This window comes from Rhodobacter calidifons (assembly GCF_011174775.1).
Classification (GTDB): domain Bacteria; phylum Pseudomonadota; class Alphaproteobacteria; order Rhodobacterales; family Rhodobacteraceae; genus Tabrizicola; species Tabrizicola calidifons.
In genome coordinates, this window is the sequence record NZ_JAANHS010000004.1 from 1 (window position 1) to 53,829 (window position 53,829).

The 53,829-nt window shown below is 68.2% G+C and carries 59 protein-coding genes and 1 tRNA gene (1 of these 60 only partly in view); 36 read left to right on the forward strand and 24 right to left on the reverse strand.

The window, feature by feature from the left end; genetic code table 11:
* Nucleotides 1–383 precede the first annotated feature (383 nt).
* Both msrQ and msrP read right to left on the reverse strand, forming a co-directional pair.
* Entirely contained in the window at nt 384–992 is a 609-nt protein-coding gene (msrQ, locus tag G8O29_RS06600) for a protein-methionine-sulfoxide reductase heme-binding subunit MsrQ (RefSeq protein ID WP_207623707.1), read from the reverse strand.
* Nucleotides 992–1,894, reverse strand: coding sequence for a protein-methionine-sulfoxide reductase catalytic subunit MsrP (msrP, locus tag G8O29_RS06605; RefSeq protein ID WP_166402460.1), 903 nt, complete (start codon nt 1,892–1,894; stop codon nt 992–994). The genes msrQ and msrP overlap by 1 nt, the downstream gene beginning before the upstream one ends.
* Before the next feature lie 311 nt (nt 1,895–2,205).
* On the opposite strand from msrP, the gene G8O29_RS06610 reads away from it, so the two are divergent.
* The gene (locus G8O29_RS06610) at nt 2,206–2,682 is read left to right on the forward strand and encodes a fasciclin domain-containing protein (protein WP_166402461.1); all 477 of its coding nucleotides are present in this window, start codon (nt 2,206–2,208) and stop codon (nt 2,680–2,682) included.
* Between the two features lie 74 nt (nt 2,683–2,756).
* Complete coding sequence (locus G8O29_RS06615) at nt 2,757–3,248, forward strand: fasciclin domain-containing protein (RefSeq protein WP_166402462.1); 492 nt, start codon at nt 2,757–2,759, stop codon at nt 3,246–3,248.
* Between the two features lie 128 nt (nt 3,249–3,376).
* Here G8O29_RS06615 and clpB read toward each other — a convergent pair whose 3' ends face one another.
* Nucleotides 3,377–5,992 (reverse strand): ATP-dependent chaperone ClpB, encoded by a 2,616-nt coding sequence (gene clpB, locus G8O29_RS06620; protein WP_166402463.1) that lies wholly within the window; start codon nt 5,990–5,992, stop codon nt 3,377–3,379.
* Nucleotides 5,993–6,289: 297 nt separating this feature from the next.
* Between clpB and G8O29_RS06625 the strand changes: the two genes are divergently transcribed.
* Nucleotides 6,290–6,730 (forward strand): hypothetical protein, encoded by a 441-nt coding sequence (locus G8O29_RS06625; protein ID WP_166402464.1) that lies wholly within the window; start codon nt 6,290–6,292, stop codon nt 6,728–6,730.
* On the opposite strand, the gene G8O29_RS06630 is transcribed toward G8O29_RS06625, so the two are convergent.
* From G8O29_RS06630 to G8O29_RS06645, 4 genes are all read right to left on the reverse strand, one after another.
* A complete protein-coding gene (locus tag G8O29_RS06630; protein ID WP_166402465.1) occupies nt 6,727–7,551 on the reverse strand; it encodes a TolB family protein in 825 nt (274 codons plus the stop codon). The two genes, G8O29_RS06625 and G8O29_RS06630, sit on opposite strands and share 4 nt — an antisense overlap.
* Before the next feature lie 105 nt (nt 7,552–7,656).
* A complete protein-coding gene (locus G8O29_RS06635) occupies nt 7,657–8,430 on the reverse strand; it encodes a hypothetical protein (RefSeq protein ID WP_166402466.1) in 774 nt (257 codons plus the stop codon).
* 9 nt (nt 8,431–8,439) lie between these two features.
* A complete protein-coding gene (locus tag G8O29_RS06640) occupies nt 8,440–9,156 on the reverse strand; it encodes a copper homeostasis protein CutC (protein ID WP_166402467.1) in 717 nt (238 codons plus the stop codon).
* A complete protein-coding gene (locus G8O29_RS06645) occupies nt 9,147–10,019 on the reverse strand; it encodes an ROK family protein (RefSeq protein ID WP_166402709.1) in 873 nt (290 codons plus the stop codon). Before G8O29_RS06645 ends, G8O29_RS06640 begins: the two co-directional genes overlap by 10 nt.
* An 88-nt stretch (nt 10,020–10,107) precedes the next feature.
* Between G8O29_RS06645 and pyrF the strand changes: the two genes are divergently transcribed.
* The 7 genes from pyrF (at nt 10,108) to G8O29_RS06680 (ending at nt 16,770) form a co-directional block, all read left to right on the forward strand.
* Nucleotides 10,108–10,800 (forward strand): orotidine-5'-phosphate decarboxylase, encoded by a 693-nt coding sequence (gene pyrF, locus G8O29_RS06650; RefSeq protein WP_166402468.1) that lies wholly within the window; start codon nt 10,108–10,110, stop codon nt 10,798–10,800.
* Nucleotides 10,801–10,968: 168 nt separating this feature from the next.
* Entirely contained in the window at nt 10,969–12,219 is a 1,251-nt protein-coding gene (locus tag G8O29_RS06655; protein ID WP_166402469.1) for an imelysin family protein, read from the forward strand.
* Complete coding sequence (locus G8O29_RS06660) at nt 12,216–12,464, forward strand: (2Fe-2S)-binding protein (protein WP_166402470.1); 249 nt, start codon at nt 12,216–12,218, stop codon at nt 12,462–12,464. Before G8O29_RS06655 ends, G8O29_RS06660 begins: the two co-directional genes overlap by 4 nt.
* A 149-nt stretch (nt 12,465–12,613) precedes the next feature.
* Nucleotides 12,614–13,099 carry a bacterioferritin gene (gene bfr, locus G8O29_RS06665; RefSeq protein WP_166402471.1) on the forward strand — a complete coding sequence of 162 codons (486 nt, stop codon included), beginning with the start codon at nt 12,614–12,616 and terminating at the stop codon, nt 13,097–13,099.
* Between the two features lie 91 nt (nt 13,100–13,190).
* Nucleotides 13,191–14,696: a di-heme oxidoreductase family protein gene (locus G8O29_RS06670; RefSeq protein ID WP_166402472.1), complete on the forward strand. Its 1,506-nt coding sequence runs from the start codon at nt 13,191–13,193 to the stop codon at nt 14,694–14,696.
* Nucleotides 14,696–15,724, forward strand: coding sequence for an imelysin family protein (locus tag G8O29_RS06675; RefSeq protein WP_242678951.1), 1,029 nt, complete (start codon nt 14,696–14,698; stop codon nt 15,722–15,724). The genes G8O29_RS06670 and G8O29_RS06675 overlap by 1 nt, the downstream gene beginning before the upstream one ends.
* Nucleotides 15,721–16,770 (forward strand): DUF1513 domain-containing protein, encoded by a 1,050-nt coding sequence (locus tag G8O29_RS06680; RefSeq protein ID WP_166402711.1) that lies wholly within the window; start codon nt 15,721–15,723, stop codon nt 16,768–16,770. The genes G8O29_RS06675 and G8O29_RS06680 overlap by 4 nt, the downstream gene beginning before the upstream one ends.
* Before the next feature lie 240 nt (nt 16,771–17,010).
* On the opposite strand, the gene mtaB is transcribed toward G8O29_RS06680, so the two are convergent.
* Both mtaB and dapF read right to left on the reverse strand, forming a co-directional pair.
* Nucleotides 17,011–18,282: a tRNA (N(6)-L-threonylcarbamoyladenosine(37)-C(2))-methylthiotransferase MtaB gene (gene mtaB, locus G8O29_RS06685; protein WP_166402473.1), complete on the reverse strand. Its 1,272-nt coding sequence runs from the start codon at nt 18,280–18,282 to the stop codon at nt 17,011–17,013.
* On the reverse strand, nt 18,279–19,118 hold the full coding sequence (gene dapF, locus G8O29_RS06690; RefSeq protein WP_166402474.1) for a diaminopimelate epimerase: 840 nt from the start codon (nt 19,116–19,118) through the stop codon (nt 18,279–18,281). Before dapF ends, mtaB begins: the two co-directional genes overlap by 4 nt.
* 94 nt (nt 19,119–19,212) lie before the next feature.
* Here dapF and G8O29_RS06695 point away from each other — a divergent pair.
* Together G8O29_RS06695 and G8O29_RS06700 are read left to right on the forward strand one after the other, a co-directional pair.
* Nucleotides 19,213–19,288: transfer RNA gene (locus G8O29_RS06695), tRNA-Lys, on the forward strand.
* 143 nt (nt 19,289–19,431) lie between these two features.
* Nucleotides 19,432–19,788, forward strand: a complete 357-nt coding sequence (locus G8O29_RS06700) for a peptidoglycan-binding domain-containing protein (RefSeq protein WP_166402475.1) — start codon at nt 19,432–19,434, stop codon at nt 19,786–19,788.
* Between the two features lie 49 nt (nt 19,789–19,837).
* On the opposite strand, the gene G8O29_RS06705 is transcribed toward G8O29_RS06700, so the two are convergent.
* Nucleotides 19,838–20,542, reverse strand: a complete 705-nt coding sequence (locus tag G8O29_RS06705; protein WP_166402476.1) for a winged helix-turn-helix domain-containing protein — start codon at nt 20,540–20,542, stop codon at nt 19,838–19,840.
* Complete coding sequence (locus G8O29_RS06710) at nt 20,514–20,804, reverse strand: hypothetical protein (protein WP_166402477.1); 291 nt, start codon at nt 20,802–20,804, stop codon at nt 20,514–20,516. The genes G8O29_RS06705 and G8O29_RS06710 overlap by 29 nt, the downstream gene beginning before the upstream one ends.
* A 248-nt stretch (nt 20,805–21,052) precedes the next feature.
* Between G8O29_RS06710 and G8O29_RS06715 the strand changes: the two genes are divergently transcribed.
* From G8O29_RS06715 to G8O29_RS06735, 5 genes are all read left to right on the forward strand, one after another.
* The gene (locus tag G8O29_RS06715) at nt 21,053–21,523 is read left to right on the forward strand and encodes a hypothetical protein (protein WP_166402478.1); all 471 of its coding nucleotides are present in this window, start codon (nt 21,053–21,055) and stop codon (nt 21,521–21,523) included.
* Between the two features lie 126 nt (nt 21,524–21,649).
* Nucleotides 21,650–22,282, forward strand: coding sequence for a ribonuclease HII (gene rnhB / locus G8O29_RS06720; RefSeq protein ID WP_166402479.1), 633 nt, complete (start codon nt 21,650–21,652; stop codon nt 22,280–22,282).
* Between the two features lie 89 nt (nt 22,283–22,371).
* Entirely contained in the window at nt 22,372–23,493 is a 1,122-nt protein-coding gene (locus tag G8O29_RS06725; RefSeq protein WP_166402480.1) for a site-specific DNA-methyltransferase, read from the forward strand.
* A gap of 152 nt (nt 23,494–23,645) precedes the next feature.
* Complete coding sequence (locus G8O29_RS06730) at nt 23,646–24,296, forward strand: DUF2062 domain-containing protein (protein ID WP_166402481.1); 651 nt, start codon at nt 23,646–23,648, stop codon at nt 24,294–24,296.
* A complete protein-coding gene (locus tag G8O29_RS06735; RefSeq protein ID WP_166402482.1) occupies nt 24,293–25,837 on the forward strand; it encodes an acetolactate synthase large subunit in 1,545 nt (514 codons plus the stop codon). Before G8O29_RS06730 ends, G8O29_RS06735 begins: the two co-directional genes overlap by 4 nt.
* Before the next feature lie 44 nt (nt 25,838–25,881).
* Here the strand turns inward: G8O29_RS06735 and G8O29_RS06740 are convergent, their stop codons facing one another.
* Nucleotides 25,882–26,997, reverse strand: a complete 1,116-nt coding sequence (locus tag G8O29_RS06740; protein ID WP_166402483.1) for an alkane 1-monooxygenase — start codon at nt 26,995–26,997, stop codon at nt 25,882–25,884.
* A gap of 87 nt (nt 26,998–27,084) precedes the next feature.
* Complete coding sequence (gene mutY, locus G8O29_RS06745) at nt 27,085–28,131, reverse strand: A/G-specific adenine glycosylase (protein WP_166402484.1); 1,047 nt, start codon at nt 28,129–28,131, stop codon at nt 27,085–27,087.
* A gap of 152 nt (nt 28,132–28,283) precedes the next feature.
* On the opposite strand from mutY, the gene G8O29_RS06750 reads away from it, so the two are divergent.
* The 5 genes from G8O29_RS06750 to rlmH all read left to right on the forward strand — a co-directional run bounded on the left by G8O29_RS06750 (nt 28,284) and on the right by rlmH (nt 31,719).
* Entirely contained in the window at nt 28,284–28,808 is a 525-nt protein-coding gene (locus tag G8O29_RS06750) for a DUF721 domain-containing protein (RefSeq protein ID WP_242678952.1), read from the forward strand.
* 51 nt (nt 28,809–28,859) lie between these two features.
* Complete coding sequence (locus G8O29_RS06755) at nt 28,860–29,465, forward strand: DsbA family protein (protein WP_437440801.1); 606 nt, start codon at nt 28,860–28,862, stop codon at nt 29,463–29,465.
* Nucleotides 29,465–30,601, forward strand: a complete 1,137-nt coding sequence (locus G8O29_RS06760) for a CaiB/BaiF CoA transferase family protein (RefSeq protein WP_166402486.1) — start codon at nt 29,465–29,467, stop codon at nt 30,599–30,601. The genes G8O29_RS06755 and G8O29_RS06760 overlap by 1 nt, the downstream gene beginning before the upstream one ends.
* A gap of 201 nt (nt 30,602–30,802) precedes the next feature.
* Nucleotides 30,803–31,249, forward strand: a complete 447-nt coding sequence (gene rsfS / locus G8O29_RS06765) for a ribosome silencing factor (RefSeq protein WP_367890135.1) — start codon at nt 30,803–30,805, stop codon at nt 31,247–31,249.
* Nucleotides 31,249–31,719, forward strand: a complete 471-nt coding sequence (gene rlmH, locus G8O29_RS06770) for a 23S rRNA (pseudouridine(1915)-N(3))-methyltransferase RlmH (RefSeq protein ID WP_166402488.1) — start codon at nt 31,249–31,251, stop codon at nt 31,717–31,719. The genes rsfS and rlmH overlap by 1 nt, the downstream gene beginning before the upstream one ends.
* A gap of 79 nt (nt 31,720–31,798) precedes the next feature.
* Here rlmH and G8O29_RS06775 read toward each other — a convergent pair whose 3' ends face one another.
* On the reverse strand, nt 31,799–33,130 hold the full coding sequence (locus tag G8O29_RS06775) for an amidase (protein WP_166402489.1): 1,332 nt from the start codon (nt 33,128–33,130) through the stop codon (nt 31,799–31,801).
* A 78-nt stretch (nt 33,131–33,208) separates the two neighbouring features.
* Here G8O29_RS06775 and G8O29_RS06780 point away from each other — a divergent pair, with 78 nt between their 5' ends.
* Nucleotides 33,209–34,438, forward strand: a complete 1,230-nt coding sequence (locus G8O29_RS06780; RefSeq protein ID WP_166402490.1) for a UbiH/UbiF/VisC/COQ6 family ubiquinone biosynthesis hydroxylase — start codon at nt 33,209–33,211, stop codon at nt 34,436–34,438.
* On the opposite strand, the gene G8O29_RS06785 is transcribed toward G8O29_RS06780, so the two are convergent.
* Nucleotides 34,374–35,753 (reverse strand): cation:proton antiporter domain-containing protein, encoded by a 1,380-nt coding sequence (locus tag G8O29_RS06785; RefSeq protein WP_166402491.1) that lies wholly within the window; start codon nt 35,751–35,753, stop codon nt 34,374–34,376. The genes G8O29_RS06780 and G8O29_RS06785 overlap by 65 nt on opposite strands.
* Before the next feature lie 179 nt (nt 35,754–35,932).
* On the opposite strand from G8O29_RS06785, the gene G8O29_RS06790 reads away from it, so the two are divergent.
* Both G8O29_RS06790 and G8O29_RS06795 read left to right on the forward strand, forming a co-directional pair.
* Nucleotides 35,933–37,144, forward strand: a complete 1,212-nt coding sequence (locus G8O29_RS06790; protein ID WP_166402492.1) for a winged helix-turn-helix domain-containing protein — start codon at nt 35,933–35,935, stop codon at nt 37,142–37,144.
* A 108-nt stretch (nt 37,145–37,252) separates the two neighbouring features.
* Nucleotides 37,253–37,522, forward strand: a complete 270-nt coding sequence (locus tag G8O29_RS06795; RefSeq protein WP_166402493.1) for a hypothetical protein — start codon at nt 37,253–37,255, stop codon at nt 37,520–37,522.
* 6 nt (nt 37,523–37,528) lie between these two features.
* Here the strand turns inward: G8O29_RS06795 and G8O29_RS06800 are convergent, their stop codons facing one another.
* Nucleotides 37,529–38,347: an LOG family protein gene (locus tag G8O29_RS06800; RefSeq protein ID WP_166402494.1), complete on the reverse strand. Its 819-nt coding sequence runs from the start codon at nt 38,345–38,347 to the stop codon at nt 37,529–37,531.
* 79 nt (nt 38,348–38,426) lie between these two features.
* Between G8O29_RS06800 and dapD the strand changes: the two genes are divergently transcribed.
* The 6 genes from dapD to G8O29_RS06830 all read left to right on the forward strand — a co-directional run bounded on the left by dapD (nt 38,427) and on the right by G8O29_RS06830 (nt 44,893).
* A complete protein-coding gene (gene dapD / locus G8O29_RS06805) occupies nt 38,427–39,251 on the forward strand; it encodes a 2,3,4,5-tetrahydropyridine-2,6-dicarboxylate N-succinyltransferase (RefSeq protein WP_166402495.1) in 825 nt (274 codons plus the stop codon).
* Between the two features lie 2 nt (nt 39,252–39,253).
* Entirely contained in the window at nt 39,254–39,589 is a 336-nt protein-coding gene (locus tag G8O29_RS06810; protein ID WP_166402496.1) for a DUF8846 family protein, read from the forward strand.
* Between the two features lie 79 nt (nt 39,590–39,668).
* The gene (dapE, locus tag G8O29_RS06815; protein ID WP_166402497.1) at nt 39,669–40,820 is read left to right on the forward strand and encodes a succinyl-diaminopimelate desuccinylase; all 1,152 of its coding nucleotides are present in this window, start codon (nt 39,669–39,671) and stop codon (nt 40,818–40,820) included.
* Nucleotides 40,821–40,834: 14 nt separating this feature from the next.
* Complete coding sequence (locus G8O29_RS06820) at nt 40,835–41,251, forward strand: GNAT family N-acetyltransferase (protein WP_166402713.1); 417 nt, start codon at nt 40,835–40,837, stop codon at nt 41,249–41,251.
* A gap of 151 nt (nt 41,252–41,402) precedes the next feature.
* Entirely contained in the window at nt 41,403–43,634 is a 2,232-nt protein-coding gene (gene rnr, locus G8O29_RS06825; protein WP_166402498.1) for a ribonuclease R, read from the forward strand.
* Entirely contained in the window at nt 43,631–44,893 is a 1,263-nt protein-coding gene (locus G8O29_RS06830) for a lytic murein transglycosylase (protein ID WP_166402499.1), read from the forward strand. Before rnr ends, G8O29_RS06830 begins: the two co-directional genes overlap by 4 nt.
* 136 nt (nt 44,894–45,029) lie before the next feature.
* Here G8O29_RS06830 and G8O29_RS06835 read toward each other — a convergent pair whose 3' ends face one another.
* The gene (locus G8O29_RS06835) at nt 45,030–46,262 is read right to left on the reverse strand and encodes an RsmB/NOP family class I SAM-dependent RNA methyltransferase (RefSeq protein ID WP_166402500.1); all 1,233 of its coding nucleotides are present in this window, start codon (nt 46,260–46,262) and stop codon (nt 45,030–45,032) included.
* 70 nt (nt 46,263–46,332) lie between these two features.
* Between G8O29_RS06835 and G8O29_RS06840 the strand changes: the two genes are divergently transcribed.
* Nucleotides 46,333–46,503, forward strand: coding sequence for a DUF1674 domain-containing protein (locus G8O29_RS06840; RefSeq protein ID WP_242678954.1), 171 nt, complete (start codon nt 46,333–46,335; stop codon nt 46,501–46,503).
* A 410-nt stretch (nt 46,504–46,913) separates the two neighbouring features.
* Here the strand turns inward: G8O29_RS06840 and G8O29_RS06845 are convergent, their stop codons facing one another.
* From G8O29_RS06845 to dapB, 3 genes are all read right to left on the reverse strand, one after another.
* Entirely contained in the window at nt 46,914–47,321 is a 408-nt protein-coding gene (locus G8O29_RS06845; protein ID WP_166402502.1) for a (R)-mandelonitrile lyase, read from the reverse strand.
* Nucleotides 47,322–47,476: 155 nt separating this feature from the next.
* A complete protein-coding gene (locus tag G8O29_RS06850) occupies nt 47,477–47,839 on the reverse strand; it encodes a dihydrodipicolinate reductase (protein WP_166402503.1) in 363 nt (120 codons plus the stop codon).
* Between the two features lie 62 nt (nt 47,840–47,901).
* A complete protein-coding gene (dapB, locus tag G8O29_RS06855; protein WP_166402504.1) occupies nt 47,902–48,708 on the reverse strand; it encodes a 4-hydroxy-tetrahydrodipicolinate reductase in 807 nt (268 codons plus the stop codon).
* Between the two features lie 96 nt (nt 48,709–48,804).
* On the opposite strand from dapB, the gene rbfA reads away from it, so the two are divergent.
* The 3 genes from rbfA to truB are packed head-to-tail and all read left to right on the forward strand — an operon-like array spanning nt 48,805 to nt 50,858.
* On the forward strand, nt 48,805–49,233 hold the full coding sequence (gene rbfA / locus G8O29_RS06860) for a 30S ribosome-binding factor RbfA (protein ID WP_166402505.1): 429 nt from the start codon (nt 48,805–48,807) through the stop codon (nt 49,231–49,233).
* Nucleotides 49,230–49,952, forward strand: a complete 723-nt coding sequence (locus tag G8O29_RS06865; protein ID WP_166402506.1) for a phosphodiester glycosidase family protein — start codon at nt 49,230–49,232, stop codon at nt 49,950–49,952. Before rbfA ends, G8O29_RS06865 begins: the two co-directional genes overlap by 4 nt.
* A 3-nt stretch (nt 49,953–49,955) precedes the next feature.
* On the forward strand, nt 49,956–50,858 hold the full coding sequence (truB, locus tag G8O29_RS06870) for a tRNA pseudouridine(55) synthase TruB (protein ID WP_166402507.1): 903 nt from the start codon (nt 49,956–49,958) through the stop codon (nt 50,856–50,858).
* 299 nt (nt 50,859–51,157) lie between these two features.
* Here truB and rplT read toward each other — a convergent pair whose 3' ends face one another.
* From rplT to pyk, 4 genes are all read right to left on the reverse strand, one after another.
* On the reverse strand, nt 51,158–51,520 hold the full coding sequence (gene rplT, locus G8O29_RS06875) for a 50S ribosomal protein L20 (protein WP_166402508.1): 363 nt from the start codon (nt 51,518–51,520) through the stop codon (nt 51,158–51,160).
* A gap of 12 nt (nt 51,521–51,532) precedes the next feature.
* Entirely contained in the window at nt 51,533–51,733 is a 201-nt protein-coding gene (rpmI, locus tag G8O29_RS06880) for a 50S ribosomal protein L35 (RefSeq protein WP_135449392.1), read from the reverse strand.
* A gap of 107 nt (nt 51,734–51,840) precedes the next feature.
* Nucleotides 51,841–52,065 carry a hypothetical protein gene (locus G8O29_RS06885; RefSeq protein WP_166402509.1) on the reverse strand — a complete coding sequence of 75 codons (225 nt, stop codon included), beginning with the start codon at nt 52,063–52,065 and terminating at the stop codon, nt 51,841–51,843.
* Nucleotides 52,066–52,103: 38 nt separating this feature from the next.
* Nucleotides 52,104–53,549: a pyruvate kinase gene (gene pyk, locus G8O29_RS06890; protein WP_166402510.1), complete on the reverse strand. Its 1,446-nt coding sequence runs from the start codon at nt 53,547–53,549 to the stop codon at nt 52,104–52,106.
* A gap of 166 nt (nt 53,550–53,715) precedes the next feature.
* Here pyk and G8O29_RS06895 point away from each other — a divergent pair, with 166 nt between their 5' ends.
* Nucleotides 53,716–53,829, forward strand: the 5' portion of a protein-coding gene (locus G8O29_RS06895) for an N-formylglutamate amidohydrolase (protein WP_166402511.1). 621 nt of this gene lie beyond the right edge of the window; only the first 114 of its 735 coding nucleotides appear in the window; it begins with the start codon at nt 53,716–53,718; the stop codon falls past the right edge of the window.

Genomic DNA, 53,829 nt, shown 5'->3' on the forward strand with positions numbered 1-53,829 from the left:
GCCGATATGCTGCGATTAGACGCCGATGCGCGTCAGACCGCCCGCATATCCCTTCATTCATCACCTTTTCAAAGAGCCACCCTCAGACAAAAAACATGCGATCCGCCAACTTCTTGGCGTATCCCCTCGCGCCTTGCCTTCAGATTTTCCGAACCGTCGCTTCCGTTCCCGTCCGCTTTCGTTCGTCACCGTCGCCGTTCCGCTTCGGTGAGGGGGTATTTACGTATCAGCCGCACCGCCCGCAAGAGCAAAAAACACCTTTCCGCCAAAATTTTCGCATCTGACCGAAAACACCGCAAAATCTGGTGGTTGGCGCAATCCAGGCTACTACGGCCGCCGCTCTGCGGCAACTTTCTTGCGGCCGCAGCAGCGCCAGGCTGCGGTCAGACCCCCGCCGGACGCGCCCTGCCCGCCTTCGGCACCAGCCGCACCGCCAGCAGACCCAGCGCCAGAGCGACATAGACCAGCGTCTCGACCGTCCAGACCTTCACCAGCAACGAAAGGTGCAGCACTCCGGCCAGAATCGCCACATAGGCCAGCCGGTGCAGCCGGTTCCACGCAACCGCCCCCATCCGCCGGATTGCCCCGTTCCAGGACGTCGCGGCCAGGGGCAGCATCACCACGAACCCCACCATCCCGGCGATGATGTAAGGCCGCTTCGTCAGATCCGTCGCCATCTCGCCAAAGCGCAGTCCCATGTCCAGCCAGACCCAGGCGGTCAGGTGCAGCGCGACATAGAGAAAGGCCAGAAGCCCCAGCGCCCGGCGAAAGCGGACAAGGTTCAGCCCCAGCCGCCGCAAGGGCGTGACCGCCAGCGACGCCAGCAGGAACTGGAGCCCCCGCTCGCCCAGCGCATGTTCAATGGCCTTGACGGGGTCGGGACCAAGCCCGCCTGCAACCGCCCCCCAGATCAGATAGCCCAGCGGCACGAGACCCAGCAGATAGACCACCCAGGTCGGCACCTTGCGGGCCAGCCGGTTCACCCCGTCCATCAGTAGTTCGCCTTCAGGTCCATGCCCGAATAAAGGCCTGCCACCTCGGCCTCATAGCCGTTGAACATCAGCGTATCCTGCCGCCCGCCGAACAGGCCCGACCCGATCACCCGTTCCGAGGCCTGGCTCCAGCGGGGATGGCTCACCTTCGGGTTCACGTTGGAATAGAAGCCGTATTCGGAAGGTTGCAGCATGTTCCAGGTGGTCCGGGGCATCTTGTCGACCAGGCTGATCCGCACGATCGACTTGATCGACTTGAACCCGTATTTCCACGGCACCACCAAGCGGATCGGCGCGCCGTTCTGTTTGGGCATCTCTTCGCCGTAAAGCCCGGTTGCCAGGATGGTCAGCGGATGCATCGCCTCGTCCAGGCGCAGCCCCTCGCGGTAAGGCCAGTCGATGAACGGGCTTTTCTGGCCCGGCATCTCCTCGGGCCGGACCAGGGTTTCAAACGCCACGAACTTCGCGGACGGCTGCACGCCCACCCGGTTCAGAAGGCCTGCCAGCTCAAAGCCGATCCAGGGAACCACCATCGCCCAGGCCTCGACGCAGCGAAAGCGGTAGATGCGTTCCTCCAACGGCTGTCCCTTGATGACATCGGCAAGGTCATAGGTGCCGGGCTTGTCCACCAGCCCGTCGATCACCACCGACCAGGGATCGACCGTCAGCCCGCCCGCATATTTCGCCGGATCGCCCTTGCCGGTTCCGAACTCGTAGAAGTTGTTGTAGCTGGTGATGTCCTCCAGCGCCGTCGGCTTGGCATCCGTCGAATAGCGGCTGGGCGCCGCCTCGATCCGGGCCAGGGCCGGGCTCGCCGCAAGGGCCGCCGCCCCGGCGATCAGTTGGCGGCGATTCAGCCAGGCAGGCTGCGGAGTGACATCGGACCAGGTCAGGCGGCGCATGCGGGGCTCCATCCGTTATTTTTGCCGAAGATGCGGTTCTGGCCGTGAAAGGCAAAACAAACCGCCTCACGACTGCTTCAGAGCGTTGAAACACGCGCAGCAGAAAGCGCAACGATCCTGCCACATACCTCACGATCGTTGAACAATGCTCACGCGAGTTTGACTGGAAACCATGAAAGGCCGGGGCTTAGTCCACGCGCTGTTCTAATCAAGTCAGGGTCACGCGCTTTTGGGTCTGATCCATTGTCGCAGCCCGGGCCTATCATTCTCGCCAACGACGGCATGACCGATCATAACGGGAGTGACACCACATGATCCGCAGAACCTTTCTTGCCCTGACCGCCGCCACCGCCTTTGCGATGCCTGCCTTCGCCGAAGACAAGGACATCGTCGACACCGCTGTCGCGGCGGGGTCGTTCAACACGCTGGCCGCCGCGCTGACCGCCGCGGGCCTCGTCGAGACGCTGAAGGGCGAAGGCCCGTTCACCGTCTTCGCGCCGACCGACGCGGCCTTTGCGGCCCTGCCCGCGGGCACCGTGGAAGACCTGCTGAAGCCGGAAAACAAGGACAAGCTGGTTTCGATCCTCACCTACCACGTCGTTCCGGGCAAGGTCATGTCCACCGACCTGACCGAGGGCATGACGGCCGCCACCGTGAACGGCGCAGAGGTGACGATCACTCTGGACGGCGGGCCGAAGGTCAACGGCGCCGTGATCTCGATGCCGGACGTGGCCGCCTCGAACGGCGTGATCCACGTCATCGACAGCGTCATCCTGCCGCCGATGTAAGGCAGGTCCGGGGGGTGCCAGCGGCGCCCCCCGTTCCGTTCCGGACCAGCTATCCATCCAACAGGGGACACCACATGAACCGCCGCACCATTCTCCGCCTTGCCGGAGCCGTTTCCGTCGCTGCCCTGCTTTCCGCCTGCGTCGCCACGCCGAAGGAACCCGATATCGTCGACATCGCCTCGTCGAACGCGGACTTCTCGACCCTCGTCGCCGCTGTCAGCGCTGCGGGCCTTGTCGATACGCTGAAGGGCGATGGCCCCTTCACCGTCTTCGCGCCGACCAACGCGGCCTTTGCCGCCCTGCCGAAGGGCACGGTGGAGAACCTGCTGAAGCCGGAAAACAAGGACCAGCTGATCAAGGTCCTGACCTACCATGTCGTGCCGGGGGCCGTGACCTCGGACCAGCTGGCGGGCAAGCGGCTGAGCGTTGCCACAGTCCAGGGCCAGTCGGTCCACGTTGACGGCCGCAAGGGAGTGAAGGTCAACCAGTCGCGGGTGACCACGGCGGACATCATGGCCTCGAACGGGGTGATCCACGTCATCGACAAGGTCCTGCTGCCGAAGTGAGCCCGCGAGGCCGCCGCGCGCGGCGGCCTTTCCGACCCTCATGAAATCAATAGCTTGGCTTTGGGCGTAAGGGTTTTATTAACACCTGCCACGCCAGACAAAAGGGGGCCCGAGGGCCCCCTTTCGCGTCAGTGCACCACGGCCTGCGCAGGCCGTTCCCGGCGGCTTTGCACCACCCGGTCGCCGATGATCAGGCCCTCCGGCCCCGCCGTCACCCGGATCGTCGAGCCGTCCAGCACCTCGCCGGCCAGGAGCATCTCGGACAGGGGGTCCTGCAACTGGCGCTGGATCACCCGCTTCAGGGGCCGGGCGCCGAAGACCGGATCATAGCCCTCATCCGCCAGCCAGGCCTTGGCATCGGCATCCAGATCCAGCGTGATCTTCCGCGCGGCAAGGCGCTGTTCCAGCCGTTTCAGCTGGATCTCGACGATGCCCGCCATATCCGCCCGGTTCAGCCGGTCGAAGATGATCATCTCGTCCAGACGGTTCAGGAATTCGGGCCGGAAATGCGCCCGGACCGCCTCCATCACCTCGGCCTTGGCCGCGCTGGCATCCGCGCCTTCCGGCAACTCGGACAGAGCCCGCGCCCCGAGGTTCGAGGTCAGGATGATCAGCGTCTGCTTGAAGTCCACGGTCCGGCCCTGACCATCGGTCAGACGGCCATCGTCCAAGACCTGCAACAGCACGTTGAACACGTCCGGGTGGGCCTTTTCGACCTCGTCGAACAGCACGACCTGATAGGGCCGGCGCCGCACGGCTTCGGTCAGCACGCCGCCCTCGTCATAGCCGACATAGCCCGGAGGCGCGCCGATCAGCCGGGCGACGGAGTGCTTCTCCATGAATTCCGACATGTCGATGCGCACCATCGCCGAGTCGTCGTCGAAGAGATATTCGGCCAGAGCCTTGGTCAGCTCGGTCTTGCCGACGCCGGTCGGCCCGAGGAACAGGAAGCTGCCCAGCGGCCGGTTTTCATCCGACAGCCCGGCCCGCGACCGCCGCACGGCCCGGCTGACGGCTTCCACCGCCGCCCGCTGCCCCACGACGCGCTTGCCCAGCTCCTCTTCCATCTTCAGGAGCTTTTCCTTCTCGCCTTCCAGCATCTTGCTGGTGGGAATGCCGGTCCAGCGCTCCACCACTTCGGCGATCTGCTCGGGGCGGACCGCTTCGGCGACCAGAGCTTCGCCCTCCCGGGCTTCGGCCTCGGCCAGCTTCTTCTCCAGTTCGGGGATGCGGCCGTATTGCAGCTCCCCGGCCCGGGCGAAGTTGCCCTCGCGCTTGGCCTGATCCAGTTCGGCGCGGGCGTGATCCAGCTGCTCCTTCAGGCTGCGCGCGGCCTCGAGACTGTCGCGCTCGGCCTGCCACTTGGCGGTCATCTCGGCCGATTTCTGCTGGAGATCGGCCAGTTCCTTCTCCAGCTTCTCCAGCCGGTCCCGCGAGGCCGCATCGTCCTCCTTCTTCAGGGCCTCGGCCTCGATCTGCAACTGAAGGATCTGGCGATCCAGCGCGTCCAGCTCTTCGGGCTTGGAGTCCACCTCCATGCGCAGACGGCTGGCGGCCTCGTCCACCAGGTCGATCGCCTTGTCGGGCAGGAAGCGGTCGGTGATGTAGCGGTGCGACAGCGTCGCTGCCGCAACCAGGGCCGAATCGCTGATCTTCACCCCGTGGTGCAGTTCGTATTTCTCCTTGATCCCGCGCAGGATGCTGATCGTGTCCTCGACCGTGGGCTCGTTCACGAACACCGGCTGGAAGCGGCGGGCCAGGGCCGCGTCCTTTTCCACGTGCTTGCGGTATTCGTCCAGCGTGGTCGCGCCGATGCAGTGCAACTCACCCCGCGCAAGCGCCGGCTTGATGAGGTTCGCCGCATCCATCGCGCCTTCGGATTTCCCGGCACCGACCAGGGTGTGCATCTCGTCGATGAAGAGGATGATCTCACCCGCCGCGGCCTCGATCTCTTTCAGGATGGCCTTCAGCCGCTCCTCGAACTCGCCGCGATACTTGGCGCCCGCGATCAGCGCGCCCATGTCCAGCGCCATCAGCCGCTTGTTGCGCAGGCTCTCCGGCACGTCGCCGTTGACGATGCGCAGGGCGAGACCCTCGGCAATCGCCGTCTTCCCGACGCCGGGTTCGCCGATCAGCACCGGGTTGTTCTTCGTGCGGCGCGACAGGACCTGCATCGCGCGGCGAATCTCCTCGTCGCGCCCGATGATCGGGTCGATCTTGCCCTCGCGCGCCTGTTCCGTCAGGTCGCGGGCGTATTTCTTCAGCGCCTCCATCGTGTCTTCGCTGGACGCCGAATCCGCCGTCCGCCCCTTGCGGATGTCGTTGATCGCCGTGTTCAGCCCCTGGGCCGTCACCGCCCCCGCCGTCAGCGCATCCTTGGCCCGCGTGTTGACCAGAGCGAGCGCGGTCAAGAGCCGTTCCACCGGCACAAAGCTGTCGCCGGCCTTCTTGGCCACGGCCTCCGCCTCGTCCAGCACGCGGACAAGCTGCGGATCGACATAGGTCTGCCCGTCGCCGCCCGTGACCTTGGGCAGCTTGGCGATGGAGGCGTTGATCGCCTCGTTCACCCGTTCGGGCGAACCGCCGGCCTTGCGGATCAGGTTCGCCGCGAGGCCCTGGTCGTCATCCATCAGTGCCTTCAGCAGATGGTCGGGCAGCACGCGCTGGTGGCTTTCCCGCATCGCGATGGTCTGTGCGGCCTGAAGGAAACCGCGCGACCGTTCCGTGAATTTCTCCAAATTCATCGGTCATTCTCCTTGTGTGAAGCGCCCCGCCTGCGGTGCCCGGGTATCCAGCCCACCGCGTGAAGGCCTTGCGCTTCATCTGGGCGCGGCCCGAAAACTTTGCAATCCCCGCCTGGCGGAAAAACCACAGCCGCCGGAAAGCTGAACGCGCGGCCCTTCCTCGGCCTTTCCTTGCCGATCCTGCGCCGGGGGATCGGCGGCATCGGGCCGGCCCGCCCCGGCCGACGGCGGGCAGGTCTTGCGCAGACGGCCCCGGCCTCCCCATCCTCGGAGCTTCGGCAGGAAAGGCCCAAGCCCATGAGCGACGCCAAACTTCCCCTGATCCACAAGGCCCCGGTCGAGGGTCTTGCCGTCCATGTCGCCCGCACCGGCCTGGCCATCGGCGACAGCGCGCGGCTGGACCGGCTGTCGGACGGGCGCATCGGGGTCTTCGCCCGGCTGCGGAAACGGATCCTGGGCGTGATCCCGCATCACCGCGAAGGGCTGGTCGGCCGTCTCGGCCCGGTGGCGGAGGAGATCGTTTCCCCCTCGCTGGCCCATGGCGACGACCTGCGGGTGCGGATCATCGACCTTGTGCCCGAGCATCTGGCGAACGGCTTCCCGCCCGAGGTCTACATCTCGGTCTGGGGCGACCCGCGGCATCTGCAACCGATCCTGTCGGCGGTGGACCTGCCCCCGGCCCCGCCCGACCCGACACCCCGGCCGCCGAAGGGTCTCCGCGGCCTGCGGACCGTCTAGGGCTCATAGCGCACATAGGCGAAGGCGCTGCCGTCCGGCGCCCAGGAGGGGACGTTGATCGTGCCCTGACCGCCGATGAATTCGCGCACCCGCCGCCGGTTGCCGCCCTCGGGGTCGCAGAGAACCAGAGCGACAGGCAGGTCAGCCGGATGCCCCGTGGTGCCCGGCGGATAGGCCAGATAGACCAGATGCCTCCCGTCCGGCGAAGGATGCGGGAACCAGTTCACCTGATCATCCGCGAACAGTTGCCGCTGCCCCGACCCGTCCGCCGCCATCACCCAGATCTGCGCATGGCCCGTCCGGTCGCAGTTGTAGTAGATGCGCGCCCCATCGGCGCTGAAATCCGGCCCGTCGCAATGCCCCTCGCCATTGGTCAGCCGCTTCTCCTCCTCCCCCGGCACCAGAGTATGGACGTCGATCACCCGGCTTCCGCCCCGCGCGGCGACATAGGCCAGCACACGCCCGTCCGGCGACACCCCATGCCACCAGCTCGGGCTGTCGGGCGAGACCTTCACCGGCTCGCCGCCCTCGACCGGCATGACATAGACCTGGCTCCCCGCCCCCTCATGGTGCGACGACAGGATGATCGTCCGCCCGTCCGGGCTGATCCCGTGGTCGTTGTTGCAGCTTACCGCCGCCCCCGTCTCGACCGGCAGCAGCGCGGGACTCGCCAGCGGCACCCGATAGAGCCGCCCCTCCCCATTCACCAGAAGCCAGTCCCCGGATGGCGCCCAGTTCGGCGCCTCGATCCGCCCCTCGACCGCCAGCACCTCGCGCACCCGGCCCGCGCCGACCTCATAGGTCTCGATGATGCTCCGCATAGGCGAAGTCCTTCCAATTCAATTCAAATTTGCGCTTGCTCACGTGCCAAATACTCCGCGGGAGGTCCGGAGGGCGCGAAGCCCTCCGGCGGCCAGCCAGGCGCGCTACCCCCGGTCCTTCACGACCAGAAGCTTCTTCGGCCGGATCGCCTCGGCCGCCTTGAACAGGCTGAACGTCTGGTTGACGTAGTTCACCACGCCCGAGAGGCTGTCCAGATAGGCCTGCACCTCCGCCGTCCGCTCGGCCTCGACCAGCTGCACCGGGCGCGAGGGGTCCATCCCCTCGAACTGGACATAGAACAAGGGCTCTCCGCGCCGCAGGATCAGGTCCTTCTGCGGCTCGTGCCATTCGAAGGCCCACATCAGCGGACGCGGCCAGATCGAGATCGGAAAGCGCCCGCCGAAGATCGTGCCGGGCAAGGGATCGGGCCGGTAATGCGCAAAGGCCGACAGCTGCGACAGATAGACCATCTCGTCGGCGATGAAATAATAGGGCAGATGCAGCTGCACCGTGGGCCGGTCGGGGAAACGCCATTCGGCCTCCGAAACCAGAGTCAGCACCTCGTTCAGCTTCGACGACCGGATGGGCGAGGCCGCCCCCGCGCGGTTCACCAGCACCGCCTTGCCCTTGTCGTCGCGCTGAAAACCGATGTGCAGGTCGAAGGGGCATTTCACCATGAAATAGCGGCTTTCCAGTTGGATCACCGCCGGGCAGCGGCTGGCCGACTTGGCATGCGCCTTGTTCGGCGGGCGGATCTGCACGCGCTCGGGCGGGTCATAAAGCACCGCGCCCTTGTCCTGCGCCAGAAACCAGCCCACCATCAGCGGCCCTGCCTCTGGCCCGGCCTCCGGGCGCTCGAACGTCAGGTTGATCTCCATCGCCCGCTCCTATTCCAGGGCCGCCTTCAGCGCCCGCACCTGATCCGCCCGCGTCTGCCGCCAGAGGGCCGGGGCGAACCCCATCTCGACCGTGCGGCCCGACACGGGCGTCGCGACCGAACATGAGGCATGGATCTCGGCAATGCCAAGCCCCTTCAGCATCGCCGCATTCCCCGGGTTCACCCCCGAGCCGGGCATGATCGAGATCCGCCCCGCCGCATGCCTGACCAGCGCCGCGATCCGCGCCGCCCCGGCCTCGACGGTGGTCTCGCCACCCGAGGTCAGGATGCGGTGGAAGCCAAGCGCCACGGCAGCGTCCACCGCGCGTTCCATGTCTGCCGCAAGGTCGATGCACCGATGCAGGGTCAGCTCCAGCTCCATCCCCTTCGCCGCCGCGACGAGCCGTGCCAGCACCGGCACATCCAGCCGCCCGTCCGGCCGGCTGGCCCCCAGCACCACCCCGGCCAGCCCCGCCGCGCGGACCGCCGCGATCTCGGCCTGCATCATCCCGACCTCTGCCTCGGACCAGACGAAATCTCCCGCCCGCGGCCGGATCATCGCCACCACCGGCACGCCGCAGCCCGCCGCCAGGGCCATCAGCCCGGCCGAGGGCGTCAGCCCCCCCAGCGCCAGCGCCGAGCAAAGCTCGATCCGGTCCGCCCCGCCCGCCACGGCCTCGGCCAGCCCCTCGGCCGTGTCCACGCAGACCTCCAGCCTCACGCCCATGCCGCCGCCCCGGCCAGCGCCGCGCCCAGCAGGCCCGCATCCGCCCCGCATTCGGCGGGCACCAGCAGCGGTCCCTTCGTCCGGCGCAGGACGCGCACCCGCACCGCCTCGTCCAGATAGGTCACCAGCCCCGGCGCGCGGGACAGGCCGCCGCCCACCGGCACCACATCGGCACCGACCACGTTCACCACCAGGGCCAGCGGCCCCGCCACCAGCTCGCGCCAGAGCGCCATGGTCGCGCCCGCCTCGGCCTCCCCGGCCATCCAGCCCGCGATGATCGCCTGCGATCCCAGAAGTTCCGCCGTGCGCTTGCGGTGCAGCCGCTCCAGCCCGCGCGCGCTGCCCACCGTGTCGATGCAGCCCACCTGGCCGCAACCGCACTGAAAGGCGAACTCGCCCCGGATCACCGGCCCGTGTCCCCATTCCCCGGCGTAACCGCCCGCCCCGGTAACGACCTGCCCGCCCAGAACCAGCCCGCCGCCGACGCCCGAGCCCAGGATCACCCCGAAGACCGACGCCAGGCCGCGCCCGGCCCCCCGGGTGGCCTCGGCCAGCGCAAAGCAGTCGGCATCGTTCAGCACCCGGACGGGGCTTCCCGTTGCAGCCTCGACCTCCGGGCCAAGCCGCAGGCCGTCGATGGCCGGGATGTTCGCCACCCTGCCGGCGCCAGTGGCCGGATCGACCACGCCCGCGATGGAGATCGCGATGCCCTTCAGGGCGCGCCCCTGCGCGAATCCGGCAATGGCCCCCAGGAATGCCGCCTTGTCGCAGACCGGCGTCGCCACCTCGCCCAGAGGCCGCAACGTCCCGTCCCAGACCGCCGCCCTGATCCGGCTGCCGCCGATGTCCAGTGCCAGGATCATGTCGTTCAAGCTTCGGCCCCCTTCTTGCCGCCAGTCTTGACAGCCCATCCCCGCCCCGTCAAACCGCCCCGCAACCACGGAGGCCTCCATGCCCGCAGATGACCGCCTGATCGTTGCGCTCGACGTGCCGAACGTGGTGCAGGGGCTGGACCTTGTCGCCCGCATCGGGGATGCCGCCAGCTTCTACAAGATCGGCCTCGGCATGCTGACCGGCGGCGGGCTGGCGCTGGCCAACACGCTGAAGCACGAGCAGGGCAAGCGCATCTTCCTGGACATGAAGCTTTTCGACATCGGCGCCACCATCGAGGCCGCCGTGCGAGGGCTTGCGCAATACGATCTCGATTTTCTGACCGTCCACGGCGACCCGCAGGTGGTCGCCGCCGCCGCCACCGGCAAGGGCGGCACGGGGCTCAAGATCCTCGCCGTCACGGTCCTCACCTCGCTCGACCGTGCCGACCTGGACGCCAATCTGATCAAGCCGGGCGACATTCGCGAGATCACGCTGGAACGCGCCGCCCGCGCGCTTGAGGCCGGGGCGGACGGCGTGATCGCCAGCCCGCAGGAGGCCGCGATGATCCGCGCCCTGCCGCAGGCCCGGGGCAAGCTGATCGTCACCCCCGGCGTCCGCCCGGAGGGCTCTGCGCGCGGCGACCAGAAGCGCATCGCCACGCCGCGCCAGGCCATCAGCGACGGCGCCGACCATATCGTCGTCGGCAGACCCGTCTGGCAGGCGAAAGACCCCGCCGCCGCCGCCCGCGCAATCCTGGCCGAGCTTCCCTGACCCCGGGCTCTCCCCTCGCAGGGGTCGGTCCTCGCCCTGGCGAAGATCAAGCGATGGAACGCGATAAGCCGTTCGTCGCGCGCGGCTGCGCCCGGCGGGCGAATCGGGCTTTACAAGCCCGACCTCTTTTGTCAGAAAACGGATAATTCCTGACTGAAAAGGTCTGCCATGCGCCTCCTCACCGCTTTCGCCCTGTCCACCGGTCTTGCCAGCGCGGCACTCGCCGCGACGCCGGCAGAGGTGACGCAGACCTATGCCGACATCGCGCTGGCCGCATATCAGGACAGCCTGACCACCGCCAAGGCGCTGCAAGCCGCTGTTGCTGCGCTGATCGCCAGCCCCTCCGAGGCAACGCTTCAGGCCGCACGCCAGGCCTGGCTTGCCGCCCGCGTCCCTTATCAGCAGACCGAGGCCTTCCGCTTCGGCAACCCGATCGTTGACGACTGGGAGGGCCGGGTGAACGCCTGGCCGCTGGACGAGGGCCTGATCGACTATGTCGCTGGCGACTACGGCAACGAGGAAAACGCGCTGGCGCGGCTGAACGTCATCGCCACGCCGAAATTCACCCTCTCCGGTATCGAGATCGACGCGACCCAGATCACGCCGGCCCTGATCCGCGACACCCTGCACGAGGCCGACGGGATCGAGGCCAATGTCGCCTCGGGCTACCACGCCATCGAATTCCTGCTCTGGGGCCAGGACCTGAACGGCACCGGGCCGGGGGCAGGCGCGCGACCCTATACCGACTATCTCCAGGGCGAGGGCTGCACCGGCGGCAACTGCGACCGCCGCGCCGCCTATCTGCAAGCCGCAACCGACCTTCTGGTGGCCGATCTTCAGGAGATGGTCGGAAACTGGCAGGAAGGCGGACCCGCCCGCGCCGCCGTGACCCGGGACCCGCAGGCCGGACTTCTGGCCATGCTGACCGGCATGGGCAGCCTGTCCTACGGCGAACTGGCCGGGGAACGGATGAAGCTGGGCCTGATGCTGAACGACCCGGAGGAAGAGCATGACTGCTTTTCCGACAACACCCACAACAGCCACTATTTTGACGGGGTGGGAATCCGCAATGTCTATCTCGGACGCTATCTCCGTCTTGACGGTTCCGTCGTGGAAGGCTTCGCGCTGGCCGATCTCGTCGCGGCGGCCGATCCTGCGGTGGATGCGCAGCTCAAAGCCGAACTCGAGGCCTCGGTTGCGGCTCTTGGCGCGGTGAAGGCCGCGGCCGACGGCGGCTTGGCCTACGACCAGATGCTCGCGCCCGGCAATGCGCAGGGGGAAGAGCTCATCATGGCGGCGGTGAACGCGCTGGTCACGCAGACCGCATCCATCGAGCGCGCGGTGACGGCGCTGGGCCTGTCGAAGGTCACTTTCGAAGGCTCCGACAGCCTCGACAACCCGAACGCCGTGTTCCAATGATCGTCTGCCACTGCCAGTCGATCTCCGACCACGACATCCGGGCGGCGGTGGACTGGATGCGCGCCGCCGATCCCCAATGCGTCATCACCCCCGGCAAGATCTACCGTGCGCTCGGCAAGCGGGCCGAATGCGGGGGCTGCATGCCGCTGTTTCTCGACACCATGCGGCGGAATGACAACTTCGGCGTCCCCGGCAAGAGCGTGGCACCGGTGCTCGGCCGCCCTGTCCTGATCGCGGCAGAATAACCGATCTTTTCTGTAAAGTATTGTAATGGTTGAGAAATTGTCGCGCCCCTCTGGACAGGTGGCCGCGCGCGCTCTACTGTTCTGGCGTTCCCAGCCAGGCCGACAGACCCAGGCAGGATCGTACCCACGCAGCACAGAAGGATCTGGCCATGAAGGGCGACAGCAAGGTCATCGATTATCTCAACGCGGCTCTCCGTTCGGAACTGACCGCGGTCAGTCAGTACTGGCTGCACTACCGCCTGCAAGAGGACTGGGGTGTCGGCCATCTTGCCGACAAATCCCGCGCCGAATCGATCGAGGAGATGCACCACGCCGACAAGCTGATCGCGCGGATCATCTTCCTGGAAGGCCATCCGAACCTGCAAAAGCTCGACCCGCTCCGCATCGGCCAGTCCGTGCGCGAGACGCTGGAGGCCGACCTGGCGGCCGAACACGACGCGCGCAAGCTTTATATCGAGGCCCGCAAGTACTGCGACGAAGTCGGCGATTTCGTCACCCGCGCCCTGTTCGACGAACTTCTCGCCGACGAGGAAGGCCATATCGATTTTCTCGAAACCCAGCTTGGCCTGTTCGATACCCTGGGCGCCGAGAAATACAGCCTGCTCAACGCCAAACCCGCCAGCAAGGCCGAATAGCGTCTCGCCGGAGCGACTTGCCGCCGCAGGCGCATTTTCCGATTGAAACAGTCAACTACCTGGGCGTATGACAGGGCCAAAGGAGGCCGCCATGCGTCCAGCCCTTCTCCTCTGCCTCTGGGCCATGCCCGCCCTTGGCGACGGCCTTGACGACCGCCACCTGCCCGTCATCCCCCGCACGCCCGCCGAAGCCGCGAAGGTCGCCGCCGTTCTCGCGCCCCCCACCGATTTCACCAGACCCGAACCCTTCGAGGCCAAACCGGCCGGCGCCGCCACCGTCCGCGCCATCGCCACGGCCGATGCCTTCAGCCAGCCCTCGGCCAACATGCCCTTCGAGCGCGAGATGGACTTCAAGCTGGGCAACGCGCTGTTCCGCAAGACCTGGGTCGCGGCCCCCTCCTCCACCCTCGCCTCCGACGGGCTCGGGCCGCTTTACAACGCGCGCGCCTGCCAGGACTGCCACCTGAAGGATGGCCGCGGCCACACCCCCGCCACTGCCGATGCCTCGCGCGTGTCGATGTTGCTCCGCCTCTCCGTCCCCGGCGGCCCCGCGCCCGAGGGCATCGCCGACTGGATCGCCACCGCGCCCGAACCCACCTATGGCAGCCAGCTTCAGGACTTCGCCGCCCCGGGGCACGCGGCCGAAGGCCGGATGGACATCGCCTGGAGCGAGACGCCCGTGGTATTGTCCGACGGTATCGTGGTCAGCCTGCGCGCGCCCGCCTACAGCATCGGCGACCCCGCCTATGGCCCGCCCGCGCGCGACCTGATGCTGTCGCCCCGCGTGGCGCCGCAGATGATCGGCCTCGGCCTGCTGGAGGCGATCCCCGCCGCTGACATCCTGGCGCGCGAGGACCCGGATGATGCCGACGGCGACGGCATCTCGGGCCGGGCGCAGATCGTGCCGTCGCTGGAATACGGTGTGCCGATGCTTGGTCGCTTCGGGCTGAAGGCCGGCGCACCTACGGTCCGCGAGCAATCCGCCGGCGCCTTCGCGGGCGACATGGGCTTGTCGACCTGGCTGCTGCCCGATCCCTGGGGCGACTGCACGACGGCCCAGTCCGCCTGCCGGGACGCGCCGCATGGCCAGGAACCCGACATCCGCGACGGGCTGGAGGTGGACCGCGCCAGCCTGGACCTGGTGACCTTCTACGCCCGCAACCTTGGCGTGCCCGCGCGGCGCGATCCGGGTGACCCCCAGGTGCTGAAGGGCAAGGCGCTGTTCCACTCCCTGAACTGCCAGGGCTGCCACACGCCGAAGCATGTCACCCACCGGCTGGACGGCCAGCCGGAACAGAGCTTCCAGCTGATCTGGCCATATACCGACCTGCTGCTGCACGACATGGGGGAAGGCCTGGCCGACAACCGCCCCGAAGGCCGCGCCACCGGCCGCGAATGGAAGACCCCGCCGCTATGGGGGATCGGGTTGACCGAACAGGTCTCGGGCCATTCGCAGTTCCTGCACGACGGCCGCGCCCGCAGCCTGCTCGAGGCGATCCTCTGGCACGGCGGCGAAGCGCAGGCCCAGCGCGATGCGGTCGTTTCGCTGTCCACCGAGGACCGCGAGGCGCTGCTTGCCTTCCTGGAGTCGCTCTGATGCCGCTGATGCCTCCGCCTGCAACCCCGCGCCTGCCCCGGCCCCGGGAAGGGAGACGACGGTTCGGGGGGCTCTTCGCTGCGCTCGTCGCCCTGGCCCTGCCTGCCTTCGCCATCGCGGATACCGCCGCCGTGGTGACCGACCACGCCCGCCCCGGTTTCGCCGCCTTCGCCACGGCCGCCGAAGCGCTGGCCGCGGTTGACAGCTGCGCCCCGGACGACCTCCGCCCCGCCTTCCAGGCCGCCTGGGACGCCTGGACGGGCGTCGCGCATCTGAGCCTCGGCCCGGCCGAGGACGGCGGGCGCGGCCTTGCCGTCCTGTTCTGGCCCGATCCCAAGGGCGCAGGCTGGAAGGCGCAGCGCGCGCTGCTGGCGGCCGGTCCGGCCGACCTGACACCCGAGACCATGGCCGGCCTGTCCGTCGCCGCCCGCGGCCTGCCGGCGCTGGAACGCCTGCTCTATCCGGCCGAACCGCTTGCCGCCGACCCCTGCCCGCTGATCCGGGCCACCGCCAGGGACATGGCGCGCACCGCGCAGGATCTGGCGCGGGACTGGCAGGGGTTCGGCGACCTGCTCCTGAGCGCGGGACAGCCCGGCAACACCCGCTTCCTGTCGCCCGCCGAGGCGACTCAGGCCCTGTTCACCCAGCTTGTCTCCGGGCTGGAAAGCCTGGCCGACCGCCGCATCGGCCGCCCGCTCGGCAGCTTCGACAAGCCGCGCCCCGACCTGGCCGAGGCGCGCGCCGCGGGCCGGTCGCAGCGCAACATCCTTCTGTCGCTGATCGCCCTGCGCGACCTGGCGCAGAAGCTGTCCCCCGACAGCCCGCAGACACTGGCCGCCTTCGACCGGGCCATCGCGCTGGCCGAAACCCTGCACGACCCCGATCTTTCCGGCATCGCCCAGCCAGCGGGGCGCCTGAAGCTGGACATCCTGCAACAGGCGGTGCGCGCCACCCGCGACAGCGCCATCGCCGAGATCGGCCCCGCGCTGGGCGTTGGCCTCGGCTTCAACGCGCTGGACGGCGACTGATGCGGCGCCGCGCCTTCCTTGCCACCCTCGCCGCCGCGCTGACCCCGCGGCTGACCTGGGCCGATGTCGGCTCTCCCGTCTTCCTTGCGGCCGGAAAGCGGGACGAGGACCACTTTCTCCACGGTCTGTCTGCCGCGGGCGAAAGCCTGTTCCGCATCCCGCTGCCCGCGCGCGGCCATGCCGCCGCCGCGCATCCGACCCTGGCCGAGGCCGTGGCCTTCGCCCGCCGCCCCGGCACCTTCGCCCTGGTGATCGACTGCGCGACCGGCGCCGTCCGCCACCGGCTGACCCCGCCCGACGGGATGCAGTTCAACGGCCACGGCGCCTATTCCGGCGACGGATCCCTTCTCATGACCTCGGAGGTGGTGGCCGAAACCTCCGAAGGCCGTATCGGCCTCTGGGACACCGCGCGTTATACCCGCCTGACCGACTGGCCGAGCCACGGCATCGGCCCGCACGAGATCCGCCGCCTGTCCGATGGCCGGCTGGCCGTGGCCAATGGCGGCATCCGCACCGATCCGGTGGACCGCCGCAAGCTGAACCTCCCCGACATGCGCCCGAACCTGGCGCTCCTGTCCGAGGATGGCGCGCTCCTCGACCGGATCGACCTGCCCGACCTGCGGCAGAACTCCATCCGCCACCTCGCGCTTTCGGGCGACAGCATCGCGTTTGCCATGCAATGGGAAGGCGACCCGTCCGAGCCCGTCCCGCAACTCGGCCTCTGGACGCCCGGCAGCCCACCCCGCCTCTGCCCCCCGCCCGAGGCGGAGGCCTTCGCGATGCAGGGCTATGCAGGATCGGTCGCCGCGACGCGGGACCGAATCCTCGTCACCTCGCCCCGGGGCGGCGCGCTGATGCTGTTCGACGCGAAAGGACGACACATCGCCACCCACCACCGCGCCGACCTCTGCGGCGCAGCCAGCACCCAGGGCACCTTCACCGTGACCGATGGCAGCGGCGCGGTCTGGACCGCCGAGGACAGAGGTCTTTCGCCCCTCTCCCGCGCAGACACCCGATGGGACAACCACCTGGTTGCACTGGGCTGACCAAACCCCTTGGTCTTGCCCTCGGCACAAATACTCTCTGGGGGTCTGGGGGGCGAAGCGCCCCCAGGTTCCGAGGAGGAGGCAGAGCTCGACGACGAGACAAAAGGCGCACGCTCCAGCGCTCTCTCCGGCAGGCGCCGGCCACGCGAGCGCAAGCCCGATCATGGTTGACCGAAGCTGAACACCCGTAGCCAACCCCTTGATTTCACTGCTGGCTTGAAAGCCGCCACGCGCGGCGCGTCACACCAGCAGCCGCGCCCCGTCCTGAGCGGTGGTCCGGACCTCCAGGATCGCCCCTTCCGGCTGGTCGGTCGAAAAGGCCACCTCGGCAAAGCCCTCGGTCCGCCCGATCCGCGGCCCCTCGGTCAGCACCCGGTGAACCCGCCCGACCTCGGCCGCCAGATGCGCGGCCAGCACCTCTGCACCCAGCGCCCGCAGCCGCGCCGCCCGCTCCTTGATCTCGGCCCCCGCCACCTGCGGCATCCGCGCGGCCGGCGTGCCCTTGCGGGGGCTGAAGGGGAACACATGCAGGAAAGTCAGCCCGCAGGCACGCACCAGATCGAGGCTTCGGGCGAACATCGCCTCGGTCTCGGTCGGGAAGCCCGCGATGATGTCGGCCCCGAAGACGATGTCGGGCCGCAGCCGCCGCACCTCTTCGCAAAAGCGGATCGCGTCGTCGCGCAGGTGCCGCCGCTTCATCCGCTTCAGGATCAGATCGTCGCCCGCCTGCAACGACAGGTGCAGATGCGGCATCAGCCGCGGTTCGGTCGCGATCGCCTCCATCAGGGCGGGGTCGGCCTCGATGGAATCGATGGAGCTGATCCGCAGCCGCGGGACCTGCGTCAGCTTCAGGATCCGCCGCACCAGATCGCCCAGTCGCGGGCCGCCCGGCAGGTCGGCGCCCCAGCTGGTCAGGTCAACGCCCGTCAGCACCACCTCGTTGAAACCGCGATCCACCAGCCGGTTGATCTGCTCGACCACCACCCCCGCCGGAACCGAACGCGAGTTGCCCCGGCCGTAGGGGATGATGCAGAAGGTGCAGCGATGGTCGCAGCCGTTCTGGACCTGCACATAGGCCCGGTGCCGCCCGAAACCGTCGATCAGGTGGCCGGCGGTCTCGCGCACCGACATGATGTCATCGACCTGGACCTTCTCGGTCGCCCCGATCAGGTCCGGCGCGGCCAGGCCCTTCCAGGTCGAGGCCTGCATCTTCTCGTGGTTGCCGATGACGCGGGTCACCTCGGGCATCGCGGCAAAGCTCTCGGGCTCGGTCTGGGCGGCGCAGCCGGTGACGATGATCGCCGCGCCCGGGTTTTCCCGCGCCAGGCGCCGGATCTCCTGCCTGGCCTTGCGCACGGCCTCGGCCGTCACGGCACAGGTGTTGACCACCACCGCCTGCTCAAGCCCCGCCGCGGCCGCCAGTTCCTTCATCGCCTCGGTCTCGTAGGCGTTCAGCCGACAGCCCAGGGTCGCAAAGACCGGAGGCTGCGCCGGGCGGGACGGCGCGTTCATCGGCTGGCCGCGAGGTATTCGGGCGACAGGACGCCATCGAAGACGCGCGCCACCGGGCCGGTAAGCCAGACGCCATCGTCGCGCCAGTCGACCTCCAGCTCGCCGCCGTCTGCCTGAAGCACGACACGCGGCCCGGTCAGGCCGCGCAGATGCGCCGCCACCGCCACCGCGCAGGCGCCCGACCCGCAGGCCAGCGTGATGCCGGTGCCGCGTTCCCACACCCGCATCCGGATCCGGCAGGGCGAGATCAGCGCAGCGAATTCGACATTGGTGCGCCGGGGGAACAGGGGGTCATGCTCGATCCGCGGCCCGAGGGTAGCAAGGTCCACGGCCTCGGCATCCGGCACGAAATGCACGCAATGCGGATTGCCCATGCCCACCCCGACCGGATCGCCCGGCAGGGGCAGGTGCAGGGGGTCAACCTCGCGCGCCAGAGGAATGCTGCCCCAGTCCAGCTGTGGCGCGCCCATGTTGACCCAGACCCGGCCATCCGCCGCCCGCTCGGCCCGCAAGGCGCCCCGCGCCGTGACCAGCGAGACCGCGTCGGCCCCGAGCCCCCGCATCACATGGTCCGAGACGCAGCGCGTGGCATTGCCGCAGGCCCCGGCCTGCGAGCCGTCGCTGTTCCAGAACACCAGCCCGAAGTCCGCGCCTTCGGCATCGGTGATCTCGGCCAGCTGATCGAAGCCCACGCCCCGATTGCGGTCGCCCAGCGCCCGCGCCAGACCGGCCGTCACCTGCGCCCCGCGCCCGCGCGAGTCGATCACCACGAAGTCATTGCCCGCGCCGTGCATCTTCATGAAGGGCAGGCCGGTCTTTGCACCGGTATCCGTCATGTGCCGGCATATACGCCCACGGCACAAGTTTTGCCAGTGCCGCACGTTTTGCCCTTGACCCCTGCTGCCGCCCTGACTAATCAGCCGCCTTGTGGGGCCGGTAGCTCAGTTGGTAGAGCAGCTGACTTTTAATCAGCGGGTCACAGGTTCGAATCCTGTCCGGCTCACCACCACCTTTCTTCAGTTCCGTCCAGGCTTCCGGCACGCCGCCGGCTGCATCTGCACATCCTGCCAGGTTCCGGCCCGCAGCACGTCAAGATTGCGCCAAAATCCCGCAGTCATTCTCTGGATGTAACAGTTCAAGGAGTTACTCATGCAGCGCCGGTCGATCCTGCTTTCGCTTTCCGCATTTCTGACCCTGGCCCCCGGGCTGCAAGCGGGCGGTGACGCCCTGCAAGCCGCCTTCGAATCCCTTTCCCCCGCCGCCCGCCGCTCGGCACAGGAACAGCTGGCGATGGCCGGCTTCTACCGCGGGGGAATCGACGGTGCCTATGGCCCGGGCACGCGCAAGGCCCTGGTGCAGGCTGCCGCCTTCATCGAGCAGAACAGCTATGGCCGCACGCGGTTCGACCTTGCCTCGGAAAAGGGCGCGCGGACCTATCTGCGTGCGCTCGCTGCGGGCGATCTGGGCAAGTATCTCTGGGGCGAGGGCGACGAAGCCGACGGCTGACGGGCCCGGCGATTCGCCGTCTGCGGCCGTCTGCGGCCGTGTCGGCCGGTCAGATCATCTTGATCGTGTCCTTGCCAACGGCCAGCATGTAGCCGCGCCGGGCGATGGTCTTGACCAGCAGTTCGGAGACCAGCTGATTGCCCAGGGCATCGCGCAGCCGCTTGACCCGCGTTGCCCCCGCCGCCTCGTCGCAGTCGGCCTCGTTCCGGCCCGAGATCACCGCCTCGATCTGCGCGCCGGTCAGCACCTCGTCATCCATCCGTGCCTCGGCCAGCACCGACAGGGTTTCCAGCGCGGCTTCGGTCAGCTGGAATTCCAGGTCGTTGATGTAGACCGCCCGCGCCTCGCGCGAGATCATCAGGCTGGAGACCTGGATGCCCGACCGCTGTATCGCCGAGATGCGCCGGTTCAGCGCGATGATCATGACGAGGAAGACCAGAGCCGCGATCAGCAAGGCGGTGGAAAAGACCAGCAGCACGAAGATCACGCTGCGGTAGCTGGCCAGCACCGCCGAAAAGGCGGTGCCCGATTGCGCCAGGATCTCAAGCAGCTTGATCTCGGCACCGGAGCGCAGGTCGTCGTTTTCCACGAAGATGCGTTCCACCCGCGCGTTGAAGGCGTTCGCGTCCGGCAGGTTCAGGAACAGGAAAAGCGCCGCACCCAGCAGGATGAGGACGATGGCGGCGATACCGAAGGCGACGACGCGGTTGCCCGCCCTGAGACTTTCAGTAACGGAGGAAGAAGTCTCCGGCACTCGCTTTCCTTTCCTCAAGCCCTTCGGGCCCGAATGTGGACAGAACGGTCAGCAAGGTCCAGCCGCCTGATGCCAGCCTCGGCGCCAGTTCGCCTTCGGCCGCGCCGGGGCTGCAATTGCCATCCGATACCTGCGAGACACCGTAGATCAGCTTGAGCGGTTCGTCACGCTTGGCCTTGTAGTCGGCATAACACTCTGCCGCCGCCGGCCCGCCAAGGACCAGCGCCAGCGCAAGAGTGGCAGAGGAGATCAGTGTCTTCATTTTCCGCTCCGGACAGGAGGCTGCTCGATTACCATCGGACAATGCGCGCAGGCGCGCTGATATTCAATATCACCCAAGAAGTTACGGCCTTGTTATCGGATAGCAAGTCGGGTCTGCGCCAGCGTTATGACCTAACGGGCCGGCGATATTGCTTACGCGGCGGCCGGGGGGTGAGGGTTGGTCATCGAGGTCGCCTGCCGGTTCGCGGCGACCGGGCAAGACCAACCGTCCCTCAGCAGGAGGCAACAATGTCCGCGGAATTCAGAAGCAAGTCGCACATCATCCCCTCGCACGGGATTTCGGAAAGCACGATGACCGGCCGCCGTTTTACCGCGATGCTGACCGGGGGCGCGGCGGCGCTGGCGCTGGTGCTGGCCACCGCGATCCCGGCCAGGGCCGACAAGAAGGACGATCTTGCCAAGGCGCTGGTCGCGGCCCTGGTCGTCGGCGCCATCGCGCACGAGCTGAAGGACAACCGCAAGCCCGCCCCGCAGCCCGAGCCGGTGTCCTCCAAACGGGTTCCGTCGGTCTGCGCCATCTCGATCGACGGGGCAGACCGTTCGGTCTCGCTCTACCCCGAAAGCTGCCTGCGCGCCGAAGGTTTCCGCCATCGCCTGCCGCGCGGCTGTTCCAACGGCGCCACGATCTTTGGCGAGCGCGACCGGGTCTATTCCGCGCAATGCCTGCGCGATGCGGGGTTCCGCGTGCAGGGTCACTGACATCGGGGCCGCCGAGGCGGCCCTGGCCGAGACGGGACAGCCCTGATCCCGTCTCTTCTCGGGGGGTGGGAGGGTGAGCAGCTCCCGCCCCCTTTTTCCCGGCGCGCATCCGCGCTAGGTCGGGGCATGGCCCGCATCCTTCCCGATTTCCGGCACGAGACCGAGGCGCTTGCCGCCGGCGCCCTGCGGGTCGTCGGGGTGGACGAGGTCGGGCGCGGCCCGCTGGCCGGGCCGGTGACGGCGGCGGCAGTGCGGCTGGACCCGGCGCGGATCCCGGCGGGGCTTGCCGATTCCAAGGCGCTGACCGCAGCCCGCCGCGCGGCGCTGTTCGACGAGATCATGGCGCTGGCCGAGGTGTCGGTCGCCCATGCCACGGTGCAGGACATCGACGCGCTGAACATCCTGCGCGCCAGCCACCTGGCGATGGAACGCGCCGTGGCGGGCCTTGGCGCCGATCATGCGCTGATCGACGGCAACCAGATCCCGCGGGGCCTGCCCTGCCGGGCGACCGCCATCGTGAAGGGCGATGCGCGCTGCCTGTCCATCGCCGCGGCCTCGATCGTGGCCAAGGTGACTCGCGACCGGATCATGGTGGATTTGGCGCAACAGCACCCCGGCTATGGCTGGGAAGCCAATGCCGGCTACCCGACCGCCGCCCATCTGAAGGCCCTGCAAACTTTGGGCGTGACCCCTTGGCATAGACGTTCCTTCAGGCCCGTCCACAACATATTGTATCAAGAGAATTCTGTAAGATCTTGATTCAAAAAAGAATTTGACGGTGATTCGGGTCTGACTCATGATTCCGGGCAACATCGGCACGACAGAGGCCGGGGGCAGAGGCAGAAGACATGACGACCAGGAATACCACGGCGGGGGCAGCTCTTCCGCTGAACCAGATCCTTGCGGGTGACTGCGTGGAGGTGATGAACACCCTTCCGGCGGGCTCTGTCGATCTGATCTTTGCCGACCCGCCCTACAACCTTCAGCTGAAGGGCGAGCTGCACCGCCCGGACAATTCCAGGGTCGATGCGGTGGACGACCACTGGGACCAGTTCTCCAGCTTTGCCGCCTATGATGCCTTCACCCGCGACTGGCTGGCGGCGGCAAAGCGGCTGTTGAAGCCGAATGGCGCGATCTGGGTGATCGGCTCCTACCACAACGTCTTCCGCCTGGGGACCGAGTTGCAGAACCAGGGCTTCTGGCTGTTGAACGATGTGGTGTGGCGAAAATCGAACCCGATGCCGAACTTCAAAGGCAAGCGCCTGACCAATGCGCATGAGACGCTGATCTGGGCCAGCCGCGACGAGGCGGCGAAATACACCTTCAACTATGAAGCGCTGAAGGCCCTGAACGACGGCGTGCAGATGCGGTCGGACTGGGTGATCCCGCTGTGCACCGGGCATGAGAGGCTGAAGGACGAAAACGGCGACAAGGCCCATCCGACGCAGAAGCCCGAGGCTTTGCTCCACCGGGTGATCGTGGCGACGACGAACCCCGGCGACGTGATCCTGGACCCGTTCTTCGGGACGGGGACGACGGGGGCGGTGGCCAAGATGCTGGGGCGCGACTTCATCGGGATCGAACGCGAAGAGGCCTATCGCAAGGCCGCCGCCGAAAGGATCGCGCGGGTCCGCCGCTTTGACGCCTCGGCGCTGGAGGTCACCGGATCGAAGCGGGCCGAGCCGCGGGTGCCGTTCGGGCAGGTCGTGGAACGGGGGATGCTGCGGCCGGGGGAGGAGCTGTTTTCCCTGGGCAACCGGTTCAAGGCCAAGGTCCGCGCCGACGGCACGCTGATCGGCAATGACGTGAAGGGCTCGATCCACCAGGTCGGCGCGGCGCTGGAGGGGGCGCCGTCCTGCAACGGCTGGACCTACTGGCACTTCAAGCGGGACGGCAAGCTGGTGCCGATCGACATCCTGCGCCAGCAGATCCGCGCCGAGATGGAGGCCGACGGCAGCCGCACCCACTGAGTTTTTCGAACACGCCTGTCCCCCGGACCGCCTGGGGGACACCTTCACCCCGCCGGGATGTCCCGGCGGGGTTTTTTCCGTTTCCGGCGGTGGAGTTGGTTGATCCCGGCACCCATGTTTCCTATCCCGGTTCCGACAGGATTGGAGAACGGATGGTCTTTCGCCGTCGCACACCGCTGAACCTGATGCAGAAGCTGCGCGCCCTGGTCTTGCCTAAAGGCGGCTGGGGCCGGGCCTTCCGCTATCTGCGCCATCGCGCCAGCCGCATTCCCGACGCGCCGCACCGGATCGCCCGGGGCATCGCCTGCGGCGTCTTTGCCTCGTTCACGCCGCTGTTCGGGCTGCATTTCTTCCTTGCCGCCTTCCTGGCCTGGATCGTGCGGGGCAATGTCATCGCTGCGCTGATCGGCACGGCGGCGGGCAATCCGCTGACCTTCCCGTTCATCGCGGTCCTCTCGATCGACCTTGGCCACACGATCCTGGGGTCGCGGGCCGATGGCGTGCCGGTGTCGCAGATCATGACGGCCTTCGGCCAGGCCGGGGACGAGATCTTCCGCAACATCCGCGCGATCTTCGGCGCCGAGGAGATGCGCTGGGACCGGCTGGAGCGGTTCTTCCGCGGGGTGTTCCTGCCCTATCTCGTCGGCGGGCTGGGACCGGGGCTGGTTGCGGCCGTGGTATCCTACTGGCTAAGCCTTCCCGCCCTGAACGGGTATCAGAAGCTGCGGGCCGCCCGGCGCGAGGCGCGGGCGCGCAAACTGGCAGAGAAACCCGCCCCGTCGAAGGAAGAGAACAGGACATGAACGGCGCCGAGACCCTGGTGCAGACCTTGCTGGCCAGCGGCGTGCAGGTCTGCTTTGCCAACCCCGGTACGTCCGAGATGCATTTCGTCGCGGCACTGGACCGGCACCCCGAGATGCGCTGCATCCTGTGCCTGTTCGAGGGCGGGGTTTCGGGCGCGGCAGATGGCTACTACCGGATGTCGGGACAGGTGGCGGCAACCCTGCTGCACCTGGCGCCGGGGTTCGGCAATGCCTTTGCCAATCTGCACAATGCGCGGAAGGCGCAGTCGGGCGTGCTGAACATCATGGGCGACCATGCCGACTATCACCTGCGGTTCGAGGCCCCCTTGAAGGGCGACACGGTGGGGGTGGCGCAGGCGGTATCGCACTGGACGCGGGTCTGCTCTTCGGCCGAAAAGGTCGCCAGCGACGCGGCCGAGGCGGTGCAGGCGGCGCGGGCGAAGGGCGGGCAGATCGCCACGCTGATCCTGCCGGCAAACACGGCCTGGGAGGAAGCGTCGGGCCTTGCGGTGGCGGCCCCGGCCCCCGCCCTGCGGCGCCCGTCTCTGGCCGAGGTCAGGGCTGCGGCCCATGCCTTGCGCCAGCCGGGGGCGATCCTGATGATCGACGGCCCGGCGCTTTTCACCGATCTCGGCCTTTTGGCCAGGCGGATCGCCAGATCCTGCGGCGCCCGGCTGATGCAGCCCTTCTTCGTCAGCCGTTTCCGCCGCGGCGCGGGCTCGGTCCTGATCGAGCGGATGGCCTATCGGATCGAGGACAACATCCCGCTTCTGGCCGGGGCATCGTCGCTGGTCCTGTGCGGCACGGCGCGGCCGGCCGGGTTCTTCGCCTATCCCGGCCTGCCTTCCACCCCCGACGACCCTCAGACGCGGCTGATCGAGTTGTGCAGCCGGGATATGGACATCGCCTGGACGCTTCAGGCGCTGGCGGAAGAGGTGGGAGAGGCGGAACTGGGGCCGGAGGATTTCGTGCCCCTGGACCTGCCCGCCCTGCCCGAAGGCGAGCTGACCGTGACCAGGGTCGGCGAGGCGATTGCCGCGCTGATGCCCGAGGATGCGGTGGTGGTGGATGAGGGGATCTCGGCGTCCTACTACCTGGCGCCGGGGCTGAAGCGGGCACGGGGCCATGACGTGCTGACCATCACCGGGGGGTCGATCGGCTTTGGCCTGCCGAATGCCGTGGGCGCGGCGGTGGCCTGCCCGGACCGCAAGGTCGTGGTGCTGGAGGGCGACGGGTCGGGGATGTACACGCTGCAATCGCTGTGGACGATGGCGCGCGAGGGGCTGGACGTGACCACGGTGATCTTCGCCAACCGCGGCTATCAGATCCTGCGCGACGAACTGGCCGCGATGGGGGTGAACGAGGTCGGCCGCAACGCCCGGCGGATGTTCGATGTCGAGGGACCTCTGCTCGACTGGGTTGCGCTGGCCCGGGGTCACGGGGTGCAGGCGGTGCGGGTCCGCGACATGGGCGCGTTCAACGCGGCCTTTGCCGAAGCGATGGGCCAGCGCGGGCCGCGGCTGATCGAGGTGGTCTGCTGACGCAGCCGCTGCGGAGAGGCGCAATCTGGCTCCGGGTTTGCCGGTCAACCGGCAACCGGGTTCAGCGCCTTGTTGTAGGGATGCCAGTCCGTGATGTCGGGGTAATGCTGGCGGCGCCAGTCCTTGACCCGCCGGTTCATCACCCGCTTCCACAGCGGCGGGACCATCGCGATCATCGTCATCAGCGGATAGCCGTAGGGCAGCTGCGGGGCTTCGTCCTGCGTATAGGTTTGCAGCACGGGAAAGCGTCGGTCGGGCTTGTAATGGTGGTCGGAATGGCGCTGGAGGTTGATCAGAAGCCAGTTCGATGCCCGATGGTCGGCATTCCAGCTGTGGCGGGGCAGGACATGTTCGTACCTCCCCTCGCCCAGATGGCGGCGGGTCAGGCCGTAATGTTCGATGTAGTTGACCAGCTCCAGCTGCCAGACCGCCGTGAAGGCCTGCACCAGGAACAGACCCAGCCCGGACCAGCCACCCAGGGCAAGCGCAAGCGCCAGGAAAGCCGCCTGTAGCACCGCGTAGCGCCAGAAGGGGTTCGAGCGGTGCCACCAGGGCAGGCCTCTGCGGGCCAGCATCGCGGCCTCGGCCCGCCAGGCGGAGCGGGGGCATTGCACCAGGACGCGGGGGAAGAAGCGGTGGAAACCCTCGTTGTAACGCGCCGTCACCGGATCGCGCGGGGTGCCGACATGGATGTGATGCACGCGCAGATGTTCCGAGCGGAAATGGGAATACAGCACCGAGGCCAGGAGCAGATCGGCAAGCCAGCGTTCCAGCCGGGATTTCTGGTGCATCAGCTCATGGCTGTAGTTGATGCCGATGGTGCCCGAGACAACGCCCATGCCGAAGAAAAGCGCGATCCTCTCGCCCGTGCCCAGATGGGTGGCCCGGGGCACATACCACAGCATCGCTGCAAGCAGGGCGAACTGGATCGGGGGCCAGACCAGCGTGACCAGGCGATAGGCGGTCAGCTGCGTTTCCGGCGTCCGGGGGTCCGGGTTCGAGGTCTCATGTCCGGTCAGGGCGTCCAGCAGGGTGAACAACCACCAGGTTGACAGCGGCAACAGCGCGACGGTCCAGCCGCCATGGACCATGCCGATCACGGCCAGGGGCGGCAGGCAGAACGAAAGCCAGAACGGCAGCGCGGGCGGAAGCGGACTCATGCCTGCAAGACTAGCGGAAGCCGGGCAGGGCTCAAGCGGACATCCGCTGCGCCCTTTCGGCGAAAGATCGGAACTCCGGTCGGCAGGTCAGGGAAAATCCGGCAGCGCCCGGGCAAGATCCCAGGCCTTCCGCATCACCGTGGGCAGGTCTGCGGGACGAAAGCTGTGACGGGGGATCAGTTCGCCCCGGGTCGGCGGGCCCTCGATCCGGGCGGTCATGACGCGCAGGATCAGGTGGAAATGGGTGAAGGTGTGCCGGACCTCGCCGATGTCCTGCCAGTCGGCATCGGCGGGGGCGGGGCCGCCCTGCCCGTCCCAGCCGTCGCCGGGAAAGCCGGCCATGCCGCCCAGCAGGCCCCGGTCGGGGCGGCGTTCGATCAGGATGGCGCCGTCGCGGTGACCAAGCCACAGCGTGCCGCGGCGCAGGGGCTTGTCGGGCTTCGGCGCCTTGCGGGGAAGTGCGGCCTGGATGCCTGCCGCCCTTGCCTCGCAGGCATGGGACCAGGGGCAGATGCCGCAGGCCGGCGCGCGCGGGGTGCAGACGGTGGCGCCAAGGTCCATGATCGCCTGGGCATAGTCTCCGGGCCGGCTCGCAGGCGTCAGGCCGGCGGCAAGCTCCGTCAGCTTCGGCTTGGCGGCCGGAAGGGGCTTTTCGACAAGGTAGAGGCGCGAGATCACCCGTTCGACATTGCCATCGACCACGGCAGCCGGGTGATCATAGGCGATGGCGGCGATGGCAGAGGCGGTATAGGGGCCGATGCCGGGCAGGGTCAGCAGGCCCTCGCGGCTGGTCGGGAAGCGGCCGCCATGGCTGGTCACGACGGCACGGGCGCATTTCAGCAGGTTGCGGGCGCGGGCATAATAGCCAAGGCCCGCCCATTCGCCCATCACCTGCGCATCCTCGGCCGCCGCAAGGTCATGCACGGTCGGCCAGCGGGAGATGAACCGGTGGAAATAGTCCGTCACGGCGGCAACGGTGGTCTGTTGCAGCATCACCTCGGACAGCCAGACCCGGTAGGGGTCCGGCCGCTGGCCCGCCGCGCGATCCCGAGGCGAAACGCGCCAGGGCATGATCCGGGCGTGGCGGTCGTACCAGGACAGAAGCTGGGCAGCGAGGGATTCGGCGGTCTGCATCGGGGCGAGGATAGCGGGCACGCGGCCGGGAGCCAGCGGAATGGAGCGATGGCCGGATAACCGTCCAATAACGCAATGTTTATTCCTGTTTCAGCCTGCCCTCTGGCGGGGGCCGCCCCTTGCGGTAGAATGGGCGACAAGGACAGGAGCAGATGGCCCGCAAACCAACCCCCTCCCCCAGTGCCGAGCACCGCATGCGCGGGTTCGAACCGGCATTCGGGCTGATGAAGGACGCGGTGCGGGCCGCCGGGGAATCGCGCGGCTTTGCCGTGGCGCGGCTTCTGACCCATTGGGCTGAAGTCGCGGGCGAAGAGATGGCGCGCAAGACCCGGCCCGTGAAGATCGCCTACGGCAAGGGACCGATGGGCGCGACGCTGACCCTGCTGGTCAAGGCCAGCGAGGCCCCGATGGTGCAGATGGCGCTGCCGCAGCTGAAGGAGCGCGTGAACGCCGTCTATGGCTATGCCGCCGTCCAGCACATCCACCTGACCCAGACCGCGGCCACCGGATTTGCCGAAGGCCAGGCCGAATTCACCCCCGCGCCAAAGGCGAAAAGACCCCCCGACCCGGCCACGACCGCCAGGGCGCAGGCCGTGGCCGAGGGCGTGGCAGACCCGGGCCTGCGCAACGCGCTTGAACAGCTGGCGCAAAACATCTTAACTCGCCCCCGATCCTGACATCCGGGCTGAAAAGGACGCCGACCGATGACGAAACTGAACCGCCGGGCCATGATCGCCCTTGCCGCCGCAGCCACCGCGGCAATGACGCCGGCACTGGCGCAGGAAACCGCGACCGAGGCCGCCGCCCCGGCGGTCGGAGATTTTTCGCTCGGCTCGCCCGATGCGAAGGTGAAGATCGTCGAATACGCCAGCTTCACCTGCCCGCATTGCGCCAATTTCCATGCCACGACCTTCAAGGAACTGAAGCGCGACTACATCGACACCGGCAAGGTCCACTTCACCCTGCGCGAGGTCTATTTCGACCGGTACGGCCTCTGGGCCGCGCTGATCGCCCGCTGCGGCGGCGAGATGAAATATTTCGGCATCCAGGACATGCTGTTCGACAAGCAGAAGGAATGGGCCGCCGGGGAAAGCCCGCAGCAGGTGGTCGAGAACCTCAAGACCATCGGGCGCGCGGCAGGGCTGGAAGACGCGGCGATGGATGCCTGCCTGAACGACGTGCCGAAGGCCGAGGCGCTGATCAAGCAGTTCCAGACCAATTTCGAGGCCGACGGCGTGCAGGGCACGCCGACGCTGTTCATCAACGGCACCAAACATTCCAACATGGCCTATGCCGACCTCAAGGCCATCCTTGAGGCCGAACTGGCGAAATAATGCCCGCGCCGCTGGAAGGCATCCGCGTCATCGAACTGGCGCGGATCCTGGCTGGCCCCTGGGCCGGGCAGACGCTTGCCGATCTGGGCGCCGATGTCATCAAGGTCGAGGCTCCGGAAGGCGACGACACCCGGCGCTGGGGGCCTCCGTTCCTCGAAGTGGGGGGCGAGCGGAGTGCCGCCTATTTCCACGCGACCAACCGCGGCAAGCGCGGGATCACCTGCGACTTCCGCACCGCCGAAGGGCAAGAGACGGTGCGCCGGCTGGTGGCCGGGGCCGATGTGGTGATCGAGAACTTCAAGGTCGGCGGGCTGGCGAAATACGGCCTTGACTACGACAGTCTGCAAAAGGTCAACCCGCGGCTGATCTACTGCTCGATCACCGGCTTCGGCCAGACCGGGCCCTACGCCCACCGGGCTGGCTATGACTTCATCATCCAGGGCATGTCCGGGCTGATGAGCGTGACCGGCCCCGCCGACGGCCAGCCGCAGAAGGTGGGCGTGGCGGTGACGGATGTGTTCACCGGGGTCTATGCCGCCACCGCGATCCTGGCCGCGCTGATCCAGCGCGGACGGACTGGCGCGGGCCAGCACATCGACATGGCGCTTCTGGACGTGGCCACCAGCATCATGGCGAACCAGGCGATGAACTACCTGGCCTCGGGCAAGGCCCCCGGACTGATGGGCAATGCGCATCCCAACCTTGCGCCCTATGCGGTGTTCGACTGCAAGGACGGCTGGATCATCCTGGCCACCGGCAACGATGCGCAGTACCAGCGGCTTTGCGCGATCCTGGGGCTGGAGGCGCTGGCCAGCGATCCCCTGTTCCTCACCAACGCCGACCGCGTGACCCACCGCGCCGCCCTGACCGAAAGGCTGACGGCGGCGACGCGGACCTGGACCAAGGCGGATCTCCTGGCCGCCTGCGAGGCCGAAGGCGTGCCCGCCGGGCCGATCAACGACATGGCCGAGGTCTTCGCCGACCCGCAGGTCGTGGCGCGGGGGATGCGGATCGACCCGGAGGGCGTGCCGGGGGTGCGCAGCCCGATGACATTCTCGGGGGCCGATCTGGCGCTGGACCGCCCGGCGCCGCGACTGGGGCAGCACCAGGACGAGGTTCTGGGCAAGCCCTCGTGAAGGGCAGGCGCATTCTGCTCGGGATCGGCACCCCGCGCGCCACTTTGCCGGATTTCCCTGGGAAACGGGTGCACCGAAGGCGGCGATCTCTTGCCAAGGCGCCGAATAAGGCGTAGGCGCCCGCCTTCGGTTGAGATTGCCCCGTCCGGGTGCTAATCTGGAACCATGGCCCGGCGCGGGGGCCGAGTGGGCCGCGCTTCGTTGGAGGACCCGGTCCTGTCGCATTCTGATCCCGCCACCGGCCTGCCGGTCGGTCCGCGCCTGAAACCCGCCGAAGCCCCGCAGGGCCACACGTCCGAACAGGTGCTGGCCCTGGTGCTGAAATCCGTCGATGACGACAAGGCCGAGGACATCGTTCAGATCGACCTGCGCGGTCGGTCGGATGTGGCCGACTACATGGTCATCTGCTCGGGCCGCTCCTCGCGGCAGGTGGGCTCGATCTCGGAAAAACTTGCAGACCGGCTGAAGCAGGAGATGCGGATTTCCGTCCGCATGGAGGGCAAGGAAACCGGCGACTGGGTGCTGATCGACGCGGGCGACGTGATCGTCCATGTCTTCCGCCCGGAAGTGCGCGAGTTCTACCAGCTGGAAAAGATGTGGCTGCCGATGGGCGCGGGGACGGGCGCGGCCCGGGCCGCCAAGGCCTGATGCGCCTGCATCTCTGCGCCGTGGGCCGCCTGCGGGCCGGGCCAGAGCGCGATCTGGTGGACGATTACCTTCAGCGGTTGGGGCGCAGCGGGCGGCCTCTGGGCCTGGGCCCTGTGGCCGAGCATGAGGTCGAGGACCGCAAGGGTGGCGGCATGGCGGCCGAGGCCGCGCTTCTGGCCCGCACGATCCCGGAAGGCGCAGCGCTGTGCGTGCTGGACGAAAGGGGCAGGCTTCTGTCCAGTCCCGAGTTCGCGCAGGCCCTGGCCGACTGGCGTGACGCCGGGCGGCAGGACGCGGCCTTCGTGATCGGCGGGGCGGACGGGCTGGACCCGGGCTTGCGTGCGCGGGCCGATCTGGCGGTCAGCTTCGGCCGCATGGTCTGGCCGCACATGCTGGTGCGGGTGATGCTGGCCGAACAGCTGTACCGCGCCGCGACGATCCTTGCCGGCGCGCCCTATCACCGGATCTGACGGCGGCTCGTCGCTGCCTTCGGTCGCTCCTCGGCCGGGCGCCCGCGAGGAGTGCCCGAAGGGCTTCGACGAGCCGTCGCTAGCGCAGCGCCCGTTCCGCCGCCACGCCCAGGCGCAACAGACGCATTTCCTGCCCCGGCGGGCACATCAGGCTGATCCCGCAGGAGGGCTGCGACGTGGGCAGCGTCAGCGCGCAGGCGCCCATCAGATTGCCGATCCGGGTGTTGCGCAGGGCAAGGAGGTTCTCGGTCACATAATAGGGGTCGTCGGTCATCAGCCGGTTCGCATCCGGCGGCAGGATCGGCGAGGTCGGCAGGATCACCGCGTCATGGCCTGCGACCCGTTCGTTCCACTGTGCCCGCAGCACCTCCAGCCGCCGCCAGCCGGCGACATAATCGGTCGCCGCGATCTGCGCGCCCGAGCGGAATCGTTCCAGGATGCGGGGGAACATCTTCTGCGGCGCGGCCTCGATCACCTCGCGCCAGATGCCATAGGCTTCGGCGGTGAACAGTGTCGCGGCCAGACCCAGCGCCTCGGCGATCTCGGGGGCGGCCAGGCGCGAGATCCGCGCCCCGGCCCGGCCCAGCCGCGCGACGGCATCCTCGAAGCCTTGCCCCGGGCGGTCGCGGACGTCATCCAGCGCCACGGTTTCCAGAACCGCCAGCCGCATGCCGGACAGATCGGCCCCGCCAAGATCGCCGACCGCCCCTCCGCCCATCGCCGCAAGGAGCAGCGCGCAGTCCTCGACGGAATGGGCCAGCGGGCCGATGGTGTCGAACCGTTCGCACAGCGGCACCGTGCCGCGCATCGGCAGGGCGCCGACCGAGGTCTTCAGCCCCACAAGATCATTCCAGGCCGCCGGGATCCGCACCGAGCCGCCGGTGTCCGACCCGATCGCCGCCGGGGCCAGGCCGAAGGCCACCGAGGCCGCCGCGCCCGAGGACGACCCCCCCGGCACCGCCTTGTCATCGTTCAGGTTGGGCGGCGTCGCGGTGACCGGGTTCAGCCCCAGGCCCGAAAAGGCAAGTTCCGACATATGGGTCTTGCCCAGACAGACCAGGCCATTCAGCGTCGCCGTCTCCAGCACCTCGGCATCCCGGTCGGGGGTCCGGCCCTTCAACAGGGCCGAGCCCGCCTCGGTGGCGACACCGGCCGTATCGAACAGATCCTTCCAGCTGATCGGCACGCCATCCAGCAGCCACTTGCGCAGGCCCGCCTTCGCCCTTGCCGCCGCGGCCATCGCCTCGCCCCGGGCGCGGGCCGCCGTGGCGCGGACGTAGATGCGCGGGGCAAGCGGATGCGTCTCGATCTGATGCAGGAAATACTCGGTCAGCTCGACCGGGTGGATCCGGCCCGCGCCGATCTCGCGCCCCAGCTCGGCTGCGGTCATGTGCGCCCAGGTTCCGGTCATCTGATCCCCCTTGTTGCCACGAACGGTAGCGGCTTGGCGACGCATGGACAATCCGTCCGCGCGGGGTATGTAGGGCCTATGGAATGCGACGCCGACATCCTGATCGCGGGCGGAGGGTTGAACGGCCCCGCCCTGGCCCTGGCGCTGGCGCAGGGCGGCTTCCGGGTGACGGTGATCGACGCCCGCCCCGCACCCGCACGCGCCGAGGCAGGGTTCGACGGCCGCGCCTATGCGCTGGCCATCGCCTCGGTCCGGCTTCTGACCGCGATCGACGTCTGGCCCCGGGTTGCCGACAAGGCGCAGCCGATGCTGGAAATCAAGGCATCTGACGGCCGCGCGGGCGAAGGGGCCGCGCCCTTCTTCCTGCATTTCGACGCGGCCGAGATCGAGGAAGGCCCGATGGGCCACATGCTTGAGGACCGCCACCTCTATGCCGCCTTCCTGGCGGCGATGCAGGATGCGCCGGGGGTGACGCTGCTGTCCGGCGAAACCGTCGTCGCGCAGGAGGTCGGGCCGGCCGGAGTCACGGTGACGCTGGCCTCGGGGCAGAAGCTGTCGGCCGGGCTGCTGGTGGGCTGCGACGGGCGCGGGTCGGGCACGGCCGCGCGCGCCGGGATCCGCCGGGTGGGCTGGGGCTATGGCCAGACGGCCCTGGTCACCGCGATCCGTCACGAACGCGACCACCGGGGCATCGCGCACCAGTTCTTCATGCCCTCGGGTCCGCTGGCGATCCTGCCGCTGAAGGGAGGCCATCATTCCAGCATCGTCTGGAGCGAGACGGACGCGAACGCGGCGGCGATCCAGGCGCTGCCGGACGACGCCTATCTTCAGGCCCTGCGCCCCCGTTTCGGCGATTTCCTGGGCGAGATCGCGCTGGCAGGAGAGCGGTTCACCTATCCCCTGTCGCTGTCGCTGGCCGAACGCTTCATCGCGCCCCGGGTGGCGCTGGTCGGCGATGCGGCCCATGGCGTGCATCCGATTGCCGGACAGGGGCTGAACCTCGGCCTGCGCGACGTGGCCGCCCTGGCCGAGGTGCTGATCCTGGCCCGCCGCCGGGGCGAGGATGCGGGCAGCCCGGCCGCGCTGGAAGAGTATCAGCGCTGGCGCCGGTTCGATGCCACGGCCCTTGCGCTGGGCATGGACGCGGTGAACCGGCTGTTTTCCAGCGACAACCCGCTGCTGCGCCTGGGCCGCGACCTCGGCATGGGGATGGTTGGCGCTCTGCCCGGCCTCCGGCGCGGTTTCATCCGCCAGGCGGCGGGACTGACGGGCGAACTTCCGCGGCTTCTGACCGGGCGTCCGGTCTGAGCTCTGCCGAAGGCTCGTCGTTGCCTGCGGCACTCCTCGCGGGGTCGGCGCGAGGAGGAGCCGAAGGCGAACGAGGCGCGGCCGCCTTGCGCGCCTCGCGCCGGTCCAGCAGGTGGAACAACAGCGGGTTCGCCAGGATCGACAGCATCGCGCCCGCCACCACCAGATCGCGCGCCTCGGGCGGGACGATGTACAGTGTCGTCCCCATCGTGATCAGGATGAACGAGAATTCGCCGATCTGCGCCAGGCTGGCCGCGATGGTCAGCGCCATGTCGCGCCCCTCGCCCAGAAGCCGCACCAGGTAGAAACCCGCCGCCGCCTTGACGCCCACGATGATCGTCACCGTGGCCAGAAGCGCAAGCGGCTGTGACACCAGGATCGCGGGGTTGAACAGCATCCCCACCGAGACGAAGAACAGCACCGCGAAAGCATCGCGCAGGGGCAGCGTCTCGCGCATGGCCTGTTGCGAGAGGGTCGAGGAGGACATCACCATCCCGGCGAAGAAGGCCCCCAGCGCGAAGGAGACGCCGAAGAAATGCGTCGCGCCATAGGCGACGCCCAGCGCGATGGCCAGCACGGCCAGCCGGAACAGTTCGCGCGACAGCGTGTGGGCGACGAAATGCAGGATCCAGGGAATCACCCGGCGGCCGATCACCAGCATCAGCGCGACGAAGGCCGCCGCCTTCACCAGCGTGATCACCACGGTTGCGGCAATCGGACCGATGCCGATGCTTCGGGTCACCTCGGCAACCATCTCGGCATCCTCGCCCACCGGCATCGCCTTGCCGCCCAGAAGCCCCGCCAGCGGCGGGATCAGCACCAGCGCCAGCACCATCACCAGATCCTCGACGATCAGCCAGCCCACCGCCACCCGGCCCTTGTCGGTCTGGATCAGCTCGCGGTCCTGCAACGCCCGCAGAAGCACCACGGTCGAGGCGACCGACAGCGCGATGCCGAAGATCAGCCCGGCGCCCAGGGTCCATCCCATGCCCCAGCCGATGCCCATGCCGAACAGCGTCGCCACCGCGATCTGCCCCAGCGCGCCCGGAAGCGCGATGCCGCTGACAGCCATCAGGTCGCGCGGCGCGAAATGCAGGCCCACCCCGAACATCAAGAGGATGACGCCGATTTCGGCCAGTTCGCCCGCAATTTCGGTGTCGGCGACATAGCCGGGGGTGAAGGGGCCGATCACCACTCCCGCCAGCAGATAGCCCGCGATCAGCGGCAGTTTCAGCCGCTGGGCCATGAGGCCGAACAGGAAGGCCAGGCCGAAGCCAGCCACCAGCATCGCGATCAGGGGTGTGTCGTGCGTCAAGCCTTCATCATCCTTGCGGGCCGAAACCGCCTTGTCCGGGAACGGGGGGCTGCCCCGCAGTCCTGTCGGGAGACAGAAGAAGTGTAAGACGTGCCCGCCCCGATGCAATCGACCGCGCGGGCCGCCCCGGTCACGAATTTCGCTTTTGCCGAAATACTTTGCAATGCTAGGGCTTGGCGATGCTGCCCCTGCTCTCCAACCCCCGCGCGCGCCGTCTGTTCCTGGACCGCCACGCCCTGGCCGAGCCGCGCGTCGGCCCGGCCTCGGGCCAGGCCCTGCACGAGCTGATCACGCGGATCGGCTTTGTCCAGGTGGACAGCATCAACACCATCGCCCGGGCGCATGACATGATCCTGTGGTCGCGGCGGCAGGCCTATCGCCCCCCGGCGCTGAAGCGGTTGCTGGAGACCGACCGCAGCCTGTGGGAGCATTGGACACATGACGCCTCGGTCCTTCCGGTCGCCTTGCACGGGGTCTGGCAGCATCGCTTTGCCCGCGACGAGGCGCGCCTTTCCGCCAACTGGAAACGCTGGTTCCGTGAGGGGTATGAGGCGCAGTTTGACAGTATTCTCAACAGGATAGCCAGGGACGGCCCGGTGGGAACGGCGGATGTGGGCGAAGGCGAGGTCCGCGGCCGCCGCGGCTGGTGGGACTGGCATCCCTCGAAAACCGCGCTGGAATGGCTGTGGCGGACCGGGCGGCTGGCGATCACCCGGCGCGACGGATTCGCCAAGATCTACGACCTGACCGAGCGGGTGATCCCGGAGGTCCACCGCGCACCGGTGCCCGAGGAAGAGGTCTGCGACTGGGCCTGCCGCAGCGCCCTGCGGCATCTGGGCTTCGGCACCAGCAGCGAGATCGCGGCCTACTGGAACGCGGTCGGCCCGGAGGCGGCAAAGGTCTGGTGTCGGGGCACCCTGGCGCGGGGCGAGATCATCGAGGCCGAGGTGGAAGGATCGCAGGGCCAGCGCCGCAAGGTGTTCATTTTCCCCGATATTCTGGACGAATTGCCGCCCGAACCCACCCCCCGCCTGCGCATCCTGTCGCCGTTCGACCCGGCCCTGCGCGACCGCGACCGGGCGGAGTTCCTGTTCGGCTTCCACTACCGGATCGAGGTCTTCGTGCCCGAGCCGAAGCGGGTTTACGGCTACTATGTCTTTCCGGTTCTGGAGGGCGACCGACTGGCGGGCCGGATCGACGTGAAGGCCTTCCGCGATGCGGGTGCGCTGCGGGTCAGGGCGTTCTGGCCCGAGGCGGGAGTGAAGCTGACCAGGGGCCGCCGGGCAAAGCTGGAGGCGGAACTGGACCGGCTGGCGCGGTTTGCGGGTTGTGACAGGGTGGAGTTCCTCGACGGCTGGGAAAGGGAGACCCTGGCCAGGCCAAGCCTATGAGAACGCTATGTTAATCCGGGTCGTTACCGAAAGGTGAAGCGTCTGGGATCGGTCTGGCACTCGTCTGGCATCCGTCCAGACGACGGGCTGGCAGCGGCGGCATTTACCATGCGGGACGAATCGGCCTGTCCGTTCACGATCGACGGGGGCAGGCAGGTGCTGGGTGCGGCCAAGGGCCTACCCGCCGACGCTTTCCCGGTGCAGACGGCGCGGACGTTCCCGGCGCGGATCGTGACCAGTGACCGCTTCCGCGACCGGGCAGAGGCCCACCCCGAAGTGAAGGAGCCGGGGTTCCTGATCCGGGGCGGGATGCGCGACGGGCGGGTCCGGCTGACGGGGCTGGAGACCGGGAAAGCGGCCGGGGTCGGTGCGCTGTAGCGCACCCTACGCGGGCACCCAGCCGTCGATCACGCTGACCGCCTCTTCCGCGGTTTCGACCATGGTGAACAGCGACAGGTCCTCGGGGCTGATGACCCCGGCTTCGGCGAGTTGCTGCCAGTTGACCACCCTTTCCCACCAGTCGCGGCCAAACAGGAGGAAAGGCACCTGCTTCATCCGACCGGTCTGGATCAGGGTGAGCGATTCGAACATCTCGTCCAGCGTGCCGAATCCGCCGGGAAAGACGACGATGGCACGGGCGCGCATCAGGAAATGCATCTTGCGGATGGCGAAGTAGTGGAAGTTGAACGACAGGTCCGGCGTGACATAGGCGTTGGGCGCCTGTTCGTGCGGCAGGACGATGTTGAGGCCGATCGACTGGCCCCCCGCCTCGTCCGCGCCGCGGTTGCCGGCCTCCATCACGCCGGGGCCGCCGCCGGTGCAGACCACCCAGTCGCGGCCATAGCTGGCGACGCTGCGTTCAGTGATCGCCTTCGCAAAGCGGCGGGCCTCGTCATAATAGTGCGACAGGCCGGCGAGGGTTGGCGTGGCGGCCCGGTCGCGGTGTTCCGGCGCGGGGATGCGGGCGCCGCCGAACATGACCACGGTCGATTCGATACCGCGTTCGTCCATCACCATCTGCGGCTTCAGCAGCTCCAGTTGCAGACGCACGGGGCGCAACTCGTCGCGCAGCAGGAAGTCGCGGTCGAGGAAGGCCAGCCGGTAGGCCGGCGCGCGCGTCTGGGCGGTGTCGGGGATGCGGCGGACGGCGGCGGCGTCCTCGATGCTGTCGCGGAACTTGTGGCTGCGGTGGTCTTCGGTCATCAACTCGCTCGGATTGCGTGGCATTGGCCCAAGGCTTATAGGGTCGGCGGAGCCTTGACCAACCGAAAAGGGAAGCCCCATGTCGAACGCCGCGCTGGAGACCGCCATCGAAGCCGCCTGGGAGGCGCGCGAGGGGATCAGCCCGGCGACGAAGGGCGAGGTGCGCGATGCCATCGAGGCGACGCTGACGGCGCTGGACAATGGCAGCCTGCGGGTGGCGGAAAAGCGCGGCAATGACTGGCATGTGAACCAGTGGGCGAAGAAGGCGGTGCTGCTGTCCTTCAGGCTGACCGACATGCACGAGATTTCCGGGTCAAACGGCGGCGGGAACTGGTGGGACAAGGTGCCGTCGAAGTGGCAGGGCTGGACGGCGGAGGACTGGCGCAAGGCGGGGTTCCGCGCGGTGCCGGGGTCGATCGTGCGGCGGTCGGCCTTCATCGGGAAGAACGTGGTGCTGATGCCGTCCTTCGTGAACCTTGGGGCCTATGTGGACGAGGGCACGATGGTCGATGGCTGGGCCACGGTGGGATCCTGCGCGCAGATCGGCAAGAACGTGCATCTGTCGGGCGGCGTGGGCATCGGCGGCGTGCTGGAGCCGATGCAGGCGGGGCCGACGATCATCGAGGACAACTGCTTCATCGGCGCGCGGTCCGAGGTGGTGGAGGGCTGCATCGTCCGCGAGGGCTCGGTCCTTGGCATGGGCGTGTTCATCGGCAAATCGACAAAGATCGTGGACCGGGAAACCGGCGAGGTGATGTATGGCGAGGTCCCGGCGGGGTCGGTGGTCGTGGCGGGCTCGATGCCGTCGAAGGGGGGCGTGAACCTTTACTGCGCGGTGATCGTGAAGAAGGTCGATGCGCAGACCCGGGCCAAGACCAGCATCAACGAATTGCTGAGGGACTGAGGATGGCCGAGACCCCCGACAGGCCCAAGCGCCCGCAGCAGGTCTATTCGCTGATCGTGCAGGTCGGCCGCAAGGAGGGCGACGGGCTGCCGCCGCGGGCCACGGGGGCGGCGCTTTTGTGCTACGCCTCGGGCGTGGACGAGGCCGAGGCGGTGCGCGAGACGGTGGCGATCCTGAAGGAGGCCGACATGGCGCCGCTGGAGGTGCAGGGGCTGGGCACGCTGGACGAACGGCTGAAGTCGGGCGAGGAGATCGATGACGAGGAGCGGTTCCTGATGGAACGCGCGCTGAAGGAGAACTCGGTCATCGTGGCCGAGGTCACGCCTTTCTTCGACTGACTGGGCGCGACCGCCTTCTGGTTGCAGGCCCCGGGCCAAGCGGCTAGGGATCCTGCGCGCCCCAATCTGGACCTGACAGATGCCCTTCGAACCCGTGGACCCGGTCGAGCTGACCGCCAAGCTGATCCGCTGCCCTTCGGTCACTCCGGCCGAGGGGGGAGCGATTGCCCTGCTGGCCGAGGTTCTGGGCGAGGCCGGGTTCACCTGCACGCGGGTAGACCGGGGCGGGATCGCCAATCTTTACGCGCGCTGGGGCAAGCAGGGGGCGAACCGGGCCTTCGGCTTCAACGGGCACACGGACGTGGTGCCGGTGGGCGACCGGGCGGCCTGGCGGTTCGATCCGTTCGGGGCCGAGGTGAAGGACGGCGTGATGTATGGCCGGGGCGCCTGCGACATGAAGTCGGGCGTGGCGGCCTTTGTCGCGGCGGCGGTGGATTTCGTGCGGGAGACGCCTCCGAACGGTGCGGTGATCCTGGCGATCACCGGCGACGAGGAAGGCGAAGGCAAGGACGGCACGGTGGCGATCCTGGACTGGATGGCCTTCAACGGCGAGCGGATGACGCATTGCCTGGTGGGCGAACCCACCTGCCCGAACCAGATGGGCGAGATGATGAAGATCGGCCGTCGCGGCAGTCTGACGGCGCGGATCACGGTGACGGGGGTGCAGGGGCATAGCGCCTATCCGCACCGGGCGAAGAACCCGCTGTCGGCGCTGGTGAAGCTGCTGGCGAAGCTGGACGCGGAACCGCTGGACCGGGGGACGCCGCATTTCGACCCCTCGACGCTGGCGATCACCACGATCGACTGCGGTAATCCGGCGTCGAACGTGATTCCGGCGCAGGCGACGGCGGTGGTGAACATCCGGTTCAACGACACCCATTCGGGCGACACGCTGTCGGCCTGGCTGCGGCACGAGGCGGAAGCCATGGCCGAGGCCACGGGCTGCGAGATCGGGTTGCAGATCAGCGTCTCGGGCGAGGCCTTCCTGACGCCCCCGGGCGAATTGTCGGCGCTGGTCGCGCGCGCGGTGCAGGCGGAGACGGGGAAGAAGCCGGTGGCCTCGACCAGCGGCGGGACGTCGGATGCGCGGTTCGTGAAGGACCATTGCCCGGTGATCGAGTTCGGTTTGGTCGGCAAGACGATGCATCAGGTCGATGAGCGGGTGGAGGTGGCGCATATCCACCAGCTGAAGGCGATCTACGGTCGCATCCTGCGAGAGTATTTCGCATGAGCCTTGCCGAGACGATGAAGATCGAGGTCACCGACGACATCCCGACCTGCCAGGCGCTGCGGAAGGTGGTCTTCATCGACGAGCAGGGGGTGTCGGAGGCCGATGAGGTGGACGGGCTGGATGGCCGCGCGATCCATCTGCTGGCCTGGGACGGGGACTGCCCGGTGGGCACGGCGCGGCTGCTGGTCAAGGGCGCGGTCGGAAAGATCGGCCGGGTCTGTGTGCTGCCGGAAGTGCGCGGCTCGGGCCTTGGCGCGGCGCTGATCCGCGCGGCGCTGGACGTGCTGCGGGGCCAGCCGGGGGTGACCGAGGCCTATCTTGGTTCGCAGAGCCATGCGGTCGGGTTCTACGAGAAGCTGGGCTTTGCGGTGGAGGGCGAGGAGTTCCTGGACGCCGGCATTCCGCATCGCCACATGCGCCGCGCCTTGTGACCGGCGGTTTTCAGGCGGAGCGCCTGCGGCGCAAGTTCTTTGTCTCGTCGTCGGGCTTGCGCCTCCTCCTCGGCGTGAAGATGAGTATTTGTGACATGGGCAAATGGGGGTCGGGTAGTCTTTGAGGATGGGGCGTGCTAGCTAGGCGGGCATGAAACCTTTGCCCTCCAAGGATGAAATCCGTCAGTGGATTTCCGAAAACCCCGGCCTTGCGGCCAAGCGCGACATTGCCAAGGCCTTTGGCATCAAGGGCGATGCGCGGATCGCGTTGAAGGCCTTGCTGCGCGAGCTGGAGGGCGAGGGGGTGGTGGAGAAATCCGGGCGCCGCTTCCGCGCGCCGGGGGTCTTGCCGCCGGTGGCGGTGTTGCAGGTGCTTGCCCCGGATGCGGCGGGGGATCTGTTTGCCCGGCCGCTTGAGGAAGGCGTGGCGGAGGGGCCGCGCATCCTGATCGTTGCGCAGAAGGGCGATCCGGCGCTGGGGGCCGGGGACCGGATTCTGGCGCGGCTGGCGAAGGTCGAGGCCGAGGATCGCGACTATGAGGCGCGGCTGATCCGCAAGCTGGGGTCGAACCCGGCGAAGGTGCTGGGGGTGTTCCGGCAGGGCGCCGAAGGCGGGCGGATCCTGCCCATCGAGAAGGGCTCGGACCGGGAATGGCGGGTGGCGTCGGACATGACCGGGGGGGCCAGGGATGGCGAGCTGGTCGAGGCCGAGGCGGTGGGCGGGCGACGGCTGGGGCTGCCCGCGGCGCGGGTGGTGGCGCGGCTGGGCGATCCGGCGGGGCCGCGGGCGGCGTCTTTGATCGCCATCCATCAGCATGGCATCCCGGATGTGTTCCCGGATGCGGTGATTGCCGAGGCGGACCGGGCCGAGCCGGTGGGCATGATGGGGCGCGAGGACTTGCGTGATCTGCCGCTGGTTACCATCGATCCGGTCGACGCGCGGGATCGGGATGACGCGGTCTATGCCGAGGCGGATCGCGATCCGGGCAATCCGGGCGGGTTCGTGATCTGGGTGGCGATTGCCGATGTGGCGCATTTCGTGACTCCGGGCTCGGCGCTGGACCGCGAGGCGCGGCGGCGGGGGAATTCGACCTATTTCCCCGACCGGGTGGTGCCGATGCTGCCGGACATCCTGTCGGGGGACCTGTGCAGCCTGCACGAGGGCGTGGACCGGGCCTGCATCGCGGTGCGGATGGTGATCGACAAGGACGGCCACAAGCGGAGCCATCGCTTCGTTCGCGGGATGATGCGGTCGGTGGCGTCCCTGCATTACGCACAGGTGCAGGCGGCGGTGGACGGGGCGCCGGATGAGAAGACCGCGCCGCTGGTCGATTGGGTGCTGAAGCCGCTGTATGCCGCCTATGCGGCGCTGAAACAGGCGCGGGAGCAGCGGCAGCCGCTGGATCTGGAGCTGCCGGAGCGCAAGATCGAGCTGGGGGAGGATGGCCGGGTGGTGTCGGTCGCCTTCAAGGAGCGGCTGGAGGCGCACAAGCTGATCGAAGAGATGATGATCCTCGCCAATGTCGCGGCGGCGGAGGAGTTGATCCGGCTGAAGCGGCCCTTGCTGTTCCGGGTGCATGAGGAGCCCTCGCCGCTGAAGCTGGAAGGCTTGCGCGAAGTGGCAGAGGGTGCGGGGCTGACCCTGGCCAAGGGGCAGGTGTTGCAGACGAGGCACCTGAACCGGCTTCTGGCGCAGGCGGAGGGGACGGAGTTCGATGAGCTTATCAACCTGTCCACGCTGCGGTCGATGACGCAGGCCTACTACCACCCGGAGAATTTCGGGCATTTCGGGCTGGCGCTGCGGAATTATGCGCATTTCACCTCGCCCATCCGGCGGTATTCCGACCTGATCGTGCATCGGGCGCTGATCTCGGCGCATGGCTGGGGGAAGGACGGGTTGTCGGCCTGGGACGAGCAGAACCTGGAGGAGACGGGCAAGCTGATCTCGGAGGCCGAGCGGCGGAGCATGGCGGCAGAGCGGGATACCAATGACCGCTATCTGGCGGCCTATCTTGCCGACCGGGTGGGGGCGGAGTTTGCCGGGCGGATTTCCGGGGTGCAGCGGTTCGGGGTCTTCGTGCGGCTGGACGAGACCGGGGCGGACGGGCTGATCCCGGTGCGGGCGCTGGGGCGGGAGTATTTCAACTACGACGAGGGCAGCCAGACGCTGAGGGGGTCGGAGACCGGGATGGTGCTGGGGATCGGGCAGAAGGTCATGGTGCGGCTGGCCGAGGCGGCGCCGGTGACAGGCGGGCTGATCCTGGAGCTTCTGTCGGTCGAGGGGGCGGCGATGCGGCCGTCGCGGCGGTCGGGGGGGAAATACAGCCCCCGGAAGCCTGCGCAGGCGGCGGCGAAGCGGCGATTGGTGCGGAAGCGCAGATGAGGGGCGGGGCAAAACTTTTCGAAAAGTTTTGCAAAATCCTTCGAAGGATTTTGGCGGCGCTTGGGACTGGCGCGGTTCCTGGCCTGGCGGTGGCGCAGACGATCCTGCCCGATCCGGTGGCGGGGGAGGAGGATGTGATGGGGTCTCAGGCCGGGCTGGACGCATGGGTGCAGGACTTCCGGCCTCGGGCGCTGGCGGCGGGGGTGTCGGCGGCGACCTTCGATGCGGCGCTGCGGGGGGTGGAGTTCAACCCCAAGGTCGTGGAGCGTGACCGGAACCAGAACGAGTTCACCAAGACGATCTGGGATTATCTGGACACCGCCGTGTCCGAGGACCGGGTGGCCCTGGGGCTGAAGGCAATTGCGAAAAACCGCGATCTGCTGGAACGCATCGAGGCCGAGTATGGGGTGGAAAAGGAAGTCGTCGCGGCGGTCTGGGGGCTGGAGAGCGCCTATGGGACCTATCGGGGCGATCTGCCGGTGCTGGGGTCGCTCGCGACGCTGGCCTATGAAGGGCGGCGGGGGGCGTTCTTCGAGGCGGAATTGATTGCTGCGCTGCGGATCGTCGAGGGCGGGCATGTGGAGCGGTTCGTGGGCTCCTGGGCGGGGGCGAGCGGGCATACTCAGTTCATGCCGTCGTCCTGGGAGAAGTTCGCGGTCGATTTCGACGGGGACGGGAAGCGGAACCTTTGGGGGGAGGATCCGGGGGACGCGCTGGCCTCGACGGCGAATTACCTGCGGCATTGGAGGTGGGTGAAGGGCCAGCCCTGGGGCGTGGAAGTGCGCTTGCCCGAAGGCTTTGACTACGACCAGACGACGGAGCGGGTGGTGAAGCCGGTGGCGGAGTGGCAGGTGATGGGGGTGCGGACGGTGTTCGGGGCGGATCTGCCGGACCATGGGCCGGGGTCGATCCTGTTGCCGGGGGGGCATCGGGGGGCGGCCTTCCTGATCTGGCCGAATTTCCAGGTGATCGAGCGCTACAACACGGCGGATGCCTATGTGGTGGCGATCGGGTCGCTGTCGGACCGGCTGCGCGGGGGGCCGGCGATCCAGCATGGCTGGCCGCGCGAGTTGCGGGCGCTGACTTTGGCAGAGCGGCGGGAGTTGCAGGATTTGCTGACGAAGGCCGGGTTCGATGCCGGGGGCGTGGACGGGCGGATGGGGCCGAAGACTGTGGCCGCGGTGAAGGCCTTCCAGAAGGCGCGGGGGCTGGTGCCGGATGGCTATCCCTCGCTGGAGGTGCTGGACCTGTTGCGCTGATGTCTTCGCGCGGGAACGGAATGGAGCGCTGACGCGCGAGGCTTTTGTCTCGTCGTCGGGCTGCGCCTCCTCCTCGGTCGTTGGGGCGCTTCGCCCCCAAACCCCCGAGAGTATTTGGACATGGGCAAGACCGGTGTCAGATGGGCCTTTGCAGACGAGCCATGAAGAAACCGTCCATGCCACCCCGGTCGGCCCAATGGTCGGGGCGGAGGCGGAGGGCGTTGTCAGGGGTCCACCAGGCGGGGTCGATGCCCGGGAGGTCAGGGCGTTCGACGGTCAGGCTCGGGTGGCGGGTGAGGGCGGCGGCGAGTTGGGCCTCGCCTTCCTCGGGCAGGAGCGAGCAGGTGGAAAAGACGAGGCGGCCCTGGGGTTTCAGCCAGCCGAGGGCGCGGTCGAGGAGTTGGGCTTGCAGCGTGGTGAGGTTGGGGAGTTCGGAGCCGTCCTTGACAAAGGGGAGGTCCGGGTGGCGGCGGATCGTGCCGGTGGCGGAACAGGGGGCGTCGAGGAGGATGGCGTCGAAGGGGGCGTCGGGTTGCCAGTGGAGGGCATCAGCAGTGATGAGGGTGGCGGGGAGGTTGGTGCGGGCGAGGTTGGCCTGGAGGCGGGCCATGCGGGGGGCGGAGATGTCGAGCGCGGTGACCTGGGCCCCGCTTGCCGCGAGTTGCAGGGTCTTGCCTCCCGGCGCGGCACAGAGGTCGAGGATGCGCTCGCCGGGTTGGGGTTGCAGGAGTTTGACGGGAAGCGCGGCGGCGGCGTCCTGGACCCACCAGCCGCCCTCGGCATAGCCGGGGAGGGTGGAGAGCTGGCCGGGGTTGCGGAGGCGGAGGCTGCCGGTGGGCAGGAGGTCTCCGTCCGGGTGGGGGAAGCCTGGTCGCAGGGTGAGGTCGAGCGGGGGTTCCTGGGCGTGGACGGTCTCGATGGCGGTGACGGCGTCGCGGCCGAAAGCGTGGACAAGGGGTTGGCGGAGCCAGCGGGGGAGTTTCTGGGTTTCAAGGGTGAGGTCGTCGGGCAGCGCGCGGAGGACGGCGTTGACGAGGCCGGTGAGGTGGGCGGTGCGTTTGCCGCCCTGGCGGGTGATCTCGACCGCGGCGTTCACCGTGCCGTGGGCGGGGGCGCCTTCAGCGCGTTCGACGAGGGCGAGGCGAAGTGTGTTGCGGACGGTGAGCGGCGGGGACTTGCGAAGGTGTTTGTCGAGAAGCCTGTCCGCAGGTTCCAGGTGGCGGAGGGTGGTTTCGGCCAGGCGCAGCGCGCGGGCGCGGTCGGCGGGGGCGAGGTGGCCGCCGGAGAAGTCCGACAGCATCCGGCCTTCGCCGAGGACGCCGTCGAGGATTGCGACGGCTGTGGCGCGCGCAGTGAGGCCTTCAGCCATTCCGGTCCCCTTGCTGGTTCGCAGAGGGGCCTATATCAGGATGGAGGGCCATACAAGGAAGGGGTCAGTCATGGACGACGATCTGCCACCCGCGGCGAAGCGAGCGCTGGCCGAGGCAGAGGAACGGCGGAAGGCGGCGGCCCTGAAGGCGCCCCTGCCGAAAGAGCTGGGGGGCCGGGACGGGCCGGAGCCGGTGCGCTATGGCGACTGGGAGAAGAAGGGGCTGGCGATCGATTTCTGAGGGGTTGCCTGCGGGGCGGCTCTTGCGTCGCGCCATCGGCTTTTCGTAGCTGCCCACGCGTGGTCAGTTTGTTGCAATCCAGGATTTCAATGGCTTGGCTGTGGGCATCAGGGATGTGGAAAGTATTGGCGGCGGTGCATGACTGCGCTTGGTTTCAGACATGCCAAGGGGTTTGCGACGGCCCCGCTTCTCGTGCAGGTCGCAGGATGGCGTGATTTTTGGGACCCAGCCCCGTTTGCAGCATCTGGGCGCATCAGCCAGGGCGAGTGCCTCCGGCGGGAGTATTTGGGACATGGGCAAGGAGCTGAGCGGGGTAGGTCCTGACCGGGATGCTGCGACGTCACGGGGCCGTGAGAGCGCTGAATGCGGGGCAAGGGTGTTTGGCGTGCCGGAGGAGATGGCCGGTCCGGTCACTCTTGCGGTTCGACGAGGTACTCGGCGTCGCTGACGGGTTCCATCCAGTCGGTGCTGCGGCCGTCTTGGACCTCGTGGATCGCGATATGGGACATGCCGTTGGTTGGGGTGGCGCCGTGCCAGTGGCGTTCGCCGGGGGCAAAGGTCACGACGTCTCCGGGGCGGATCAGGCGGATGGGGCCGCCGTCCGACTGGCAGAGGCCGAGGCCTGCGGTGACGATCAGGGTCTGGCCGAGGGGATGCGTATGCCAGGCTGTGCGGGCGCCGGGGTCGAAGGTGACATGCACGCCCTGCACCCGGTCGGGGGCATCGGGGTTGAACAGGGGGTCGAGCCGCACTCGGCCGGTGAACCAATCGGGCGGACCGGGGCGGGAGGGGGCGTGGCCTGCGGGGGTGATCTTCATCGGCGTCTTCCGGTGGGTAAGGCGGGAGCGGAGCAGGGATTGGAGGCAGGATCACGCCAACCGGGCCGCTCCTCTTGTGCCTTCGGCTTCTCGTCGCTTGACTGAGGCCGGGCGGGGCACAGCGAGGGGCGAGGAAGGAGACGACGAGCGGCCCCCTAGCGCAGGCGGAAGGTCGCGCTGTCGCCCCTGCCCTGATCGACGGTGAAACGGAGTTTTTCGGCCCCCTGCGCCTCGACCAACTGACAGTTGTAGCGGATGGGCATCCCGCTCCAATCCATCTCGCGGCAGAAGTAGCCGTCCTTCCAGGACCAGTTGCCGGTGATCTTCCAGCCGAGCGCCGAGCCGTCGATGCGGCCGTCGGGCAGGACCTTGATCGACAGGTTGTAAAGGCCGATGCGCAGGGTGCGGTCCTTGACCAGGGTCAGGAATCGGTCCTTTTCCTTCACCGGCTCGAAATCGTTTGCTGCGGCCGTGACCGGGACCGACAGCACAAGCATCATTGCAGCCAGACGCAGCATGACACCCCCCGATGACACATGATGCGAGTCCTACGCTGCCGCAAGCATAGCGGATCACCCGGTCAGATGCCAAGCACGTCCGTCATGTCGTACTGGCCGGGTTTCCGGCCCTGGCCCCAGACTGCGGCGCGCAGCGCGCCCCGGGCGAAGATCGCGCGGTCGGTGGCGACATGGCGCAGGATCACCCGCTCGCCCTCGCCGGCGAAGATCACGTCGTGTTCGCCGACGATGTCGCCGCCGCGGATGGCGGAGAAGCCGATGCTGCCCCTGGCCCGCGCCCCGGTGATGCCGTCGCGCCCCGAGACGCGGGCATCGTCGAGGCTGATGCCCCGGCCTTCGGCGGCGGCCTGGCCCAGCATCAGAGCGGTGCCGGAAGGGGCATCGACCTTCATGCGGTGGTGGGCCTCGACGATCTCGACGTCCCAGTCGGCGTCCAGCGCGGCGGCGACCTTCTTCGTCAGACGCACCAGCAGGTTCACGCCAAGCGACATGTTCCCGGCGCGGATGATGGTGGCGTGGCGGGCGGCGGCCTCGATCCTGGCCAGGTGCTGGGGTTCAAGGCCCGTGGTGCCGATGACATGGACCGCGCGGGCCTGGGCGGCGAGCGCGGCAAATTCGACCGTGGCGGCGGGGGCGGTGAAGTCGATCACGGCCTGCGCCTTGGCGAAGGCCTCGAGCGCGTCGTCGGTGACCTTGACCCCGATTGGGGCGCCGCCCATCGCCTCGCCCACGTCGCGGCCGATCCAGGGATGGCCCGCACGTTCGACACAGGCCACGAGGCGCAGCTTGTCCGAGCCCTGGGCCAGCCGGATCAGCGTCTGCCCCATGCGGCCCGAGGCCCCCGTTACCACCAGTCCCGGCTGATCCATCCGTGCGTCCCCCGTTTGCCGCCCGGTCTAGCCGGTTCGCGCGGGCGTGAGAAGCCCGGCGTTGCGGGCGGGGGCGAAAGGGCCTAAAGGGGCTGCATGGGGAACAAGCGCTTCAACTCCGGGACCGGCCCGTCGCAACGCCAGTTGCGCGTGGGCGAACTGATCCGCCGCACGCTGTCGGATGTGCTGAACCGGGCCGAGATCCACGACCCGGAGCTGAACGCCATGCCGATCACGGTGGGCGAGGTGTCCTGCTCGCCCGATCTGAAGGTGGCGACCGTCTATGTGATGCCGCTGATGGGGTCGGTCCCTGTGGAGGCGGCGATCACCGCGCTGGCGCGCAACAAGGCCGAGCTGCGGCATCTGGTGGCGGCGCAGCTGACGCTGAAATACGCGCCCGACCTGCGGTTCAGGCCCGACGAGACCTTCGACCGGCTGGACGAGACGCGGCGGCTGTTTGCCGATCCCGCGGTGCAGCGCGATCTTGGCGCGCCCGATCCTGACCCCGCGGACGGTGCGGAATGAGGTGGCTGGCGGCGGTTCTTCTGCTGGCGCCGGTGGCGGCAGGAGCGGCGGACTGCCGGGACACGAGCTTCGAGGGTGCGTCCTATACGGTCTGCGAGGTGGCGGCGGGCGAGGATCTGCGGCTGTTCCATTCCGGGCCGGAGGGTGCCTATGGCAGCTTCCGCAAGGTCGATGAGGCGCTGGCCGCCGAGGGCAAGGCGCTGGGTTTTGCGATGAATGCGGGCATGTATCACCGCGACCTGTCGCCCGTGGGACTTTACGTCGAGGACGGGGTCGAGCTGTCAAGGATCGTCACCAGCGACGGGCCGGGGAATTTCGGTCTGTTGCCGAACGGGGTGTTCTGTATCGGCGAGGGGTTCCGGGTGATCGAGAGCCGCGCCTTCAAGAAGGAAAGGCCCGCCTGCCGCCATGCCACCCAGTCCGGTCCGATGCTGGTCATCAAGGGCAGGCTGCATCCGAGGTTTCTGGCGGGAAGCGACAGCCGCTATGTCCGCAACGGCGTGGGCGTCAGCGAGGATGGGCGCAGGGCGGTCTTTGCGATTTCCAACGATGCGGTGAACTTCCACGCCTTCGCGCGGTTCTTCCGGGATGCGCTTGGCCTGCCGGATGCGCTGTATTTCGACGGCAACATCTCGCGGCTTTACGCGCCCGGGCTTGGCCGGCATGACGGCGGCTTTCCGATGGGGCCGATCGTCGGCACCGTGGTTCCGAAAGGCTGACGCATGGGGCGTGCGAGGAAGGGGCGGGCAGTCAGCGGCTGGCTGATCGTGGACAAGCCGGCGGGGGTGACCTCGACGGCGGTGGTGAACAAGGTGAAATGGGCGCTGGAGGCCGCGAAGGCCGGCCATGCCGGGACGCTGGACCCGGATGCGACCGGCGTGCTGGCGGTGGCGCTGGGCGAGGCGACGAAGACGATCCCCTATGTCACCGATGCGTTGAAGTGCTACCGGTTCCGGGTGGTTCTGGGCGCGGCAACGGAGACCGATGACGCCTCGGGCGCGGTGATCGCGACCTCGGCGCTGCGGCCCACGGATGCGCAGATCGAGGCGGCGCTGGCGGCGTTCCGGGGCGACATCATGCAGGTCCCGCCGCAGTATTCGGCGGTGAAGGTGGAGGGCGAGCGGGCCTATGACCTGGCGCGCGAGGGCGAGGTGATGGACCTTGCCGCGCGGCCCTTGTGGGTGGAAAGGCTGGTCATGCTGGGCCGCCCGGATGCGGATCACGTCGATCTGGAGATGGTCTGCGGCAAGGGCGGCTATGTGCGGTCCATCGCGCGGGACCTTGGGGCGGCGCTGGGGTGCCTGGGGCATGTGGAATGGCTGCGGCGGGAATGGTCGGGGCCGTTCGACGCGGATCAGGCTGTGACGCTGGAGACGGTGGAGACCGAGGCCAGGACCGAAGCCCTGGATGCGCGGTTGTTGCCGCTGGAGCTGGGCTTGCAGGACCTGCCGGAGTTCAACGCGACGCCCGAAGGTGCGGTGCGGTTGCGCAACGGCAACCCCGGCCAGGTGATCGGCCACGCGGACTGGGGCACGGAGGGCTGGGCGAGCCTGAATGGGCAGGCGGTAGCCGTGGGGCACTACCGGGGCGGAGAGTTGCACCCCTCCCGGGTGTTCAACCGCTGAACGGCTGCGCGCGCCCCGGACCTGATCCGGGGCCTCCGGGTGGCAGAGGAGGTCCCGGGTCAGGCCCGGGACGGCACCTGGAAAGGCCCCGCGTCGCCCCTGGTCTTTGCCTTGTGCGGATGATCGGACCGGTCGGTCCAGCGCGGCCCTGGCCTGCGCTGAGCCCCCCCGTGCGCGCGCCCCGGACCTGATCCGGGGCCTGCGGGTGGCAGGGGAGGTCCCGGGTCAGGCCCGGGACGGGAAAGGAAAAGGCCCCGCTGCAGGGCGGGGCCTTTCCATATTCGGAAGGATCCGACCGATCAGGCCAGAGCGGCCTTGGCCCGGCCGGCAATGGCGTTGAACGCCTCGGGCTCGTGCACGGCGAGGTCGGCGAGGACCTTGCGGTCAACCTCGATCCCGGCCTTGGTCAGGCCGTTGATGAGACGCGAATAGGTCATCTCGGCGTCGAACAGACGGACGGCGGCGTTGATCCGCTGGATCCACAGCGCGCGGAACTGCCGCTTGCGGACCTTGCGGTCGCGGGTCGCATACTGGTTGGCCTTGTCAACGGCCTGCGTGGCGGTGCGGAAATTCGTGGAGCGGGCGGCGTAGTAGCCTTTCGCCTGCGCGATCACCTTGCGGTGACGGGCATGCGTGACCTTGCCGGACTTGACGCGGGACATCTGGGGCTCTCCTTACCGGTCGTAGGGCATGTATTTCTTGACGATCTTCGCATCGCTGTCGCAGAGCAGCATGGTGCCGGTCGCGTCGCGGACGAATTTCGGGGTGCGCTTGATCATGCCGTGGCGCTTGCCGGCGACACCGGCCTTCACCCGACCGGTGGCCGTGAAGCTGAAGCGCTTCTTCGCCGCCGACTTGGTCTTCATCTTGGGCATTTCCATCTCCGTGGTTTCAGGCACGACTCGGCATGCCACTCTGGCCGGCCGTGCGGGTAAGAAGCCGCCCCTATAGGCGGAGGCGCGCGAAGGTGCAAGAGGCTGCGTCAGCCGAAGACGCGCATCACCGTCTTCAGGATGACACCGGGAACCTCCTGGAAGGTATAGCCGCCGGGGCTGTAGATCAGCGCGGAGGAAATCATGCCCAGCGCCGTGATGGCCATGATCGCCCCCATCCGGGGCGCCCGGTTTTCCGCCCAGGCCGACAGAAGCGACGGAATTGAAAGCACCAGAAGCAGGATCCCGACCGTCAGCACCAGATCCGTATCCATGATCCCTCGTCCGCGCCCGCGCCCGTTGCTTCCGCAGGTTACTCTGGGTCAACCCGCGAGATCAATCGTTCGTCGCAAGGCGCCACGCGCAGGATGTTGGTGGTGCCCTTGACGTTGAAGGGCACGCCGGCGGTGACGACGATCTGGTCCTCCTCGGTCGCGAAGCCGTCGGATCGCGCGGCGCCCACCGCGGCGAGGACGGCGCCCTTGAAGCGTTCCTGCGGCGGGGTGATCACGCAATGCGTGCCCCAGGTGAGCGCCAGCCGCCGGGCGGTGGACATCAGCGGCGTCAGGGCCAGGATCGCGACATGCGGCCGTTCGCGGGCCACGAGGCTGGCGGTGGTGCCTGATTGCGAGAAGCAGCAGATCGCCTTGATGTTGGTCGCCTCGGCAATCTCGCGCGCGGCGGCGACGATGCCGTCGGCCACCGATTCGCGGCGGACGACGCGGCTGGCCTCGATGATCGAGAGATAGGTCGGGTCCTTCTCGACGCTCATCGCCACGTTGTTCATCGTGGTGACAGCCTCGACCGGATACTTGCCGGCGGCCGATTCGGCCGAGAGCATGATCGCATCGGCGCCTTCATAGATCGCGGTGGCGACGTCCGAGACCTCGGCACGGGTCGGCACGGGCGCTTCGATCATCGATTCGAGCATCTGCGTCGCCACGATCACCGGCTTTGCCGCGGCACGGGCGCCGCGGACGAGGCGCTTCTGGATCGGGGGCACCGAGGTGACGGGCAGTTCCACGCCCAGATCGCCGCGCGCGACCATGATCCCGTCCGACACTTGCAGGATGGCGTCATAGGCCTTCACCGCGGCGGGTTTCTCGATCTTGGACAGGATCGCGGCGCGGCCCTTGGCAAGGCTGCGCGCCTCGATCACGTCCTCGGGGCGCTGCACGAACGAGAGCGCCAGCCAGTCCACGCCCAGTTCGCAGACGAATTCGAGGTCGGAACGGTCCTTCTCGGACAGGGCGGCGAGCGGCAGGACCACGTCGGGCACGTTCACGCCCTTGCGGTTGGAGATGGTGCCGCCGACCTCGACCGTGCATTCGGCGAAATCCTTGCCGCAGGCGTTCACGCGCAGGCGGATCTTGCCGTCGTTGACCAGAAGCGTCGCGCCGGGTTCCAGCGCGGCGAAGATCTCCGGGTGCGGCAGGTTCACGCGATGCGCGTCGCCGGGCGTGGTGGAGAGGTCCATGCGGAAGGCGGCGCCTTCGCTCAGCTCTTCCTGGCCATTGGCAAAGACGCCGACGCGCAGTTTCGGCCCCTGGAGGTCGGCCAGGATGCCGATCGGGCGGCCGAGGTCCTTTTCGACCTGACGGATGATCTCGTGCCGCTTCCTGATGTCCTCGTGGGCGCCGTGGCTCATGTTCAGGCGGAACACATCGGCCCCGGCCTCGAACAGCGCGCGGATCATCTCGTAGGTCGAGGAAGCGGGGCCGAGCGTGGCCACAATCTTCACGTTGCGGTGACGGCGCATCGCCATCCTCCTGCTGATAAATTCCGGTTCATGTGGGCCGCGTGCCTTATGGCGCAATCGGCTGCGTCCCGCAACGCTTTCCCGACGCTCTTCGCTGCCTTTCAGTTGCTCATCGCTGGCCTTGCGCGAAGAACGACCGTAAGGGAGGGATGAGCACCGCGCGAGGATGACCTTGGCCTTCCAGATCGACGGAGAACATCGCCCCGGGCGCTGGCTGGTGACCTGCGACCATGCCTCGAACCGGGTGCCCCCTTGGGTGAACGGCGGCGATCTGGGCATC

Excerpts from the sequence above, each read along its gene's own strand:
- G8O29_RS06610 (WP_166402461.1), top strand. The coding sequence starts at position 2,206 with ATGATCCGCAGAACCTTTCTTGCCCTGACCGCCGCCACCGCCTTTGCG.
- G8O29_RS06830 (WP_166402499.1), top strand. The coding sequence starts at position 43,631 with ATGAGGGGCGGGGCAAAACTTTTCGAAAAGTTTTGCAAAATCCTTCGA.
- pyrF (WP_166402468.1), top strand. The coding sequence starts at position 10,108 with ATGCCCGCAGATGACCGCCTGATCGTTGCGCTCGACGTGCCGAACGTG.
- G8O29_RS06715 (WP_166402478.1), top strand. The coding sequence starts at position 21,053 with ATGTCCGCGGAATTCAGAAGCAAGTCGCACATCATCCCCTCGCACGGG.
- G8O29_RS06795 (WP_166402493.1), top strand. The coding sequence starts at position 37,253 with ATGCGGGACGAATCGGCCTGTCCGTTCACGATCGACGGGGGCAGGCAG.
- truB (WP_166402507.1), top strand. The coding sequence starts at position 49,956 with ATGGGGCGTGCGAGGAAGGGGCGGGCAGTCAGCGGCTGGCTGATCGTG.
- G8O29_RS06635 (WP_166402466.1), bottom strand. The coding sequence starts at position 8,430 with ATGGAGATCAACCTGACGTTCGAGCGCCCGGAGGCCGGGCCAGAGGCA.
- mutY (WP_166402484.1), bottom strand. The coding sequence starts at position 28,131 with ATGCAGACCGCCGAATCCCTCGCTGCCCAGCTTCTGTCCTGGTACGAC.
- rpmI (WP_135449392.1), bottom strand. The coding sequence starts at position 51,733 with ATGCCCAAGATGAAGACCAAGTCGGCGGCGAAGAAGCGCTTCAGCTTC.
- msrP (WP_166402460.1), bottom strand. The coding sequence starts at position 1,894 with ATGCGCCGCCTGACCTGGTCCGATGTCACTCCGCAGCCTGCCTGGCTG.
- G8O29_RS06850 (WP_166402503.1), bottom strand. The coding sequence starts at position 47,839 with ATGCTGCGTCTGGCTGCAATGATGCTTGTGCTGTCGGTCCCGGTCACG.
- G8O29_RS06710 (WP_166402477.1), bottom strand. The coding sequence starts at position 20,804 with ATGAAGACACTGATCTCCTCTGCCACTCTTGCGCTGGCGCTGGTCCTT.
- G8O29_RS06750 (WP_242678952.1), top strand. The coding sequence starts at position 28,284 with ATGGCCCGCAAACCAACCCCCTCCCCCAGTGCCGAGCACCGCATGCGC.
- G8O29_RS06730 (WP_166402481.1), top strand. The coding sequence starts at position 23,646 with ATGGTCTTTCGCCGTCGCACACCGCTGAACCTGATGCAGAAGCTGCGC.
- rnr (WP_166402498.1), top strand. The coding sequence starts at position 41,403 with ATGAAACCTTTGCCCTCCAAGGATGAAATCCGTCAGTGGATTTCCGAA.
- G8O29_RS06645 (WP_166402709.1), bottom strand. The coding sequence starts at position 10,019 with ATGATCCTGGCACTGGACATCGGCGGCAGCCGGATCAGGGCGGCGGTC.
- G8O29_RS06630 (WP_166402465.1), bottom strand. The coding sequence starts at position 7,551 with ATGCGGAGCATCATCGAGACCTATGAGGTCGGCGCGGGCCGGGTGCGC.
- mtaB (WP_166402473.1), bottom strand. The coding sequence starts at position 18,282 with ATGAACGCGCCGTCCCGCCCGGCGCAGCCTCCGGTCTTTGCGACCCTG.
- G8O29_RS06845 (WP_166402502.1), bottom strand. The coding sequence starts at position 47,321 with ATGAAGATCACCCCCGCAGGCCACGCCCCCTCCCGCCCCGGTCCGCCC.
- G8O29_RS06760 (WP_166402486.1), top strand. The coding sequence starts at position 29,465 with ATGCCCGCGCCGCTGGAAGGCATCCGCGTCATCGAACTGGCGCGGATC.
- G8O29_RS06670 (WP_166402472.1), top strand. The coding sequence starts at position 13,191 with ATGCGTCCAGCCCTTCTCCTCTGCCTCTGGGCCATGCCCGCCCTTGGC.
- G8O29_RS06740 (WP_166402483.1), bottom strand. The coding sequence starts at position 26,997 with ATGAGTCCGCTTCCGCCCGCGCTGCCGTTCTGGCTTTCGTTCTGCCTG.
- G8O29_RS06755 (WP_437440801.1), top strand. The coding sequence starts at position 28,860 with ATGATCGCCCTTGCCGCCGCAGCCACCGCGGCAATGACGCCGGCACTG.
- msrQ (WP_207623707.1), bottom strand. The coding sequence starts at position 992 with ATGGACGGGGTGAACCGGCTGGCCCGCAAGGTGCCGACCTGGGTGGTC.
- G8O29_RS06790 (WP_166402492.1), top strand. The coding sequence starts at position 35,933 with ATGCTGCCCCTGCTCTCCAACCCCCGCGCGCGCCGTCTGTTCCTGGAC.
- dapD (WP_166402495.1), top strand. The coding sequence starts at position 38,427 with ATGTCGAACGCCGCGCTGGAGACCGCCATCGAAGCCGCCTGGGAGGCG.
- G8O29_RS06780 (WP_166402490.1), top strand. The coding sequence starts at position 33,209 with ATGGAATGCGACGCCGACATCCTGATCGCGGGCGGAGGGTTGAACGGC.
- rbfA (WP_166402505.1), top strand. The coding sequence starts at position 48,805 with ATGGGGAACAAGCGCTTCAACTCCGGGACCGGCCCGTCGCAACGCCAG.
- G8O29_RS06725 (WP_166402480.1), top strand. The coding sequence starts at position 22,372 with ATGACGACCAGGAATACCACGGCGGGGGCAGCTCTTCCGCTGAACCAG.
- G8O29_RS06820 (WP_166402713.1), top strand. The coding sequence starts at position 40,835 with ATGAAGATCGAGGTCACCGACGACATCCCGACCTGCCAGGCGCTGCGG.
- G8O29_RS06675 (WP_242678951.1), top strand. The coding sequence starts at position 14,696 with ATGCCGCTGATGCCTCCGCCTGCAACCCCGCGCCTGCCCCGGCCCCGG.
- bfr (WP_166402471.1), top strand. The coding sequence starts at position 12,614 with ATGAAGGGCGACAGCAAGGTCATCGATTATCTCAACGCGGCTCTCCGT.
- G8O29_RS06835 (WP_166402500.1), bottom strand. The coding sequence starts at position 46,262 with ATGGCTGAAGGCCTCACTGCGCGCGCCACAGCCGTCGCAATCCTCGAC.
- G8O29_RS06735 (WP_166402482.1), top strand. The coding sequence starts at position 24,293 with ATGAACGGCGCCGAGACCCTGGTGCAGACCTTGCTGGCCAGCGGCGTG.
- G8O29_RS06800 (WP_166402494.1), bottom strand. The coding sequence starts at position 38,347 with ATGACCGAAGACCACCGCAGCCACAAGTTCCGCGACAGCATCGAGGAC.
- G8O29_RS06640 (WP_166402467.1), bottom strand. The coding sequence starts at position 9,156 with ATGGGCGTGAGGCTGGAGGTCTGCGTGGACACGGCCGAGGGGCTGGCC.
- dapB (WP_166402504.1), bottom strand. The coding sequence starts at position 48,708 with ATGGATCAGCCGGGACTGGTGGTAACGGGGGCCTCGGGCCGCATGGGG.
- G8O29_RS06885 (WP_166402509.1), bottom strand. The coding sequence starts at position 52,065 with ATGGATACGGATCTGGTGCTGACGGTCGGGATCCTGCTTCTGGTGCTT.
- G8O29_RS06840 (WP_242678954.1), top strand. The coding sequence starts at position 46,333 with ATGGACGACGATCTGCCACCCGCGGCGAAGCGAGCGCTGGCCGAGGCA.
- rlmH (WP_166402488.1), top strand. The coding sequence starts at position 31,249 with ATGCGCCTGCATCTCTGCGCCGTGGGCCGCCTGCGGGCCGGGCCAGAG.
- rnhB (WP_166402479.1), top strand. The coding sequence starts at position 21,650 with ATGGCCCGCATCCTTCCCGATTTCCGGCACGAGACCGAGGCGCTTGCC.
- G8O29_RS06625 (WP_166402464.1), top strand. The coding sequence starts at position 6,290 with ATGAGCGACGCCAAACTTCCCCTGATCCACAAGGCCCCGGTCGAGGGT.
- dapF (WP_166402474.1), bottom strand. The coding sequence starts at position 19,118 with ATGACGGATACCGGTGCAAAGACCGGCCTGCCCTTCATGAAGATGCAC.
- G8O29_RS06660 (WP_166402470.1), top strand. The coding sequence starts at position 12,216 with ATGATCGTCTGCCACTGCCAGTCGATCTCCGACCACGACATCCGGGCG.
- G8O29_RS06865 (WP_166402506.1), top strand. The coding sequence starts at position 49,230 with ATGAGGTGGCTGGCGGCGGTTCTTCTGCTGGCGCCGGTGGCGGCAGGA.
- clpB (WP_166402463.1), bottom strand. The coding sequence starts at position 5,992 with ATGAATTTGGAGAAATTCACGGAACGGTCGCGCGGTTTCCTTCAGGCC.
- G8O29_RS06775 (WP_166402489.1), bottom strand. The coding sequence starts at position 33,130 with ATGACCGGAACCTGGGCGCACATGACCGCAGCCGAGCTGGGGCGCGAG.
- dapE (WP_166402497.1), top strand. The coding sequence starts at position 39,669 with ATGCCCTTCGAACCCGTGGACCCGGTCGAGCTGACCGCCAAGCTGATC.
- G8O29_RS06700 (WP_166402475.1), top strand. The coding sequence starts at position 19,432 with ATGCAGCGCCGGTCGATCCTGCTTTCGCTTTCCGCATTTCTGACCCTG.
- G8O29_RS06655 (WP_166402469.1), top strand. The coding sequence starts at position 10,969 with ATGCGCCTCCTCACCGCTTTCGCCCTGTCCACCGGTCTTGCCAGCGCG.
- rplT (WP_166402508.1), bottom strand. The coding sequence starts at position 51,520 with ATGTCCCGCGTCAAGTCCGGCAAGGTCACGCATGCCCGTCACCGCAAG.
- G8O29_RS06615 (WP_166402462.1), top strand. The coding sequence starts at position 2,757 with ATGAACCGCCGCACCATTCTCCGCCTTGCCGGAGCCGTTTCCGTCGCT.
- pyk (WP_166402510.1), bottom strand. The coding sequence starts at position 53,549 with ATGCGCCGTCACCGCAACGTGAAGATTGTGGCCACGCTCGGCCCCGCT.
- G8O29_RS06810 (WP_166402496.1), top strand. The coding sequence starts at position 39,254 with ATGGCCGAGACCCCCGACAGGCCCAAGCGCCCGCAGCAGGTCTATTCG.